A 54,263-nucleotide genomic window follows, 5' to 3' on the forward strand; every position below is an offset into this window, starting at 1 on the left:
GCGCCCAAAAAAGCAAACCCGCCGCCCCCAACCTGACCGCCCGTGTGGCCCAGCTAGCCGAGCAGGAAAAAGCCCAGGTAATTGCCTGGCGGCGCGACCTGCACGAGCACCCCGAACTGGGCAACCAGGAAACCCGCACGGCCGCCCTCGTGGCCGCTCACCTGCGCAGCCTGGGCCTGGAGGTGCAGACGGACGTGGCCCGCACCGGCGTGGTGGGCATTCTGAAGGGCGGCCGCCCCGGCCCGGTGGTGGCCCTGCGGGCCGATATGGACGCGCTGCCGGTAACCGAAAGCGCCGACCTGCCCTTCGCCTCGAAAGTGCGCACCGACTACAACGGCCAACAGGTGGGCGTGATGCACGCCTGCGGCCACGACACCCACGTGGCCATGCTGCTCGGCGCGGCCGATGTGCTGGTCAAGATGAAGAAAGACCTGCCGGGCACCGTAAAGTTTATTTTTCAGCCTGCCGAGGAAGGCTCGCTCCCGGGCATCGAGGGCGGCGCGCGGCTCATGGTGAAGGAGGGCGTGCTCGAAAACCCCAAGGTCGATGCCATCTTCGGTATCCACATTCAGGCCCAGACCGAGGTGGGCCGGCTGAGCTACCGGCCGGGCGGCGAAATGGCGTCGTCCGATGTGTTCAGCATCAAGGTGAAAGGCAAATCGGCCCACGGCGCCTACCCCTGGCTCTCGGTCGATCCGGTGGTAACGGCGGCCCAGATTATTCTGGGGCTGCAAACCATCGTCAGCCGACAGGTCGAGCTGACGGAGGATGCCGTGGTGCTGACCGTGGGCATGGTGCACGGCGGGGTGCGCAACAACATCATCCCCGAGCAGGTGGAGCTGACCGGCACCATCCGTTGCCTCAACAAAGGCATGCAGCAGAAGGTGTGGGCCGCAGTGCGCCGCACGGCCAACGGCATTGCCGAAAGCGCCGGCGCCACGGCCGAAGTCGACATCACCAACTACGCCCCCATCACCTACAACGACCCGGCCCTGACCAGCCGCATGGTGCCCAGCCTGCAACGCGCCGCCGGCCCGGCCAACGTAACCGTGCAAAAAGCCGTAACCGGGGCCGAAGACTTCGCTTTCTACCAGGAAAAAGTGCCCGGCCTGTTCGTGTTTGTGGGCGGCATGCCCGTGGGTAAAGACCCCGCCACCACCGCCCCTCACCACACGGCCGGCTTTTTCGTCGATGAAAGCGGCCTCACGCTGGGCGTGCGCACCCTCGCCACCCTCGCCCTCGACTATTTGAACGGAAAGTAATTTTCAAGCCGTCAACTGATAGCTTTCAGCCGACAGCTTTCGTTCGTTTGGCATTGAACGGGGACGAAGCCAATTGTAAATTACCATCAACCTGAACATAAGCTGATAGCTAACAGCTAGTAGCTAACAGCTCAAAAACATGAATATTGCCCTTGTAACCTGCGAAAGCCTGGCCCAATACGGTGCCCCCAACGTTGACGACGAAGATGCACTACTCACGCGCTACCTGCGTGAGCAGGGCCACGATGTGGAGCCGCGCATCTGGAGCAATCCGCTGGTGGAGTGGGGCCGCTACGACGTAGTGCTGCTGAAGTCGCCCTGGGATTATTTCGACCGCGTGGAGGAGTTTATGCACTGGCTCGATACCATGGAGCGGGAGCAGGTGCGCCTGCTTAACCCCGTGCGCGTAGTGCGCTGGAACACCAACAAGCGCTATTTGCTGGAGATGGAGCAGGCTGGCGTGCGCATCGTGCCCACCCGGCTGCTGCCCCGGGGCGAGGCCGTGGATGCCGCCGCGCTGCTCGAAGAAATGGGTCAGGAGCAGATTGTGGTGAAGCCGGCCGTGAGCGGCGGGGCCAAAAATACGTTCATCATCAGCCGCCACGAAACGGCCGTGCGCCAGCCCCAGCTAACCGAGCTGGTCGCGCAGGAGGATTTTCTGGCCCAGCCGTTCCTGTCGCGCATTCAGGAGGAAGGCGAATGGTCGCTGCTCTATTACGGCGGCGAATTCAGCCACGCGGTGCTGAAAACGCCCAAGGCCGGCGACTTCCGGGTGCAGCACTACCTGGGCGGTGCCATTGCCCCCCGCGAGGCCCCGGCCCACCTGCGTCAGGCCGCCGACCGCATCGTGCAGCAGTTCGCGCCCGGCTGTCTCTACGCCCGCGTCGATGGCCTCGACCAGGATGGCGAGCTGCTGCTGATGGAGCTGGAGCTCATCGAGCCCTTTCTATACCTGGCCTCTGACCCCCAGGCCCTGCCCCGCTACGAACAGGCGCTGCGGCGGATGAGTGAGTAATTGAGGGAAAACCAGAACGTGTCATGCTGACCGAAGCGGAGCCGCAGTCGAGGCATCTCTACTGTAATGCTAACCCTGACGCCAGGAATTACCATTGCGGTAGAGATGCTTCGACTGCGGCTCCGCCTTCGCACAGCATAACACGTTCTGTTTTACCGTTCTGCTAGCTCCCCACCCTACGAAAACCCGTTTACCGTGAAGCCGCCATCCACGGCTAGGGTCTGGCCGGTAATGTAGGCGGCGGCGGGCAGGCAGAGGAAGGCCACAGCAGCCGATACTTCCTCGGGCTCGCCCACGCGGCCCAGCGGTGTGCGGTCGATAACGCTGCGGCGGAAGTCCTCGTTTTTGAGCACCGTTTCGGCCAGCGGCGTGCGGATATACCACGGCGCCACGCAGTTGACGCGGATGTTGTGGCCGGCCCACTCCACGGCCAGGTTGCGGGTAAGCTGCACCAGGGCGGCCTTGGTCATGCCGTAAATGGCGCCGGTGCGCACGTGCGTGAGGCCGGCCACCGACGAGATGTTAACGATGCTGCCACCGCCGGCCGCCACCAGCTGCGGGTGCAGCCCCCGGCTCAGTTCCCAGGCCGAATCGAGGTTGGTGGCCAGCAGCTGCCGGTACTCGTCGTCGGTGTAGTCGAGGGTGGGCTTGCGGATGTTGGTGCCCACATTGTTGATGAGGATGTTCACCTGGGGCCAGCGCTCGGCTACTTGGGCCAGCAGCGCTGTGCGGCCGGCGGGTGTGCTCACGTCGGCGGCCAGGGCGTGGGCGGGCAGGCCCTGCTGCTGCCAGGCGGCTACCTGCTGCTCCAAGTCGGTGGCGGTGCGGGCCACGGCTACCACGGTGGCGCCCAGCGCCAGCAGCTCGGCTGCCACCGCAGCCCCAATGCCTTTAGAAGCGCCCGTTACTACGGCCGTCTGGCCCGAGAGGCTCCAGCGGGCCAGATGAAGATTAACGGCTGACGCCATGTGTGTAGCTTGAAAATCTAAAATTCGGACTGTTACTACCTGTATTAGTCAGCTGAATAATGGCAACTGGCTTACCGGGCCCACGGCGCGTATTCCAGCTTCAGCTCCAGCTGGCCGTAGTTATCGTTGAGCGGCGAGGCTGAGCGGCCCATAGGGAATTCAGGGCTGGGAACCGTGCTGATGTCGTCGAGCTGGTCGGTGGTGGTGAGCGAGTACGTGCCCTCTATGGTCGCGTTGAGCCGCGAGGTAAGCCGGATAGTGACGCCCACGCCTATCGGCAATACCAGCGCCAGGGCCGGGTAATCAAAGCGTTCGGGCTCGAGGTAGGCCGGCGTGAAATTGCCGCTGGGCCGTTGCGTCCCGCGGTATGCTTTCGGGCTGTACAGGGCCAGGCCAACGCCTGTTTTAAAATAGGGTTTGATGATGGCCGACTGGCCGGCGGGCAGCGAATAGGCGCCCGGGTCGCGCAACGGCTCCCAGCGCACGAAGGCCGTGCCCACCGCATTATTGCCCCTAAACGCCAGGCCACGGTCTGGCAAGTAGTCTTTAGCCCCCAGCTGAAGGTATGATACCTCGCTGCCCACCTGCCAGTGCGGATGAAATTGGTAAAGTAGGCCTGCGCTCAGGCTGGGCCCCAGAAACTGGTCGCCCAAGCTACTGGTCAGGTCGCCGTTGTAGTAGCCCACGCCGCCGCCCAAGGTAAAGCGCACCGGGCCTTTGTAGTACAGGCGGCCCTGCTTGTCGTAATGGCGGGGGCGGCGCTCGGGGCCGGCCGCCGACTGGGCCAGCGCCGAATGCGTAGCGGCCGTGGTGAGCAGCAGGGCCGCAGCAGGCAGAAAGGAGCGAAGGGTCACGAAGTCAGAAAGCAAAATGAGGGGCCCGCCGTGCCATAGGCCCGGCAGCCAGATGATGCTCTAACGGAAACCGGCGACAAATGATTGTCTGGCAGGCTTTGCGCTGCAGGTCACGGGCTTTCGGAGCGGACTTGCAGCCGGGCGCTTATTTATACGTGCCTTTTGGGTCGGGCAAGTGGGTCAGCAGGTCGGCAATCAGGTTGAAGTCGACGGAGGCAATGCTGGTGTTCTGGCCTTTGTGCACGGCTTCCCAGGCCTGGGCATACTGCTCCTGGTAATAATAGGCGCGGGCCAACTGCTGCCAGGCGTCGGCGTTGGTGGCGTCCTGGGTAGTGGCCTTCAAGAGCAGTTCGGTGCCGGTTTTCAGGTCCTTTTTCTTCTTGCCCTGCTCGTAGCGGATAAGGTAGCTGGTGCCCAGGTCGGAGAGTAGCGGCGAGTTGGTGGGAGCCAGCGTCAGGCCCTTTTCCAGCAGCTCAATCGACTGTTCGGGTGTGGAGTTGCTGCTGGCAATTACGCCCAGGCCGTGGTAGGCGTTGGCGTTGGTAGGGTCGAGCACCCAGGCCAGGTTGAAGCGGTAGGCAGCGGTATCGCGCTGGTTTTCCACCAGGTACTCGTAGCCTTTGCGGCTGAAAAACTGGCTGGCTTCGGCCCGCGAGGGGAAGCTGCCGGCCAACCCCGCCACGGTGGCCGGCCCCAGCGCCTGCTCGGCCTGCACCGCCGAGAGGCCGCCAAAAAGCGGTTGGCTGCGGCTGCCAAGCACTGCTTCGCGGGTGTCGGCGGTAGCGGTTTTTGCCGCCTTGCCGCCCCGTTGGGCCAGGGCTGGCTGCAGTCCGGCACCCAGTAGCAGCGCAGTCAGCAGAAAAAAAGGAATCGGGAGTTTCATGGAGTAATAAAGTAGCAGTACAAAGGCCAGCCGCCCACTTGGCCGGGCCGCGGGCTGCCAAATATACGCCTGCCGCCCCAACCGTGCCTACCGCCGGGCAGCTCCCGCCAACCTGTTCCCCGCTCGGCGGTTGTGGCCATAGCGGCCGCAATCCGGCCGGCCACCCCTGTCGTACCTGCGTCGTAGCGCGGCCCGTTGGGTGGCGCCCGCCCTGCTCCCCTTTTCCCTGCTGAATGCGCTTTCTATTCCTTCGCCTGCTGCCTGCCCTGCTGATTACGGTGTTGCTGCTGGCTGCCGCCACCGAGTACAGCGTGGCCCGCCCCAGCCGCCGTACCTCCGACGTGGCCTACGTACCGGCCACCGACTCAGCCTACAGCGCCGGGCGCCACCTGCTCGATGTGTATGCGCCCAAAAAACCGGGTGCCCAGCCCTATCCGGTAGTCGTGTTCATTCATGGCGGCAACTGGAACAGCGGCAGCAAAGCCCTGTACGCCTTCGTGGGCCGGCGGCTGGCTAAGCAGGGCGTGGTGGCCGTGGTTATCAACTCCCGGCTGTCGCCCGCCGTGCGCGTGCCCCAAATGGCCGACGACTGCGCCCGGGCCGTAATCTGGACCCGCCGCCACATTGCCGAGTACGGTGGCGACCCTGCCCGGCTGTTTCTGATGGGCCACTCGTCTGGGGGCGGCTTGGCGGGGCTGCTGGCTACCGACGATGCCCGGTTCCGGCGCTGGGGCGAAACCACCAACCCGGTACGCGGCGTGGTGCTCGACGACGCCGCCGGCCTCGATATGTATGACTACCTGAAAAAGAAAGCTTACCCCGGCGACAACCAGTACATCGTATCCTTTGGCCCCGACCCGGCCAGCTGGCGCGAGGTGTCGGCCCGCCACCACCTCACGCCCCAAACGCCCCCTTTTCTCATCTTCGTGGGCGGCGAAACCTACCCCTCCATCAGCAGCAGCAGCGCCGAGTTTCGTAAGGCGCTGGTGAGCCTGGGCCACACGCCCTACTATCAGGTGCAGCCCGGTAAAAACCACATACCGATGGTGCTGCAGCTGTATTGGCAGCACAATATCATCTACCAGAAGCTGCTGCCGTTTGTGGGGGCGAAGGAGTGATACGCTACTTCAGCTAAAACAGCCCCAATTGCAGCGTGGGGCTTTCTAACTCCAGCAGCCACTTTTTTCGGGCCAGCCCGCCGGCATAGCCCGTTAGCTGGCCGCTGGCCCCAATAATGCGGTGGCAGGGCCAGATAATAGCCAGCGGATTCTGGCCATTGGCCGCGCCCACGGCCCGCACCGCGCCGGGGTTAGCCAGTTGCCGGGCCAGGTCGAGGTAGGAGGCCGTGCGGCCATAGGCCACGGCCGGCAGCGCCGCCCACACCTGCCGCTGAAATTCGGTGCCGGCTGCTACGTCCGTGCGTACGGTGAACTCGCGCAGCTCGCCCCCAAAATAAGCCTGTAGCTGCTCGTGGGCCGGCTGCAGGCAGGCGGGCACTGCCTTGGTCAAAGTGGCTGCGTCCGGGCTGCCGGTAGCCAGAAAACCTACTTCGCTCAGGCCCGCGTCGGTACCCCGCAATTCCAGCAGGCCCAGTGGCGTGGCCAGCAGCGCCCGGGCCAGGGAGCTGGTAGCGGGCAGGGTAGCGGGCAGTTTAGGCATTGGGGGTGAATTAGATAAAAACGCGGTTTCAGGGCCATTTGCTGCCTGTTTGTTGTAGTATGCCGGGGCCCGGAAAGTGCATGAGGCTGCAACTGCCTGAGAAAATCCTGTATATTAGTAGGAGCGAAGCAGGAAAATATAAATCTACGCGTAGATTTTTGACTGTTGCTTATTTGCGCTCCTTTTACACCGTCTCCACTTCCAAAGCCACCTCTATCGTGCGACGTTTAATTCTTTGCTCTGCGCTCGGTTTGGGCCTGCTCGGCCAGTTGCCGGTAGCCGCGGCGGCGCCCGCGTACATGGCTGCCCTCGCGCCCACCGAAACGCAGCCCGCTCAGGGCTGGGGCACGGGCCTTACGGCTTACTACTTCAGCAATGGCTCGCTGGCGGGCCAGCCCGTGCTCAAGCGCCAGGATGAGGTAGTGGATTTCCGCTGGGGCCTGAACTCGCCCGCGCCCGGCCTGCCCGCTGATAATTTTTCGGTGCGCTGGGAAGGCCTGATTGCCGCGCCGGGTACTGGTCGTTACCGCTTTGTGGCCGTAACCACCGACGAGGTGCGCCTGTGGGTGAACGGCCGGATGGTGCTTGATACCTGGGATGGAAAAAAGGCAAGCAGCAAGCTTGATAATGGCGTTTCGCTGGCTGCCGGCGAGAAAGCCACCATCAAGCTCGAATACAACAACGCGGCCGGTATGGCCGGTATTCAGCTGCATTGGGTAGCCCCCGGCCAGGGCCAGCAGCTGATTCCGACCGGCAACCTCTACCCGCTGGGTTCGCCCACCACGCCCGACCCGGCCGGTACACCGCCCGTGGCCAAAGCTGCCGTAGCACCCGCACCCCGGCCCGAGCCGGCTCCGGTGGCCGCTCCCAAGCCGGCCCCGGTAGTTGCCGCTGCCCCCAAGCCTGCACCCGCTCCTACAGCCGCCAAACCTGCTCCGGCAGCCGCCAAGCCCGCCCCGGCCGTAGCCGCAGCCCCAGCCAAGAAACCGGCAGTTGAGGACGAGGTAACCCCCGTTGGCGACTTGTCGGGACTCTATGTTATTACGGTTCGCTCGACCGGTAAGCCGCTCGAAGTAACCCAGGACCGTCCGGCAACACTTGCCGAGCAGCTGGCAACGGCCGGTGCGCCGCCCGCTGCCGACCCGCAGTGGCGGCTCGAACCCACTGGCAGCGGTCTGTACCGCATAGTGGTGCCCGGCAGCAACAAAGTACTGGAGGTACTGGGTAGCTCCACTTCCAACGGCGCCCCGGCTAGCCTCTGGACTTACTACAGCGGCTATAACCAGCAGTGGAAAGTGGAGCCTACCGGCGACGGCTATTTCAAGCTGATTTCGAAAAACGGCCGCAACAAAGCCCTCACCGACAAGGACTCCGTCGATGGTGGCATTCAGCAGTGGCGCTACACGGGCAAACTCACGCAGCAGTGGAAGCTGACGCCGGCCAAAGCCTCCGAAGAGCCCATACTGGCCGGAGCCAACGCCGCCCGCAAAGTTGGTTCCAACAGCATGAGCGTGTACCCCAACCCCTCCAACGGCGTGATGCAGATGGCCTACAGCCTCAGCGAAGCCAAGCCGCTGGGCTGGGTGCTCTACAACCAGAACGGCGTAGCCGTGCGCGTATCCGACTACCGCAAGCAGCCCGCCGGCTCGCACCACCAAACCCTCAACTTCAGCAGCCTGCCCGCCGGCGACTACTACCTGAGCCTGACCGTAGGGGCCAGCAACACCCGCCAGGTGGTGTCCATCCGTCGCCCTGGGGCTGATGCTCCCGAGATAGGCCGCGACGCGGCCGAGCGGCCGTAAATAGCGCGCAAGAAGAAGAAGAAGAAGAAGAAGCCCCGTTCCGGCAGTCGGAACGGGGCTTCTTGCTTTATCAGGCCTTATGAAAACCGTAAGCCAGTCAGCTTATCCGGCAAATGCCGGCAGCTCGGCCCACAAGCGGGCAAACTCCGCGGCGTAGGCGGCAATAAGCGTCTGGTCGTGGCTGATGAGCAGATTTTCGAGATTGAGTTCGGCCGCCGAGCGGGTCCAGTTATAGCTGCCGGTAAGCACCCGGCTATTATCGGCGAGGGCAAACTTGTGGTGCATGTGGTTGCGGCTCTCATCTACGTGTACTGCCAGGCCAGCCGAGTGTAGGGCCCGCACATCGGAGCCCCGGTCGAAGAGCTTTTCGTTATCGGTGAGCAGGCGTACGCGCACGCCCCGCTGGTGGGCAGCTACCAACTCGTCGCTCAGGCGGTTGTCGGCCACGGTAAACACGCACACGTCCAGCGTCTGCCGGGCCTGCCGGATAAAGCCCTGAATGGCGGCCACACAGTCGTCGTGGGGGCTGAAGTACACCCGGGCCGCCTCCGTGGAAGCTGCTGCTGGGAAAGCAGCTGGTCTGGCCGCCGGCGCCAGCGGTTCTTCCACAGAGGCGGGCAGCAGGGCACTGGCCGTTTCCAGCCACTCTACTACTGCCTTGTCTTTGAAGGTGTTAAAGTGGTTTTTAGCCAACCCGAACAGCTGGCGGCGCAATGCCTCAAGGTCGCCGTGCTGCTGCTGGAAATCAGCCAGCCGGTCGCGCAGCTCGTCCGCTTCAGCAGCCGACAGGTTGACATCGGCAAAAGCCTGGCGGAACTGGTTCAGCAGCTCGGATACGGGTGGGGTAGTGGAGTAGGCCATGCCGGAAGGTACGGTAAACTGTCGGCGGTCCTAGCCCATGGCCATCAGCTCCGTCCGGGCCAGTTGCCGGGCTACCAGGGCCTGGGCATCGGCCAGGGCATGGGCCGAGGGTTCGTGCAGGTGGCGGGTGAGGCCGGGTGTTGCCGCAGCCGGGTCGGCGTCCCAGAGGCCCGCGTGGTGCCAGGGCGTAAGGTAGTCCCAGTCGGGACGGTCGATAATGGGGTACAGGCACACGCCCAGCAGTGGTACCCCGGCGCGTAGGGTTTGTACGGCTTCGTGGGCTACCATATGCAGCCAGTGCGGGCGGTCCTGGCCGGGGTGGCTGGTTTCGGTGAGCACTACGGGGCGGCCGTAGCGCTGGTAGGCTTCGGCGAGTAGCGAGCTGAGGGGCCGGAAGCGCGGGTCGTGGTGCTCGTTGGCCCAGGGCAGCGTCTGGTAAGGCTCCAGCTGCCACTCATTATCATAGTAAAAGTTGAAGCCCAGCAGGTCGAGGTAGTCGGGGTGGCCGCCTAGCTCGGGGCAGAGCCGGCCCGCCAGCATATCAACACTCTGAAACTGGTTGCGGTGGGCCTCGCGGGCCCGGCGCACTTCGGCCGGCCCGGCCCCGTGGCGCGGTACAATGTTGAGTAGCGGTTCGGTAGTGAGAATCCGCACGGTGGGGTCGGTTTCGCGCAGGGCCGCTACGCCTTCAATGTAGGCCCGCATCAGGCCCCGCTTCACTTCCCAGCCCTGCCCCACGCAATAGGGCGCGGTGCCGCGCACGTCGCCGCCCAGCCAACTCATAAAGCTCACCTCGTTGATGGGCGTGATGATGAGCACGTCGTAGGGCCGCTGCTGGCGGTAGAAGTTCACGAAGGCGCGGCACAGGGCGGCGAAGCGGCGGGCAAACAGCGGATGCAGCGGCGTCAGGTCGTCGGGGTAGCCGAAATGGCACAGGTCCCAGACCTGCTGGATGCCGTGGCGGCGGCCCGCGTCGAGCAGCACCTGCACGGTAGTCCAGTCGTACTCGTAGGGCCGGCGCTCCACCTGGCTCCAGCGGATGCCCTCGCGCACAGTGCCCAGCTGATGCTGCCGGATAAGCTCGTAATCGGCATCGAGCAGTTGCAAATGACCGGTCAGGTTCAGAAAATCAACCCGGTTGCCGAAGGCATTAAGCTGGTCGGTGCACTCGAAACCAGCCATCCAGAACGAGGCGAAGGGCGAATCGGCGGTAGTGGTAAAGGGCATTGATAGCGCGTTGGTGAAAGAATAAAGGACGATAAAACAGTTGGCCTGCCGGTATTTCGTCATCCTCTATACCCCAAAAAACGCCCAGGGTTAAGGCAGTCCTTGCTACAGTTGTGCTTAAAGCGGGGGCCTAAACGCGGCCGGGCCAGCCAGGGGGCGCTACTTTTTGGTGATGGATTTGGCCTCGATGAAAATGCGCTGGAAGTCCGGATACTTGGCCCGGATGGCGTTCTGCAGCTGGTCGATGGCCACCTCCACTTCCTGGGCCGAAAGCTGGTCTTCGAAGTCTACATCGAGAGCCAGCATTACGTCGGTGGGGCCCAGGTACATCGTGAGCGGGGGGCGCAGGTTCTGCACGCCCGCCTGCTGGCGGCCAATGGCCTGCAGGTCGGCCAGCACTTCGTCGCTCACGCCCTCGCCCACCAGCAGCGCGCGGGTGCGGCTCACCAGAAACACGGCTACCAGCATCAGCAGCAGGCCAATGGCAATGGAAGCGGCACCGTCGAGGAAGGGGTTATTGAGCATGTGGCCGAAGAATACGCCCGCCAGCGCCAGTACCAAGCCTATCAGCGCGGCCAGGTTTTCGAGCACAGAGGCGTACACCGCCGGGTCGCGGCTGGTGCTCAACATCTTCCAGAAGCTGGCCGTTTCGTCGCTTTTGCCCGCGTACAGGGCCCGCATTGAGAGCCAGAAGGCCCAACCCTCGAAGGCCACGGCCACTCCCAGTACCACGTAATTCCAGAGCGGATCGGTGAGCGGCTCGGGGTGCTCGATGTGCTTGATGCCTTCGTAGAACGACATGCCCCCGCCGATAGCAAAAATCAGCACGGCCACAATCAGGCCCCAGAAATACAGCTCCTTGGAGCGCCCGAAGGGGTGGTGTGCATCGGCCGGGCGCTGGCTCTGCTTCATACCATAGAGCAGCAGCACGGCATTGCCGCTATCTACCAGCGAATGGATGCCCTCGGACATCATGGCCGAGGAACCGGTAATAAATGCCGCCACAAACTTGCTGATGGCAATGCCCACATTGGCCGCCAGACCGCCGTACAAAGCTGATTTGGAAGAGCCTCCGGCCATATGTGGTGGGGGGGAATAGGGTAGTGGTAAGTGGATGCGCAGGAGCACGAACCGGCCGCTGGCTGGCTGCCGGTTGGTTGGTACGGGGCGCGTTGAGCAGAAGTTAGCGCCCCGCTCAAACAATCCGCGCAAATCCGGCTTTATCGGCCCTATCTTGCTCCTATGCCCGAACCCGCCGCTGCCACTGCTTCCGCCCCACTGAGCCGCCGCCTCGGGCTAGTGCAGGCCACGGCCCTCAACATGATTGACATGGTGGGCATCGGGCCCTTCGTGACACTGCCGCTCGTGATGGGTTTCATGGGCCCCAACTTTCTGCTGGCCTGGATGGTGGGCGCGGTCCTGAGCCTGGCCGACGGCTTTATCTGGAGCGAGCTGGGGGCGGCCCACCCCGAGGCCGGTGGCTCCTACCGCTTCCTCAAGCTGGCCTACGGCGAGCATAAGTGGGGTAGGCTGATGTCGTTTCTGTATGTGTGGCAGACGCTGGTGCAGGCCCCGCTGGTGGTGGCCTCGGGCGCCATTGGCTTCGCCCAGTACTTCGCCTACCTCGTGCCGCTGCCCGAGTGGTGGCAGCCCAAGCTGGTGGCCGGCGCGGTGGTCTTACTACTCATCGGGCTGCTCTACCGCCGCATCGAAGACGTGGGCCGGCTGGGTGTGGCGCTTTGGGTGGGCGTGCTGGCACTGCTGGGCTGGCTGATTTTTGGCGGCCTCACCAACGCCCATATTCCCGTCAACTGGCTGCCCGAGGGCGGCATTGGGGCGCTGCCGGGCGCGCTGCTGTCGGTGGCCATGGGCCAGGCCACGGTCAAAACCATCTACTCGTACCTGGGCTACTACAACGTGTGCCATTTGGGCGGCGAGGTGAAGGAGCCCCAGAAACTCATTCCGCGCAGCATCTTCCTGAGTATAGTGGGCATCATGACGCTGTATCTGCTCATGAACTGGAGCGTGGCCTCGGTTATTCCGTGGCAGGAGGCGCGGCACTCCGAGTTTATCGTGAGCCTGTTCATCGAGAAGCTCTATGGGGCCACGGCCGCCAAAATGGCCACGGCGCTGGTGCTGTGGGTGGCCTTCGCTTCGCTGTTTGCGGTGCTGCTGGGCTACTCGCGTATCCCCTACGCGGCCGCCGCCGACGGCGAGTTTCTGCCCCTTTTCGCCCGCACCCATCCCACCAAGCACTTCCCGCACGTGTCGCTGCTGCTGCTCGGGGGCGTTGGCTTCGTGTTCAGCCTGCTGTTCCGGCTGGGCGAGGTTATCAGTGCCATCCTGGCCATGCGTATTCTGGTGCAGTTCGTGGGGCAAGCCGTAGGGCTGGTGCTGCTGCGCCGCCGCAACGGCACGGCGCACCTGCCCTTCAAAATGCCGCTGTATCCGCTGCCCGTGGTGCTGGCCGTGGTGGTGTGGCTGTGGGTGCTCGTGAGTACGGGCTGGGTTTTCGTGGTGTCGGGCCTGGCCGTTACGGCTGCCGGCGTGGGTGCCTTTTTGCTCTGGAGCCGCAAGCTCCGGCGCTGGCCTTTTGCGGAGATGCGTGAGCAGGCTTTGGACTAACGCTGTTTCAAGCGGGGGCTGCCGGAGCTATTTAATTCAGCCACTTCTCGTAGCAGAAAAAACGCAGCCCCGGCCGGAAGGCCAGCGTGATTTCGCCCGCGAACCGGTAGCCCAGCTTCGGGAACAGGCCCTGCGTGGCAGCGTTTTCAGAGTTGGTGTCCACTCGTAGCACGCACAGGCCCTGCTGCCGGGCCAGGGTTTCGGCCTGGGTTAGTAGGGCGGCCGCCACGCCGTGGCCCTGGGCTGCCGGAGCTACAGCCAGCCGGTGCGTTACGAGGGCCGGCTCGGCGAAGTCCCAGTCGGCCTGGGCGTACTCAGCATCCTGGTGGTTGTGGGTGAGGGCCGCGAAGCCCGCCAGCCGCCCATCCAGCTCCGCCACCCACAAATGGCCCGCTTCCATATCGGTCCGCAGCACGGCCTCGTTGGGGTAGTCGGCCGACCACTGGCGGTTGCCGGCGGCCTGCATCAGGGGTACCACCTGGGCCAGCAGGCTGAGCATAGCCGGCAGGTCGACGGTTGTGGCTAAGCGAAGCAGCATAGCTAAAAGGCGGTTATAGTTTGAAAAGCTTCCAAGTCTGGGAAGCACGGCACACCGGGCAAAACAAACGGTTTGAACGTATTAAAACTTGCGGATGAGCTCGTTTTCCTGCAGAAGCTACCCCGCGCTTTTGGTAGCCACTAAGTCGGCGCTGTGCGTGAGGAGCGAAAGTGGCCTCAGAAGCGGTAGTTTCGCCCTTTGCTCCCGATTTCGTTCAGCCTGAAAAAACAAAGAAGTCCGGAAGAGTGCTGATTCAACGAACCAGCACTTTTCCGGACTTCTCAGTTCCGCACGGTTTACTCTACCACCAGCCGGCGGCTCAGCAGCATACCCTCAGCAAGTAGCCGGATGGTGTAGAGGCCGGCCGGCAGCGCCGCCGTGGGGAGTTCCGTTTCGTTGTGGCCGGGGCTGAGGTTCCAGTCCAGCACCGTCCCCACGCGCCGGCCCAGGCCGTCGAGCACTTCCAGGCGCACCTGCCGGGCCGCCGAAGCCTCCACCGACAGCGTTACCCGGGAGCCACGGGCCGGGTTGGGGTACACGGTCAACTCCCGCGCAGCAGTTTGGGCGGCCGCCGGGGCCGCGGTCAGCCGGCCGCCGGCCGTTACGCTGCTCGGCTGTAGCAGCCACTGCTGGTTGGGGTTGCCGTGTCTGGTCCATTGAATAACGGCCGCACCGTCGGCCGTGCTTACGCCATTCACGTCAATTGCCTGGCCGGTGGCCACATTCAGCAGCAGGAAATAGCCGTCAGAAGCCGCCTCTAGCCGCCACTGCTGATTCAGGGCCCCGCTCATCAGGGTTTGCTGCTGGAGTTGGGTGCCGGCCGTGGTTGTGGAACCGGGCACGGTCAGGGCTTTGCCGCTGGCCTGGCTAACCAGCGTGTAGGTGTTGTTGGCCACGAATTGCAGGTTCCAGGCCTGGCCGCTGCTGGTATTGATGGTGTACTGTTGCAGCAGGGCTCCTTCGGCCGAGGTGCCGCCCGGCACATCGAGGGCTTTGCCGCTGTGGCGGACCACCAGTTGATATACGCCCGCCGCTACCGGCCCGGTGGGTGCATCGGCGGCCCGTGCCAGGGAGGCGGCCGGCAGTACCTGCTTGCTCAGGCCCGGCCCGGCGTAGCTGGCCACCAGCACCTGCTGGCCGGTTTTCTCAAAGAACGTAATGGTCAGCGCGTGCAGGCCGGCTTTCAGCCCAATCGTGCCCGATTGTTCCCGGGCCGCGTGCAGCCCGTCGTTGTTCACCACCAGCGTGGAGCCAATCAGCAGCTGGGAGCCGTCGTCGGAGTTGAGGTAGAAGGTGTACTGCCCGTCGGTGGGCACGCGCACGTAGCCGCTGTAGCGTAGCGCGAAGTTGTCGTTGCGGTTGCGCGGGGCCAGCGTTACTTCGGCCACGGTGCCCGATTTTACGGGCGTGAGGCTGCTGAAAGTGGGCAGCGCGTTCCAGCTGCCTTCATAGTAAGCATACTGGAGGCCGGCTACGGTAGCGGCGGGCATGTCGGCGGCGCGCAAAGTGGGCACCACCCGGAAGCTGGCCGTGAAGGTGGTGTTGGCAGCGGGCGTGGGAAGGGTCTGGGTGGCGCTGCCGCCCTGGCTCCAGCCCGTAAACTCATACGTTACGCCATTCACGGTCTGGGGCGAAACCACGCCTAATGTCCGCAACACGCCCTGCACGCCCAGCACCGCCACGGGGGCCGTAACGGGTTGCCCATCCAAGGTTAGCCGCAGGCCGGCGGGGCTGGTAGCCAGCGTGAAGGTGCTGGTGCGCGGGTAGATGTCGCGCTGCACGGTGGTGCTCAGGCCCCGGGAATCGGTAACGGTGAGGTAGAGGCGGTACCAGACGTTGGCGGCCGTTTCGCCGGTGTTGGGAATAGCGAAGGTGCCCGTTTTGGCTCCCTGGTTGAAGGGCGTACCGTCGTGTACGTGCTGGTCATGGTGAAAATCAACCCGCCAGCTAAAGGCGCTGGCCGGCAGCGCGCCATCCTCGGCGTCGGTGGCCGCACCCGAAAAAGCGAGGGTGGTACCGGCCACGTAGGTAACCGAATCGGCGGGCGTCAGGATTTGGGCCGTGGGGGCCAAGTTGGGGGCCGTAACGCGGAGCCGGGCCGCCGCGCTGGTGGCGCTACCGGCCGCGTTGCTCACCACGGCCCGGTACTGGCCCGAGTCGGCGGCCACCACGCTGGCAATGATGTAGGTAGCGGCCGTGGCCCCGCCAATATTCACGCCGTTCTTCTGCCACTGGTAGCCCAGCGGGCCCGTGCCCGAGGCGCTGACCGTGAAGCTGGCCGTCTGGCCCGGGGCCACGCTTACGTTGGCGGGCTGGCCGGTAATGGCCGGGGCCGCGGCCACCGAGTACACTACTTTATAGAGCGTACCCGCGCTCCGGCTCAGGTAGTAGAGGTTGCCATCCGGTCCGGTAGTCAGGGCGAGGGCGTTGCCGGGCAGGCCGGTGGCGAAGGCCGAGCGCACCGCCGCGCCGCCCGACAGGTCAATGTAATTAATCCACTGGTTGCACAGGTCCTGGTAGAAGTACTTGCCCTGCAGCTGAGCCGGGTAGGTAGTGGTGGCCGGGTTGAAGAAGGTGCCGCCCGTAATAGCGCAGCCCTTGCCGTCGCCCGAGCCGTGGGGATAGGCAAATACCGGCCCCGTTACTCCGGCCGCCGTGGTGGCTCCCTCGGTAGCGGGCCAGCCAAAATTCACCCCGCTCGTGCTGGCATCATTGATTTCCTCCCAGGTGTTCTGGCCCACGTCGTTCACGAAAATGCGCCCCGTACCGGGCTGCACCGCGAAGGTGTAGGGGTTGCGCAGGCCGTAGCTCCACACCCGCTTTTTCTGTTCGCTGCCGCTGGCAAAGGGGTTGCCGGCCGGCACGCTGCCATCGGGGTTGAGGCGCAGGATTTTGCCGTGGTAGGTGTCGAGGTTTTGGGCGTTGCTGGGCGTGGCGTTTTCGCCCACCGCCACATAGAGCTTGCCATCGAGGCCGAAGTGCATGGCCCCGCCGTTGTGGTTGGTGGCCGAGCTGAGCGGGTCGAGGTCGAGCACCACGGTTTCGCTGCCGGCCACAGCCACGTCGCCGACGGCCGTGAAGCGGCTGATGCGGTTATGCAGCGGGGCGGTGCTCACCGTGTAGTAGAGGTACACGTACTGGTTGACGGCAAAATTCGGGTCGAGCTCCACGCCAATCAGGCCCCGCTCGCCGCTCGAATTCACGCTCAACTGCACGAAGGGCATGGGCAGCAGCCCTCCGTTCTTAATAACGCGCAGCTTGCCGCCCTGCTCGGCCACGAAAATGCGCCCGTCGGGGGCGAAAGTCAGTGCGGTGGGGTTGCTGATGCCGCTGCTAACTGCTACTTGGTTGAAACCTGTTGGAAACGACTGCCCCCACCCGGTGAAGGCCAGTAGCAAACCTAAAAGCAGGAGCAGAAAAAAACGCTCACCCGTCGAGGGGCGCGAACGGTGGCCCGTCCGCAGAATAGTTGCAGCTGTTTTCATGGTGATGGAAGTAAGAGTGGAGCATAAAAAGGAAGAATGAAAAGCAGAAGAAGGAAAGCCCGGCCGTATAATCCCGGCCGGACCTCAGTGGCCCCGGCCGGCAACGCATTGCCCGTACCTGCAGGGTAAGCCGCTGTCAATGATGAGCTTAAAGCCCTATTGAAGGAGTTTCTTAGGGAAGATACCTAAACAAAACCCGCAGCCCCGACCCCGCCACGGGCGGCTGGACAGCCAACCCCCAAGGCGCTCCGCATCGGCCGGTTCGCCGGCCTGAAAGCACAAAAAAATGAACGTACCAAAGGGTACGTTCATGGGAGCGACAACAGAAAACCGGCAGAATTATCCCCGGCGTAGCACCTCGGCGGCTTCCTTGGCGAAGTAGGTCAGGATGGCGTCGGCGCCGGCGCGCTTGATGCTGAGCAGCACTTCCATCATGGTCTTTTCGCCGTCGAGCCAGCCCTGCTGGGCGGCGGCTTTCACCATGGCGTACTCGCCGCTCACGTTGTAGGCCGTGACGGGCAGGTTCGTATTGTTTTTTACATCCATAATCACGTCGAGGTAGCTCAGGGCGGGCTTTACCATCACCATATCAGCGCCTTCCTGCTCGTCGAGAGCTAACTCGCGCAGGGCTTCGCGGCGGTTGGCCGGGTTCATCTGGTAGCTTTTCTTATCGCCTTTTTTGGGGGCCGAATCCAGCGCGTCGCGGAAGGGGCCGTAGAAGGCCGAGGCGTACTTGGCCGTGTAGCTCATGATGCTCACGTGCGAAAACGCGTTGCTATCGAGCACCTCCCGAATCCAGGCCACGCGGCCGTCCATCATATCGCTCGGGCCGATGATGTCGGCGCCAGCGCGGGCCTGGGCCAGGGCCATCTGGCCGAGCACTTCCAGCGAGGCGTCATTGAGAATTTCGCCCGACTCGGCATCCACCACGCCGTCGTGGCCGTCGGAAGAGTAGGGGTCCATGGCCACATCGGTCATCAGCACGACGTCGGGAAATTGCCGCCGGATGTCGGCCACCGTTTTCAAGTAGAGCCCCTCGGGGTTGGCCGACTCGCGGGCCAGCCGGTCCTTCAGCCCGTCGTTGATGCTCGGAAACGGGGCGAACGAGTTGATGCCCAGCTCTACGCACTGCCCGATTTCATCGATGATGCGGTCGGCCGAAAACCGGAAAATACCGGGCATCGACTTCACTTCCACGTGCTGGTTCTGGCCTTCAATGAGAAAGAGTGGGAAGATGAAATCGTGGGTGGTAAGGCGGGTTTCCTGCACCATGTCGCGGATTACCTGCGACTTGCGGTTGCGGCGCGGACGGTGGGTGGGTACTTGGGGCATGGACATTTTCACTTGATAAGACCGGATAGAACAACCGCCGCAAAGGTAAGGTTGCGCGAGCCCCCATACCCAATGGCCGGGCTTCAGTGGCGGCTCACATATTAAAGAACTCCTGAAACACCTCTAGCCAAGCCTGCCGCCCGCCCAGGCCCAGCACCACGAAATAGTAGCCCAGCAGCACCAGCACCGCCCCCACGCCCAGCCCCAGCCAGCCGCCGAGCAGGATGCCGCCCACCACGCCTGCCACCACCAGCGCCGCGCCCAGCAGCCAGTGCAGCGTGTCGCGGTGGGCGGCGTGGGTGGTAGTTTCGGGCCGGCTAGTCCGCACGGAAGTCAATGACCCGAGCCGGGCAGCTGCCCGCTTCAACCGCCGCCCCGCGGGCCGAGCGGGCGCTTCTGCGGGCGCAACTGCGGCGTTGGATACTGGTGCCGCAAGCGGGCTGGCGGCCAGTGCAACGGGTCCTGCCGGAGCCACCAGCGGCCTTTCTGCCGGTGAAACGGGAGAAACCGGAGCCGCCGTCGAAACAGGCTCCGCCGCTGCCGGCCGAAACGAAAATACGGCCTGCTCGCTGCGGCAGCCTGCGGCCAGCAGCAGCCCGGCCACCCACCAGCGCCCACGAAGGAGTTTGTGCATGGCCGCAAGATAAAAACAAACCGCGGCGGCCCCCGTTTCCAGAAGCCGCCGCCGCGGTTCAATAACTCAGCAGCGCCAGCCTGCGCCTGCTACCGGCCAAACAGGGCCGCCTCTCCGGCCGGCAGTACTGCCCGGGTGGCCTGTGGCCCCTGCGAATCATGCAGCAATACCACCGTTCCGGCCGAATCGGCGGGCGTGTACTCAGGCAGCAAAACAAACGTACCGGCCGGCTGGGCCGCCAGGGCCAGGCGGCTGGTTTGGCAGCTGGCCAACGAGGTAGCAGCAGCAATACCAGCAAGCAGTAACAGGCGGAAAGAACGCATAGCAGTAGTTGTTTGGGAGGGTAGTGAGACAAAAGTACTGGCCCCACAGGCTGCTTGCCGGCTTCTTCGTTCAACATTAGGTTGTGCACCACCAATTTCCCGAAATTGTCGGTGGCGGTTCTGCCCGTCCGATGAACAGACTGCTTACCACGACGAACGGCCCACCTGCTGGCGGGCCTGTGTGGTAAGCAGCCCGGGCTGCCGCGCAACTCTGTGTTGCGCGACAGCCCGGCTTAGTTACTGTTGCTGTTAGAAAGCCAGGATTACTTCTTCAATCACGTCGCAGGCTTCATGGAGCTGCTCTTCATTGATGACCAGCGGTGGGGCGAAGCGGATGATGTCGCCGTGGGTGGGCTTGGCCAGCACGCCGCGCTCCATCAGGCTCACGCACACGTCCCAGGCCGTGCGGCCGTCGGTGGCGGGCGTAATCACCACCGCGTTCAGCAGGCCCTTACCGCGCACGAGCTGTACTACTTCGGGGCGCTTGGCCTGTATCTGGCGCATCCGCTCGCGGAATACTTCGCCCAAAGCGCGGGCGTTTTCGGTTAGCTTCTCGTCGATGAGCACATCCAGAGCGGCGCGCATAACCACGGCGGCCAGCGGGTTGCCGCCGAACGTGGAGCCGTGCTGGCCGGGCTGAATGGTGAGCATGATTTCGTCGCGGGCCAGCACCGCCGACACTGGCAGCACGCCCCCGCTCAGGGCCTTGCCCAGAATCAGAATATCGGCGTGCACGCCCTCGTAGCAGATGGCCAGCAACTCGCCAGTGCGGCCCAGGCCAGTCTGAATTTCATCGGCAATAAACAGCACGTTGTGCGCGCGGCACAGCGCGGCGGCCTTGAACAGGTAGCCTTCCGAAGGCACCATAACGCCGGCCTCGCCCTGAATAGGCTCGACCATAAAGGCGCAGACCTGCGGGTCCTGCAAGGCTTCAGCCAGGGCCTCCAGGTCGTCGTAGGGCACTACCTGGTAGCCGGGCACGTAGGGGCCGAAGCCGGTGGTCGAGTCGGGGTCGGTGCTGAAGGAGATGATGCCGGTGGTACGGCCGTGGAAGTTGCTTTCAGCCACCAGAATGCGCGCTTGGTTGGGCGCAATCCCCTTCTCCTGGTAGCCCCACTTGCGGGCCAGTTTGAGGGCCGTTTCCACGGCCTCGGCCCCGGAGTTCATTAGTAAGGCCTTGTCGTAGTTAAAAATGTCGCAGAGCTGCTTTTCGGCCGCCCCGAGCTGGTCGTTGAAGAACGCCCGGCTCGTGAGCGTGAGCCGCTGGGCCTGCTCGGTGAGAGCCCCGATGATGCGCGGGTGGCAATGGCCCTGGTTTACGGCCGAGTAGGCTGACAGGAAGTCGAAGTAGTGTTTGCCCTCCACGTCCCACAGGTGCACGCCCTCGCCCCGGCTCAGCACCACGGGCAGCGGGTGGTAGTTGTGGGCGCCATACTGGTCTTCCAGCGCCATGATTTCCTGGCTGCGGGTGAGCGTGGCGGTGGGCTGGGCGGTGGCGGTAGGGTGGGCAGTAACGGACATAAGCAGAACGAGGGTTAAAGCATGATCTGCCCAAAGTTACGGAAAACCCGGCCGGGCCGCCAGCTCAGTTTTGCAGCGAGTCGATGAACTTGCCCACGAAATTACCCTCTTCGCGGCCATCGGGCGTGGTGATGGTCCAATCGAGCACCGCCGATTCGGGAAAGGAGATGGACTGGCCGGTCTGGTATTGCTGCACCAGGTTCAACTCGTTGCTGATGAGGCCCCGCGCCGTGGCTCCCGTCCACTCCTGCACCCGAATAAACACCTGCTCGTACTTGCCATCGGCATCGAAAATGCGGGTGGTAAGGTAGAACGCCTGGCCCGCGGGTAAGCCGGCCAGAAACCGCTTTTTGGCCGCGGGCAGCGTCCTGCGGGCCTGCTTCACGGCCGGGGTAATCAACTTGTCAAACTCCCGCAACGACCGCTCCGCGTCGGTTCCGGTCACCGTTAGGGGTTGATCGGTAGGCGCAGCTACCGTGGCGGTTTGGCCGCAAACCGTAAGGGGCAAGGCCAGCGGCAGCAAAATCAGCAGGAGGGCGCTTGGGCGGAAGGCAGGCATAAAATGGAACCAGGGAATGGCCGGGCGATGATGCCTGGCCAAGGCAAGATACGGCAGCCGGCCGTACCTTTGCCCCATGCAAATCGTTCATCATCCGGATGCCCCCGCGGCCGTGGGGCCCTACGCCCAGGCCATCGAAGCCAATGGTTTCGTGTTCTGCTCGGGCCAGACGCCTATCGTGCCCGCCTCAGGCCGAGTCGAAGCGCTGACCATCGAAGACCAGACCCGCCAGGTGCTCGACAACCTGACTACCGTGCTGTCGGCCCGCGGCCTGGGCTTGGCCGATATCGTAAAAACGACCGTCTTCCTGAAAAACTTCGCCGACTTCCAGCGCATGAACGGCATGTACGCCGCCTGTTTCGGCGAGCACCGGCCGGCCCGCAGCACCGTCGAAGTGTCGCGGCTGCCGCTCGATGCGCTGGTCGAGATTGAGTGCGTGGCCGTGCTGCCCGCCGCCCGATGAGCGCCGCCCGCCTGGCCGCTTTCCTGACCAAACCCCTGCTGGCCGGCGACTTTTACCTGACGCCGGAGGGATACATGGTGTTCACCGAGCAGTACCACCGTCGCCGGGGCTTCTGCTGCGGCAACGACTGCCGACACTGCCCCTGGCAAGGGGCAAAAGGCAAAAAGCCGGGTTTAAATAAGAAATCCGGTGGCTAATCTGCTATTTTTCAGGGCGCAGGTTTTGTTCCTGCCGGAATATTCCGATCTTTGCGGCCCTGTTTTTCCGAATTGAAACCACTAAGTTCCTGATATCATGGCCCGAGTTTGTGATCTGACCGGCAAGCGTACCCGCGTAGGCAACAACGTTTCGCACGCCAACAACAAAACCAAGCGCAAGTTCTACCCGAACCTGCAGAAGAAGCGTTTCTACATCCCCGAGCAGGATGCCTGGGTTACCCTGAAAGTAGCAACCAGCACCATCCGCACCATCAACAAAAACGGCATCATGGCCGTGCTGAAGAAGGCGAAGGAGCAGGGCTTCATCACCTACTAGCTTCCCCGTTTCTCTTCTAGAGAAATAAGTTGACTGGTTAGCACAAAGCTTCCGCGGCAGGTCCCGATTGAATTTCAATCGGACTGCGCGGAAGCTTTGTGTCGTTGCGGGTGGGAAGTTGGGGTTAGCAGTTGTGGCTTTGGGTTGGTCGGGGCCAGCTAGCTGGCTGCCCTGGCTTGGCCAACCAAGCCGAAGCCGTAACTTCCGGCCCCGCTACCGCACTCCGCGGCGGCCTGTCTGCTTCGGCCATTATGCCCGTTTTTCGCTTTCCTTCGAGTTTGAGGTCGCTGTGCGTGGTGGCTGGCCTGTTGCTGGGCGCCGGCCCGGCCTTTGCCCAGCCGACTGCTGTTGCTGCTACTGCTCCCGGCCTCGTCCGGCCCGTCGATGCGCTCAGCCCGGCCTTCCATAAGCAGCGGCGCGAGCTGCTGCGGCAGGCGCTGCCGCCGGGGGCCGTAGCCGTGCTGTTTGCCGCGCCCGTGCGCAACCGGGCCAACGACGTCGACTACATCTACCACCAGAACCCCGATTTCTACTACCTCACCGGCTACCAGGAGCCCGATGCCGTGCTGGTGCTCTTCAAAGAGCCCCAGGCGCTGAGCGGGCAGCCAGGCGTTACCGAGGCCCTGTTCGTACAGCCCCGCGACGCCCGGCGCGAGCAGTGGACCGGCCGCCGCCTGGGCACCGAGGGCGCAAAGCAGCAACTACAGCTGCAGTTCGCGGCCGATAACGCAGAATTCGCCAAAGCCGGCATCCGCTGGGCCGATTTCAGCAGCGTGCTGTTCCTGGACCTGCCCGCCGATGTGCGCGACAACCCCTCAGATCCGGCCGACCTCTACGACCTGCTGGCCACGTTTCGCAGGCAAGCCGCCATCCCGGCCAACTTCAACCCCCAGCAGGCTGCCCTGCACCGCCGGATGCAGCAGCAGGGCGTTGCCAACGCGGCCCGCCTGAGGCCCTACCTCGAAAACCTGAGCCGGCAGACCTCATCCGTAGCCCAGGACGCCTACGTGCAGCGCTACCTGAAAGCCACTACCGACGCCGAGCGGCAGCAGACCCTAGCCGCCCGGCCCCGCCTGCGCTTCGATTCTGGTCCGCTTGATGACGCGCTTAATGAGCTGCGGGCCGTGAAAACGCCCGAAGAAATCGTGCTGCTCCGGCGCGCCGTGCGCATCAGTGCCGTGGGCCAGCAGGAGGTGATGAAGGCGGCCCACGCCGGCCTGGGCGAGCGGGAGCTACAGGGCATCCACGAGTTTGTGTACCGCAAGTACGACGCCGAGTTCGAGGGCTACCCCAGCATTGTGGGCGCCGGGGCCAACGGCTGCATTCTGCACTACGAGACCAATAACAAGCCCTTGGTTGGCAACGATTTGGTGCTGATGGACTGCGGGGCCGAATACCGTGGCTACTCGGCCGACGTGACGCGCACTATCCCGCCCAGCGGCAAGTTCAGCCCCGCCCAGCGCCAGATTTACGAGCTGGTGCTGGCTGCTCAGGAGGCCGGTTTCGCCGCCAGCCAGCCCGGCGCGGCTTTCCAGGCCCCCGACCAGGCCGCCCGCAAAGTGGTAACCGAGGGGCTGCTGAAGCTCGGCATCATCAAGCAGCCCGAGGAAGCGCGGCGCTACTTCCCGCACGGCACCAGCCACTACCTGGGCCTCGATGTGCACGACCGGGGCAGCTACGGCCCGCTGGTGGCCGGCAACGTAATAACAGTCGAGCCCGGCATCTACATCCCCGCAGGCAGCCCCTGCGACCAGAAGTGGTGGAACATCGGCGTGCGCATCGAAGATGACCTGCTCATTACGCCCACTGGCTACGAAAACCTCTCGCGCGAAGCCCCCCGCACCGTTGCCGACATTGAGGCCCTAATGGCCAAGCCCAGCGCCCTGGACGGGTTCAAGCTGCCGCAACTCTAAGCTGCCCAAAGCTGGTGTTGGGGCGGCAGAGGGGACAGATACGCTATTCGCCGCGCAGGCGGGCAGCGTAGTCCTCGGGCAGCAGGCGCAGCTTGCGGGTGTTGTAATCGAAGCAGAGCATGCCGGTTTTGGCCCGCGCGATTTCGCGGCCGCTGGTGGTGGCTACGGCGTACATGAGGTCGAAACCGTACTTGTTGAGGTCGGCGGCGGCCATCTGGATGCGCAGCACGTCGCCGTGGAAACCCTCGCCTTTGTACTCAATGGCTACGTCGGCCATGATGTGGCCCAGGCCGGTGGCGGGGTCGAACTCGGGCTGGCCGAGGTGGGCCAGAAACTGCACCCGGGCCTCGTGGAGCAAACTCAGCAGGGCATCGTTGCCCAAATGGGCTCCGTAGTTGAGGTTGGTGATGCGGATGGGCAGCTCGACAGTGAACAGAAAGCTTTCGGGCAGATTGACCTTGACGCGGGGCATGGATTAGAGCTTGGTGCTTTGTGGGTAGTGCTTAGGCACTGACAAAGAACGTCATTCAGCGCATGTGGCGCATAGAGCCAGGGTCGAAGAATCTCGCGTGCTGACGTTATAACGGCTGTCAAACGGCTTCGTACAAGCTTCGCAACGATTTCACGCGAGATTCTTCGACCCTGGCTCTATGCGCCACATGCGCTGAATGACGTTCTTTGTCAGTGCCTAAGCACTACCCACAAAGCACCAAGCTCTAATAATATGCACCCCGAAGTGCAATTCCGCGCCACCGCCGACGGCTCCGGCACGCTCTACGTACCGGCCCTTGATGAGCACTACCACAGCACTCACGGGGCCGTGCGCGAGGCCCGGCACGTATACCTGGCGGCCGGCCTCGAGCCTGCGCTGGCCGCCGCCACCGGCCCGGTGCGGGTGCTGGAAGTGGGCTTCGGCACGGGGCTGAACGCGCTGCTGACGCTGGAGCGCAGCCTCACGGCCGCAGTGCTCATCAGTTACGACACCTTGGAGAAGCACCCGCTGCCCTGGGAGCTGGTGCGCGAGCTGGCCACGGCTCCCGAGTTGCAAGAGGCGTCGCTACCGGCGTTTCGGCAGCAACTGCACGAGGCGGTCTGGGAGCAGCCGGTGGCCCTCACGCCCACTTTCACGCTGCGCAAGCTGGCCGGCGAGCTGCAGAATAGGCAACTGAGCCCTGCGACTTACCAAGTCATCTACTTCGACGCCTTCGCCCCCGACAAGCAGCCCGATATGTGGACCGACGCCGTGTTCGGGCAGCTCTATGAAGCCACCGCGCCGGGCGGCTGCCTGGTGAGCTACTGCGCCAAGGGCAGCTTCAAGCGCAGCCTGCGGGCCGCGGGCTGGCAGACGGAGGGCATCCCCGGCCCGCTTGGCAAGCGCGAGATGACGCGGGCGTGGAAGCCAAAGATTCCCTTGGGGCTATCTTCGTCTATATGAGTCGAAATATACTGGAAACCGACGGGCCGGAGTGGGTGCGGCGGGGCGTAATTACAGAAGTCCAGCGCGAGCAGCTGCTGGCCCTGTATCCGCCCGAGGCCAATGCCATCGGGCTGCTGCCGCTGCTGGGCAGCCTGCTGGTGCTACTGAGCGCGTTGAGCGTGGTGGCGGCCAACTGGCAGAGTCTGCCCGAGCTGCTGCGGCTGGGGCTGCTGCTGGCCACGCTGGTGGCTGCCTACGCGGGCGGTGAGTATTTCCGGCGGCGCGGCAATACCAACCTCGGCATGGGCCTGGTGGCGCTGGGGCTCGTGGTATTCGGGGTTAGCATCGTGCTCACCGGCCAGCTTTACCAGCTCGTCGGCTACGACCTGACCGGGCTGCTGGCCTGGGCCGTGGCCGGCATGGGCCTGACGTGGCTGTACCGGAGCCGGCTGCTGTTTCTGCTCACCGTTATTATCAGCGGCATCGTGCAGGGCTACAACACCGGGCAACTCGGCGTCTTTAGCTACCTGACGGCCGCCGGCACGGCCCTGGGACTGGGCTACTACTGGTGGCGCCGGCCCGATGCGCTGCTGGGCGGGGTGCTGGCCGGCGGCCTGCTCTGGCAGGCGGCGCTACTGATAAACCACCTGCACGTCAAAATCACCTGGTTCTTCATTCCGGCCATGCTCGTGTACGCCCTCGGCGACTGGCAGGCCGACCGCCCCGCCGGCCGGGCCCTGCAGGGCCCGCCGCTGGCGGCCGCCTTCCTGTTCACGCTGGGGCTGGCTCTGTTTGGCGAATCGGATTTCTACGCCGGGCAGCTGCGGGCGCCGCCGGTGCCGTACCTGGCGGCGCTGGGGGCCGTGCTGGCTTTGTCGTTGGTGGGCAAGCAGCGCCGGGGCCGCCTCAGTGGCGCCACCGACTGGCTGCTGCTGCTGCCGGGCTTCTATTTCACGGGCGGCTTGCCGCTGGCCGTGGCTACGCTGGTGGTACTGTACGCCTACTCGGGCAGCGTGCTGCTGCGCGCCCATCAGGAGCAAAACCCCGACCGCGTAACGCTGGGAACGGTGCTGTTCGTGCTCACCACGGCCGTCGCCTACTTCAAGCTGACGTGGGGCTTCTTCGATAAGTCGTTGTTTTTCCTGCTGGGCGGGCTGCTGCTGCTGGGCCTGAGCTGGTGGCTACAACGCCGCGCCGCCCGCACCCAGGCCACTGCCAACGCCGCCAGTGCCCTCAACGCTTCTGCCGCCCCCAAGCCATGACCGAGCCGCTTGTTTCTCCCCTGAACCCGGTGCCGGCTGCCGCGCCGGCCCTGCCGGCCCATCACCGCCGTTGGCTGCTGTGGCTGGTGGCGGCGCAGGTGCTTTTCGTGCTGGGCGTGGCCGCGGCCGGCTACGCCACCGCCGCACTGGGCCGTAGCATCACGCTGCAAACCGAGCCCGTCGACCCGCGTGATTTGCTCTACGGCGACCATCTGCGCCTGCACTACCAAATCAGTGAGCTACCGGGCAGCCTGTGGCGCGGTGCCACCCTGCCCCGCCGCAAAGATGCCGCCTACGTGCTGCTCGAACCCCAATCGCCGGGCGACTACGCGGCCGTGGGTATCTACCCCGCTGCTCCCGCCACCACCGGCCAGCAGGTAGTGCTGCGCGGCTCGGTGCAGGACGTATGGCGGCGCGGCCTGCGCCTGCGCTACGGCCTGGAGCGCTACTACGTGCCCGAAACCATGACCCGCCAGATGCGCCACCGCCGCCGCCTGCGCGTGCAAATCAGCATCGCCCCCTGGGGCCAGGCCCGCATTACCCAGGTCGATACGCTGGGAGTAGTTCGATGAAAGCGGGGAAGTAATAAAAACCTGCCTGTCATCTTCGCTCAGGATGACAGGCAGGTTTTTTACCGGACTGCCAGTAGCTTTCTATCGGCTTCGTTCAAATCAACCAGTGCGTATTTGCGCTGGCCGGTGATGTTCATTTCGTCCAGCACATCCACCAGGCTCTGGTAGCTGGCCTGGTTGCTGGGCTTGATGAGCACCACACCACCGGGCTGCTGCTGAAACCGGAGCAGCACCTGTCGTAGGCCGTCGGCGGCCAGGGTAGTAGTGTGCAGCTGGCTGGCGTCGGGGCCGGGGTTGAGGCCGAAGAAGTAGCGTACCTCGCTGTTTCTGTCCAGTAGCAACGTCAGGGCTTTTTTGGGGTCCACCGGACTTTCCGGCCCCGGCGCGGGCATGGCCAGCTCCATCACGCTGGGCTTATTGAAGGTGGTCGTGAGCATGAAGAACGTCAGCAGCAGAAAAGCCAGGTCCACCATCGGCGTCATGTCGGGGTGGAAGGAGCGTTTTTTAGCCCGGGGCTTTCCGGATTTGGGGGCGGCGGTAGGTTGGATGCTGGCCATGCGGACGGGGCTTTAGTGGAACATAGCCTTTCAACGATACCAAGGGGCACAGTATTGCGCGAGCCCGGTTTCCCGCAGAGGAGCGCCGAGGTTTTCGCGGAGGTACGCAGAGCCTTTCTACTGCCCGAACCGCCACAGCTGCTCGGGCGTGATGCAGGCGTGCAGGCGCACGTCGCCCGCCCAGGCGTCGGCAATGCGGGGCCCCGGCGACTCCAGACTCACGCCAATCCGGAGTGTATCGGGGCGGCACTCGCGCAGGAATTGGTCGTAGAAACCCTTGCCGTAGCCTACGCGGTGGCCCGTTTCGTCGAAGGCCAGCAGCGGCACCAGCACCGCGTCGAAAGTTTCGGGAGCCACGGCTGGCGCGTCGGCGGTGGGCTCCGGAATGTCCCAGCGGTTGGGCGTCAGCGGGGTTTCGGGGCCGAGGGCGTAGTGGCGCAGGCTGCAGCCGTCGGGCTGCACCACGGGCACGGCCAGCTGCAAGGCGGGGTACTCGGCCCACAGTTGGCGGATGAGCGGCCAGGTATCGGGCTCGTGCTGGCGGGCAATCGGCAGAAACAGGTGCAACCCGCGCCACTCATCTATCGGGAAGCCGGCCAGCAACCGCGGCCACAGCGCGGCGCTCCGGCGGGCTACTTCGGTTTCGGGCAGTGCCCGGCGACGGGTTAGGGCTTCGCGGCGGAGGTCTTGCTTCGTCACAGATTACTACTGATTTTTCGCCGATTACGCTGATTGTTTGTGCCTGGGTCGGCGTCGGTTAGTCCAAGGCGGTTACGTTGAAGCCTACTTTAAACTGCATACCAGCCAGCCTGGCGCCGAGCGACATCTTCTCCCATTTACCTTGGCTGGTTTTGCGAATGTATGGAGGCTGGCCAAAATAGCCCAGCGCCGCGGAAAAATAGACGTTTTTACGCAACTCATGCACTTCCTGGAACTTATGTGCCGTCCCGCCGGCCACCCATTCCAGCGTCAGCAGAAAATCCTCATCCAGCACCAGATTGTCCGGCGTCAGGTCTACCACCAGCGGGCCGGCGTGGTTGGGGCGGCTGTTGCTGTGCACGATAATGTCGCGGCGGTTGAGCTTCTCGTTGGATGGCTGGCCGTCGGGCAGCAGCCGGTACAGATTCACGCGAAACGTAAGGTCCGTGCTATCTGTGTACAGCAGGTTGAATCGGGCCTGCTGGACTTTGGTCGGCTGATGGCGCAGGCTGATAATCACGCCCACTTCGGCCCCATGGCCTTCCGCTGCCATGCCGGCAATTATCACTTCTGAGTGGCTCGTGTTGCCCAGCGTCAGGCGGCGCTTGAAAAGCCCTGGGGCCTGTACCCGCACATCGGCCAGCGCCACGGCCACGGATGCTAAAACCACGTCCGGTTTCGCCAGTAGCTCCCGCAGAAGCACCCGTCGCGGCTCGTAGCCAATGCTTGAGAGGCGCACTGTGTCGGCCAGATTGGCGGCGGTATAGGAAAGTTGGTAATGCCCCTGCGCGTCGGCTACAGTGCCCACATCCTTACCTGGAATCCCAATGTTAGCGTAGGGCACCGGCTGGCTTGTAGAAGCTTCCCTAATGGTGCCCACCAATGTTTGGGCCTGGGCCGTCGACCCAAAGGTCAGCATGGTCAGCAAGAAGAATACAACGGTTTTAAACGGGCTGGCTACGCGCATGAGGGAGAGAGGTAGGTTCACCCTCCCGGATACTAAAACCAATCCAGTGGTTGCCTTACTCCTCTTCCAGCAGCGTAAACTTCAGCGCCAGCGGGTCGAAGGCGTCGAGCAGTTGGGCGATGAAGTCGGGGTTGTTGATGAGGATGTTGAGCACGTTGTCGGAGCGCTCCTGGAGGCCGCCGCCGGGCAGCAGCTTGCCCAACAGGCCATCGAGCTGCTGGTAGGCCGTCTCGTGCTTGGCTTCGGCGGCTTTGCTGAGGCGCTTTTCCAGATTACCGAGGATGCCGCTGGCTTTCTGCTGCTCGGCGGCCACGGTCTTCACCAGCGAGGGGTCGAGGCGCTGGGCCAGCGCGGCCACCTGCTCGAAAGCGGCGGCCAGCTGCTGCTGCTGCTCGCTCAGGTTTACTTCCTCCTGCCCTAAGTGCGCGGCCAGCTGCTGCTTCAACGCCGGCATTTTCTCAAACACCGCCGTGCTATCCAGCCCCAGCTTGCGCAGCTTGGCGGCATTGGCCTTGCTGATGAACTGGGCTGAATTACGTAGCAGCACCATGGGGAAGGGCACGCCGTTTTCCTCGAACACGCCCTTCAACTGGAACCAGTACGCCACCTCGGCCCCGCCTCCGATGTAGCACAGGTTGGGCAGCAGCAGCTCCTGATACAACGGCCGCAGCACCACATTGGGGCTGAACTGCTCCGGGTGCGCGGCGGCCAGCGCCAGCAGTTCGGGCCGCCCGAGAACTTTAGGAGAACCGTCCACGGTCAGCGTTACCGAGTCGTTGGCCTGGTCGTATTCCAGCCGTTCGCGCTGGCCTTCGGCTGTAATAAAGAACAGGTTAAAGGGCCGGGCATACACTTGGGGCTTATAGCCGGCAGCCTCCAGCCGGGCGTCGGCGGCCTGCACGGCCTGGTAGGAGGATTGGTCGCGCAGCTCGCGCGCCAGCACCGGGGCCAGCGCCTGCTTCAGCTCCGGCACATCGGCATCGAGGCTCACCAGCCCGTACTCGCCAAACAGGCTCATTGCCAGCCGGTGAGTAGCCTCGGCCAGCGTCGCCGACTGCGCATACGCCTCGCGGAACAGGGCCGGTACGTCGGCGGGCAGCTGGTCGAGTACCTGCTCGGCCAGGCCATCCAGCGCAATGCGGCCTACTGGGGCGCCAGTCTGGGCTATCTGCCACTCGTACGTCTTGCCGAACAGGCTGAAATTATTGATTTCGGCGAAGTCATGGTCCTCGGTAGCCAGCCAGTACACCGGCACGAAATCGTACTGTGGGTACGCTTCCCTGAGCTGCCGGGCCAGTTTAATGGCCGATACAATCTTGTAGATGAAATACAGCGGGCCGGTAAACAGGTTGAGCTGGTGGCCGGTCGTCACGGTAAACGTGGTGTCTTTGGTCAGCAGCGCCACGTTGGCCTGCACGGCCGCCGGGGCTTCGGGCAGATTGGCGTACTGTCGCTGCAGGGCGGCCACCAGTCGCTGCCGGGCCTCGGGCGCGTAGGACGCCTGCTTCTCCTTTATCTGCTCCGCGAAAGCCGACAGTTCCGAAAAGCGGTGGTAGAAGGGCTGCAGGGCTTCTTTACGGGCCAGATAATCAACCAGCAAAGAAGAAAACGCGCCGGTTTCGGCGTAGGGGAGCGTGGTTACAGTCATGGACGGGAGAGGTAATCCGGCTACAACCGGCCAGACGCCACAAAGTAACGGGGTATTTCGTCAGTGGGCAGTTGAGAGAGAATAGCTGTGAGCAAAAAGAACGTCATGCTGAGCGGAGCCGAAGCATCTCTACCGCATTGCTAACCTCTTTTGATTAGCAATGCGGTAGAGATGCTTCGGCTCCGCTCAGCATGACGTTCTTTCTATACAAAGTCGAGCCTAAACCAGCCGGCCGTACAGGTCGAAATCCGAGGCTTCGGTGATTTCCACCTGGGCGAAGTCGCCGAGGCGTACAAACGTGTCGTTGTTGGCGGGCACCAGTACTTCGTTGTCCACTTCGGGCGAGTCGTACTGGGTACGGCCCACGAAGTAGCCGCTTTCCTTGCGGTCGAAGAGCACCTTGTAGGTCTGGCCGATTTTCTGCTCGTTGAGCTCCATCGAAATGCCCTGCTGCAGCTCCATAATCTGGTCGGCGCGGTCCTGCTTAACCTCGGCCGGCACGTCATCTTCGAGCGTGTAGGAGTGCGTGTTGTCCTCGTGCGAGTAGGTGAAGATGCCCAAGCGGTCGAAGCGGGTGTCTTCCACGAAGCGGTAGAGGTCCTCGAAATCCTGCTGGGTTTCGCCGGGGTGGCCGGCAATGAGGGTGGTGCGCAGGGCAATATCGGGCACGCGCTGGCGGATGGTATCGACCAGCTCGCGGGTACGGCGCTGGCTGATGCCCCGGCGCATGCTCTTGAGCATGTTATCGGAGATGTGCTGCAGGGGCATATCGAGGTACTTGCACACGTTGTCGCGCTCGTTCATCACGTCGAGCACGTCGAGCGGGAATTGCGAGGGGTAGGCGTACTGCATCCGAATCCAGTCGATGCCCTCCACGTCGGAAAGGTGGCGCACTAGGTCGGCCAGCTTCCGCTCGCCGTAGTGCTCCAAACCGTAATATGTCAGGTCCTGGGCGATGAGAATCAGCTCCTTAGTGCCCATGCTGGCCAGGCGCTTGGCCTCTTTCACGAGATCCGGAATCGAGCGGTCGGTGTGCTTGCCGCGCATCAGCGGGATGGCGCAGAACGAGCAGGGCCGGTTGCAGCCCTCGGCAATCTTGAAGTAGGCGTAGTGCGCGGGTGTGGTCAGCAGCCGCTCGCCCACCAGCTCGTGCTGGTAGTTGGCCTCCAGCTTCTTCATTAGCTGGGGCAGCTCCAGGGTGCCGAAATAAGCATCGACCTGCGGAATCTCGCGCTCCAGATCGTCCTTGTAGCGCTGCGAGAGGCAGCCCGTTACGTAGAGCTTCTCCAGGCGGCCGGCCTCCTTCTCTTCGGCGTAGCGCAGAATGGTGTCGATGCTTTCCTGCTTGGCATTATCAATGAAGCCGCAGGTGTTGATGATGACGATGTTGGCGTCGCTCTGCTCGGCCTCGTGGGTTACGTCGAACTGGTTGGCCCGGAGCTGGCCCATGAGCACCTCGGAATCCACGATGTTCTTGGAGCAGCCGAGGGTGATGACGTTGACTTTATTGGCCTGCTGGCTTCTTACTTTCATGCTGGGAAGGGTAGGCGGGTGGTCGGGCAATTCTTTCTCAGTGAGAAACTTGCCCGCATTTAGCCCGCGGCGAAATTCGGACCGCAAAGGTACGCACCCGGCAACGCCTTTTCCTATCCGGATGGTTTCTTTAGGCTGAACTGGTAGGGGCGGGGCTTGCCCCCGCCCGCCGTTAAACGTTACCGCCTGAGTCCGTTCAACGGCGGGCGGGGAAAAGCCGCCCCTACGTAGCTACTTCATCTACTTTTTAAACAGCGAATTGACGAACGTGGTCCGGTCAAACAGCTGCAAATCGGTCATCTTCTCGCCGACGCCGATGTAGCGCACCGGCACTTGCAGCTGGGCCGAGATGCCGATAACCACGCCGCCCTTGGCCGTGCCGTCGAGCTTGGTGATGGCCAGGGCCGATACTTCGGTGGCCTTGGTGAACTCCTGGGCCTGCAGGAAGGCGTTCTGGCCGGTGCTGCCGTCGAGCACGAGCAACACCTCGTGGGGCGCGCCGGGAATCACCTTCTGCATCACGCGCTTGATTTTGCTCAGCTCGTTCATCAGGTTCACCTTGTTATGCAGGCGGCCCGCCGTGTCGATAATCACTACGTCGGCGCCCATTTCCACGCCCTTCTGCACCGCATCGTAGGCCACGGCGGCCGGATCGGTGTTCATGCCGTGCGAAATGACGGGCACGCCCACCCGCTCACCCCAGATGATAAGCTGGTCGACGGCGGCGGCCCGGAACGTGTCGGCGGCACCCAGCACGACCTTTTTGCCCGCACTATGAAAACGGTGGGCCAGCTTGCCGATAGTAGTGGTTTTGCCCACCCCGTTCACACCCACCACCATAATCACGAAGGGCGAGCCGGGGCTGTCGGGCCTGTCCAGGATGGCGCGCGAGCCGGTGGCACTGCTGTTGGCGTCGAGCAGCTCCACGATTTCCTCCCGCAGGATGCGGTCGAGGTCGGAGGTGCTCACGTACTTGTCGCGGGCCACGCGCTTCTCGATGCGCTCAATCACTTTCACCGTCGTGTCGATGCCCACATCGGCGTGCACGAGCATGGTTTCGAGGTCGTCGAGTACCGCCTCATCCACGGTGCTGCGGCCGGCTACGGCCTTGCTGAGCTGGTCGAAGAAGCTGGTTTTCGTCTTCTGCAACCCCTCATCGAGGGCCTGCTGCTGCTCCTTGTTTTCCTTGTCCTTCTTGAAAAAGTCGAAGAGGCCCATGTGAGTTGTGAGGTATGGATTTGTGGTGGTCCGGGGGACTGGTTTAGCGCAAAGAACGTCATTCTGAGCGGAGCGAAGAATCGCGCGTGCTGGCTTAGAGTTGCCATTGCAACATCAGCACACGCGATTCTTCGCTCCGCTCAGAATGACGTTCGGACTTCAAAAGCCCCAAATGCAAAAAAGTCCCACGCTGGCGGGACTTCTTCACTTCGTATCAGGTAGCCCCAGAGGGCAACCGGCTACTTAACGCCGGTCGTGATGTAATCCTGTACTTTGTCAACGGGCACCATTTCCTCGCGGAAGGTGTAGGCACCAGTTTTCTCCGACTTCACCGCGCGAATTACCTTCGCCCAGTCTTTGCCGGTAGCGGTCTTCAGGGTTGCTACTACTTTCTTTGCCATGACGCGGGTTACTTAATTTCCTTGTGAACGGTCATCTTACGCAGCACATTGTTGAATTTCTTCAACTCGATGCGCTCGGGCGTGTTCTTACGGTTCTTGGTGGTGATGTAGCGCGAGGTGCCCGGCTGCCCCGAGTTCTTATGCTCAGTGCATTCAAGGATTACCTGCACCCGGTTGCCTTTCTTAGCCATCTCGACGGGGTTTTTGGATTAAGGACTGCAAAGGTACAAGGGAAATCGGCATTGACAAATAGTTTATTGATAATTGGGTGCTTAGGCCCTCAGCCACGCCCCAGGCCGCCCGTCCCGGGCGTTGGTCCTGAAAAATAAGCCGCTAAAAACAGCGCAGCCACTGCGGGCAGTGGCTTCTGCGCTTATCGTTCAGGCCAGTCTGCGGCCAGCTATATCCACTGCCAAGGTACGCCCTCCACTGGCTAGGACACTTTTTCAACTGCGTGAGGTCCGCAAAACTGCCTCGGCGTAGGAACCCAACTGCCTCGGGCGTTGTATCTTTGCGCTATGATGATGTTAGACCTGCCCGTAATTTCCAAGCGCGACATCCGTAAACTCAGCCCCGACGAGCTGAAGACGTTTATGGTGGAGAACGGCGAGAAACCCTTCCGGGCCAAGCAGGTAAGCGAGTGGCTGTGGAAGAATACGGCCGGCTCGTTCGAGGAAATGAACAACATTAGCCTCGCCACCCGCGAGCTACTGGCGCGTCACTTCGTCATCAACGGCGTGCAGGTGCAGAACCAGCAGGTCAGCAACGATGGCACCATCAAATCGGCCTTCCGGCTGTATGATGGCAACATTGTGGAGGGCGTGCTTATCCCGCACGACACGCGCATGACGGCCTGCATCTCGTCGCAGGTGGGCTGCTCGCTCACATGCAAGTTCTGCGCGACCGGCTACATGGACCGTAAGCGCAACCTCGATGCGGCCGAGATTTACGACCAGGTGGTACGTATCCGCGAGCAGTGCGAGGCCCAGTATGGCACGCCACTTACCAACATCGTGTATATGGGTATGGGCGAGCCGCTGCTTAACTACGCCAACGTGGTCAAAAGCATTGAGCGCATCACGGCGCCCGATGGCCTGAACATGGCCCCGCGCCGCATCACCATCAGCACGGCCGGCATTGCTAAAATGATTAAGAAGCTGGCCGACGACGGCGTGAAGGCCAACCTGGCCCTGAGCCTGCACGCGCCCAATGACACGAAGCGCAACGAAATTATGCCCATCAACGAGGCCAACTCGCTGGCGGCGCTGGAGGAGGCCCTCAAGTATTATCATCAAGCCACCGGCCGCAAGGTCACCTACGAGTACATCGTGTTCGAGAGCTTCAACGACACCATGCAGGACGCTGAAGAGCTGTTTCAGATTTCGAAGTGGCTGCCCTGCAAAGTCAACCTCATCGAGTATAACCCCATCGAAAACGCCGATTACCGCAACACTGGCGAGGCCAAGCTGCTGGCCTTCCACAAGTACCTGGCCGACCGGGGCGTGCAAACCAACCTGCGCCGCAGCCGCGGCAAGGATATCGACGCCGCCTGCGGACAGCTGGCCATCAAGCAGCCCCAGGAGCCGGCTGCATAGCCGGGCGCGCTGAATAGTGCTTCAGGAAAAAAAAGCGCCGGGGCCGATGCATATGCATCAGCCCCGGCGCTTTTTTTGGTGGCTATAGTTTGTTAGCGGTCGATTTTATCGAAGTCAGTGAAGAGCACCAGCACCTCGGGGCACTTCGGAGCCATTAGGGCCGCAATTTTGGCACCCAGCTTTTCCATGCCTTCCTTGTTGAGGAAAATATCGGCCCCGTATAGTTGGCCGAGTTGCTTGGCGTATGGTTTGAGGTTTTTGCTCAGAACCTCGGTGAGTATACTCATGCGCTTGGGCAGGGGAAGCTTCCGAAGCTCGGCAACCCGGGGAGTCAAGTCGCGGCACATGGCCGTGGCAATGGGTTGCAGCAGGGTGGTTTCCTCGGGGCGCATTCCTTGCTGCTGGCTCACCTGCTCGCCGCCCAGGCGCATAAACAGCTGCTGGCCCACGGGGCACTCGCGCATCATAACCAAGCCCACGCGTCGGCCCAGCTGCTCGCCCTGTTCCCGCGCTCCTTGCTCGCCTATCTTGGTCAGGAACGTGGCCAGCTCGTCGTTGCTGGCTGCTGCCTGCAAAAACAGCCGGGAAAACAGCTGCTCGGCTTCGGCTTTCGACAGGTTGGTGAGGGCGCTTTTCTGGTTTTCCAGCTCCAGCCGCCGGCACATATCGGCGCTGACCTGCTGAACCAGTCGCTGCTGCGTTACGCTATCGGCGGCGGCTGGAGGGGTGGTTTGGGCGCGACCGAACAAAGGTGCGGCGGCGAAGATAAACAGGACAATAACCCGGCGTATAGCATTTTTCATGGTGCCGAAAGTACGCTAAAATACTGGCGGTGCGCAGGGGGGGGCGGGTCCCGATTATCCCCGCCACTTGCCCTCGGCGGGCGGTCGGCCGGTGGCTCTTTCGGCCGCGCTTTCACCCTTGGGAATTTCGCGGGTTTCTATGCGCACGGCGTGGGCCTTGGGCTGCACTTTCTGGCCGAAGGCGTCGGCGAATTCCTGCGTAAACTCGGCCCCGAAGAAAACTATCAGCGAGGAATAGTTGATCCAGATAAGCAGCACAATGGCCGAGCCGGCTGCTCCGAAGGCCGAGCCGGGGCTGGCTTTGGAGATGTAGAAGGCAATGAGAAACTTACCCAGCACGAAGAGCAGGGCGGTAATGAAGGCGCCTACGCCCACATCCTGCCAGCGGACGATGGCATCGGGCAGGAAGCGGTAGATGAGGGCGAAAAGCAGGGTGGTGACGCCAACTGAGAGCAGCAGATCGACCATTTTGAGGGCAAACACGCCAATGGCCGGAAACCATTGCTGCAGCTGGTCGGTGAAAACGCTGAGTACGGCACTGATAACAAACGAAACCAGCAGCAGCAGCGCTACGCTCAGAATAAGGCCGAAGGAAAGGAAGCGTTGCTTAAGAAACTGCCCGATGCCCACTCCCTTGGTTTGCACGCGCAGGTTCCAAATATCGTTGATACTTTCCTGGAGCGTTACAAAAAACGTGGTAGCCGCAAACAGCAGTGTCCCGATTCCGATAACAGTCGAAACCAGGCCCTTCTGCTTGATGGTGAACTCGGCAATGCTGTCTTGCAGAAACTTTGCCGATTCGGGCCCGATCATGCCGCGTAGCTGCCCGTAAATTTGGCCTGTTACGGCCTCGCCGCCGTAAGCGGCGCTAGCCACCGTAATGACAATGAGGAGCAGTGGCGGCAGGGAAAAGATGGTATAGTAAGACAACGCCGCCGCGTGGCGGAAGGAGTTGTTTGCTATAAAAGCACTGGCTGACGACTTGAGTATGCCAATGACGTCGGAAAAACGGTAGTGATAGGCCATGTAAACAGAAAAACAAAAAGTGCGTGCAGCTTGCTAGTACGGCAGCTTTCGGCCGTACGTTCGGCAGACCTAGCCGAAAGCGTGCTGTTCTGCCCGGCCAGCCGGCCGCAACCGGTGTGTCGGTGCGGGCTGTTTCAATATCTTCGTCAGTTGTTAACCATCCAAAACCATGCGTAACGTTTCCATACTTCTGCTGCTGACCCTGGGCGCGGCCGTCACCGCCTGCCAGCCCCAGTCGGCCACCACGGCTACCACTGCGGGCGCCAAATCCGGCTCGCCGCTGCCTACGGTTGCGGCCAACGGCGCGTATCCGGCCGCCGAGGGCTTCGATGCGGCCGGCTCCGACGCCCGCGCCCTGGCCCTGGCCGACCAGGTGATGGAGAAAATGGGCGGCTACGCGGCTTGGCAGCAAACCCGCCTGCTGGGCTGGGACTTCCTCGACGGCTCGTACCAACTCTGGGACAAGCAGACGGGCGACTTCCGCTGGCAGAAGGATAGCACCGTGGCCCTTTACAACCTCGGTACCAAGCAGGGCCAGGTGTACCGCGCCGGCCAGGATATTTCGGCTTCGCCCGAGGGCCAGAAACTGCTCAGCCGCATGTACCCGATTTGGGTGAACAACTCGTGGTGGCTGCTGATGCCCTTCAAGCTCAAGGATTCGGGCGTGACGCTCACCTACAAAGGCTCCGGCCAGCTCATGAGCGGCCAGCCCGCCGAGGTGCTCAATATGACGTTCAAAAACGTGGGCGTAACGCCGGACAACAAGTATGAAGTGCTCATCGACCCCCAAACCAAGCTGGTGGAGGAGTGGGCCTACTTCCCCAAAGCCACCGACGCGCAGCCCGCCTTCCGCCGCCGCTGGACAGGCTACCAGCAGTACGGCCCCATTATGCTGGCCACCGACCGCTCGGACGGCAAAGATGGCCGCGGCCTGGGCCACGTTTCGGCCTCGACCACCGTGCCCGCCGGCCTCATGCAGAACCCAAAACCGGTAGAGAAGCTGTAAATCCTTACCCATTCGCCAGCTCCCAGCGCAACGTGGTAACCGGGGCTGTGTTCAGAGCGTCCGACAGCTCGGCGTCGGTTTTAAACTGGAGCTGGTTGAGGGTGCTGATTTCCACGCTCACCTCGAACTGTGGGTCGCGGAAGGGCCAGGGGCTGACGTGCAGCGGGCCGGCCGGGGTGGGCTGGGAAACGGTGTGGGTGTGGCCATTGGGGCCCTGGTAGATTTCGAGGGCCCGGCCCATCTCCGGGATTTCGTGGCGGCACAGAATCAGGCTCAGCCGGTCGCACCAGTGCAGCAGGGCGTAGGCGCGGTCGGTGTCCGCCTTTTTGAGTTTCAGTTCGCGCCGCCACCGCTGCTGGTTGGCTTTCTGCTCATCCAAAAAGTTGTCGATTTCCTGGCTCTGGCCGCGTAGCTCCTCATAAAGCGTGCTCAGGTGCAGGCTCGTGAGCAGGCTGCGCCAGCGGCCCTGGAAGCGGGCGGCCCGCAGCACGCCAGTGGCCTGTTCCAATGAGAAAGGCTGCATCGTGAAGTTGGCGGGGGCCCCGGCGGGTGTTAGGCCGTAGTGGCCGGTCCAGGTGGGCTGCTCGTCGTCGTGCTGGGCGGCAGCGGCCAGCAGGCCCACCCATTGGTCGGGCGGCAGCAGGTTGGCGGGCCAATGGTGCAGCAGCTGGGCCGCCAGCAGCGCGTGGGCCTGCTGGTAGATAATCTGCCAGCCCTCGGGTACGTAATTGACAATCATCGGGGCAGAAAGCGGAAGTTAGGGATGGTTGGCCTCCGCTTCAGAACGCAACAGCCGGCAGCGGGTTGGGCTGCCGGCTCGCTTACTGCCCCAGGCGGGCAATCAGCTTCGTTGCCTGCTTATTTTGCAGCGAAACTTTCACGCCCCCCATCGTAAAAATGCCGTCGGTCCGCACTTTAATGCGCAACACCGTATTCTCGCCCGGGAGCCGAACCACGCGGATGTCAGCGTAAGGAATGCGGACGATTTTGGTGCCCATAAAATTCTTGCGCAGCAGCAGATCGTGCTCATCAAAGCCAATATCCACCAGGTCGCGGTAGGTAACCATTCCGATGAGGGTTGAAATGGATTCCATGCGGGGGATGCCCTGCTCGACCCGGTAAGCCGCGTACAGGGTAGGCCAGCCGGGCTGAAACGGGTTGGGAATGGTGATACCGCCCCCCACGTACAGCAGCCGGCCAAAGCCGTACACCATAACCCCCTGAATGGCCAAAATGAGCAGGTTGAGCAGCCAACCGCCGATAGTTTCAAAGTCCATATGAGCCGCCGAGAAGCTGGAGCATCCTCTACAGCGCCGCTGGCTGCATCTGCTTGAGGTGCAGTAGCATGTCGTCGGTCATCTTATCAAGGTCGAAGTCGGGCTGCCAGTTCCAGTCGCGGCGGGCCTGGGTATCGTCGATGCTGGCGGGCCAGGAGTCGGCAATGGCTTGGCGCTGGTCGGGGCGGTAGCTCACCTGGAAATCGGGGTAGTGGCGGCGGATGCTGGCCACGATTTCGGCGGGGCTGAAGCTCATGGCGCCCAGGTTGTAGGAGCTGCGCACCGTCAGCTGGTCGGCGGGGGCGTGCATGAGGTCGAGCGTGGCCTTGAGCGCGTCGGGCATGTACATCATCGGCAGATACGTGTCCTCTTTCAGGAAGCACTCGAACGCCTCACCGGCCACGGCTTTGTGGTAAATGTCCACGGCGTAGTCGGTGGTGCCGCCGCCGGGCAGGCTCTTGTAGCCAATCAGGCCGGGGTAGCGCAGGCTGCGGATATCGAGGCCGTGCTTGCGGAAATACCACTCGCCCCACTGCTCGCCGGCCAGCTTGCTGATGCCATACACCGTGTTGGGATTCATGGTGGTGAGCTGGGGTGTGTGTTCGCGCGGGGTGTCGGGCCCGAACACGGCAATGCTGCTGGGCCAGTACACTTGGCGCACGCCCAGGTCCACGGAAGCATCGAGCACGTTGAACAGGCCGTCCATGTTCAGCCGCCACCCGAATTTGGGCTGCTGCTCGGCCGTGGCCGAAAGCAGGGCCGCCAGGTGGTACACCTGGGTGGGCTTATAGCGGCGCATCACCTCAGTCAGGCGCGGCTGGTCGAGTACGTCGAGCAGCTCGAAGGGGCCGGCCTCGGTCAGCTCGGCATCTTTGGGCTGGCGCACGTCGGCGGCCACTACGTTGGAGGCGCCGTAGAGGCGGCGTAGCTCCTGGGTGAGTTCGAGGCCCAGCTGGCCGCCGGCACCGATAACGAGGATGGTGTCGCCGCTGGTAGTGGCAGGTGTCGTCATAATAGAGAAGCGGGTGGGAAACGGAAGAATCCGGGGTGGGAAGTGCCGCAAAGATAAGGGCTTTGCGGGCCGCACGAACCGCCGCGGCCCCGGCCCGGCTTTGGTGCGGCGGGCAGTTTGCGCCGGGTTTGGAGCTATCGACTGAAAAATAAGATTTTACCGTCCATACCTTCCCCTATCTCTCTATTTCAGCTGGTTTATCAAAGCCAAGCTACGCCTCCATTTGCCGAAGCCGCCCTGGAAGCGCTGCTGCGCAAGGCCCGTATTTACAACCAGGCCCACCACCTCACGGGAATGCTGCTGTACGTGGAAGGCCGGTTTTTGCAGGTTATTGAGGGGCCCGAACCCGCCCTAAATCATCTCTATGGTCTCATTCAGCGGGACCAGTTGCATATGGAGGTGCGCACCATCAGCTATGGGCCGAAGCCGCCCGCGCTTTTCCCGACTGGCGCATGGGCTACGCAATGGTGACTCCGGCCGAGCTGCGGCAGGCTACCGGCTTTCTGTTCCTGGCCCAGTCGCCCGGCTTCGCGGCCCACCCGCCGGCCGAGCTGTGGGAGCTGCTGCGCGGCTTCTCGCGGGGCGTACCCGTAGATAAATAGGGCAGAAAGGCTATTTTCGGGCTCCTGCTCTCACTTTATTCTGGCCGGATGATGCTTGTGAACCCGCAGCGGCTGGTGCTGCTTTTGCTGCTGAGTACTGGTAGTCTGGCCGCCCGGGCCCAGGTGGCGCCGACTCGGCCGGCCGTGTACCGCAACCTCGTGATGGAGGGCGGCGGCATTCGGGGCATTGCCTACGGTGGGGCGCTGGCCGAGCTGGAGCGCCAGGGCCGGCTGAGCGAGCTGCGGCGGGTTGGGGGCACGTCGGCGGGGGCTATTCAGGCGGCACTGCTGGCCGTGGGCTACGCGCCGGCCGATATTATCCGCATCGTGAATGAGCTGCCAGTTCAGCGGCTCAACGACGGGCAGTACATCTTTTTTGGGGGCGGCGCCCGGCTGCTGAAACAGTACGGTTGGTACCGCGGCGACGCTTTCACGCGGCTGCTGGCCGGGCTGGTGGCCCGCCAGACCCAGCGCCCCAACCTCACGCTGGGCGAGCTGCACGCCCTGGCTCAGCAGCAGCCCACCCGCTACCGCGACCTGTACACCACCGGCACCAACCTCACGCGCCAGTGCCGGCAGGTGTTCAGCTACGAAACCCACCCCAACCTGCGCGTGGCCGATGCCGTGCGCATCAGCATGAGTATCCCACTCTACTTTAGGGCTGTGTTGCTCGATGCCGCCACCGGCCAGGTGGTGGCCCAGCCCGCCAAAGGCCAGGCCGTGGAGGTGCAGGTTGATGGCGGCCTGCTGGCCAACTACCCGCTCGACCTGTTCGACCACCCACGCTACCTGACGCCCGCGGCGGCCGGGCCAGCCGTACCCCGCCCGGATTCCGCCGCCTTCCGCAACTCCGAAACGCTGGGCCTGCGCCTCGACCGACCCGAGCAGGTGGGCCTAGACACCCAGCCCGGCGGCCGGGCCCGGCTGGCTCCCTACGCCATCCAGGATTTGGGCTCCTACATTGGGGCACTCTACACGGTAGCCCTCGAAAACCTTAACCCCACCCACGCCTCCGACTGGCCCCGCACCGTCAGCATTAGTACGGTGGGCTTCAACCCGAAAATCAAGCGGCTGTCGGCCGGCCAGAAGCAGCAGCTCATGGACAGCGGCCGGGAAGGTGTGCGGGAGTTTCTGGATAGGGGAAAGTGAGGCTATTGGCACGTTGTAGGGGCGGGGCTTGTCCCCGCCCGCCGTTAAGCCGTTGAACGGAACCGTTGAAACGATGCGCATGGCGGGCGGGGACAAGCCCCGCCCCTACAGCGTGCCGACAGACTGCCCCGCGCCTTCCGTATCTTTACGGCCACTCATTCATTCTACCATCCCACCGCATGTATACTACTCTTCAGCCCGACCTTCAGCAGCAGCTTCAGGAAATCAAAGACGCCGGCCTTTACAAGCAGGAGCGCGTGATTACCTCGCCCCAGGGCGCCGAGATTGACACCCAAGAGGCCGACGACGTCCTGAACTTCTGCGCCAACAACTACCTGGGCCTGTCGTCGCACCCGGCCGTGATTGAGGCGGCCAAGCAGACCATCGATTCGCACGGCTACGGCCTGTCGTCGGTGCGCTTTATCTGCGGCACCCAGGATATTCATAAGCAGCTCGAAGCCAAGCTGGCCGAGTTTCTGGGCACCGAAGACACGATTCTGTACGCGGCGGCCTTCGATGCCAACGGCGGCGTGTTCGAGCCCCTGTTCAACGAGCAGGACGCTATCATTTCCGATGCCCTTAACCACGCCTCCATTATCGATGGCGTGCGCTTGTGCAAGGCCCAGCGCTACCGCTACGCCCACAACGACATGGCCGACCTGGAAAAGCAGCTCCAGGACGCCGTAGCCAAGGGCAGCCGCCACCGCATCATCGTCACCGACGGCTCGTTCTCGATGGATGGCACCATTGCCCAACTCGATAAAATCTGCGACCTGGCCGACAAGTACGAGGCCCTGGTGATGGTGGACGAGTGCCACAGCACCGGCTTCCTGGGCAAAACCGGCCGTGGCGCCCACGAAATGCGGGGCGTGATGGGCCGCGTTGATATCATCACCGGCACGCTGGGCAAGGCCTTGGGCGGGGCCATGGGCGGCTTCACGACGGGCCGCAAGGAAATCATCGAGATGCTGCGCCAGCGCAGCCGCCCCTACCTATTCAGCAACACGCTGGCCCCGGCCATTGTGGGCGCCAGCCTGCGGGTGCTGGAGCTACTCACCGAAAGCACCGCGCTGCGCGACCAGCTGGAGGAGAACACCAGGTATTTCCGCGAGCAGATGACGGCCGCCGGCTTCGACATCAAGCCCGGCGAGCACCCCATCGTGCCCGTGATGCTGTATGATGCCAAGCTGAGCCAGGAATTCGCGGCCAAAATGCTGGAAAACGGCATCTACGTGATAGGCTTCTACTTCCCGGTAGTGCCCAAGGGCCAGGCCCGCATCCGGGTGCAGCTGAGCGCCGCCCACACCCGCGCCCAGCTCGACCAGGCCATTGCCGCCTTTATTGCGGTGGGCAAGGAGCTGGAGGTGATCAAATAGGCCCGGGCACTACCCGGCCACTAAAAAAGCAAGCGGGCTCATCGGCTACCAGCCGGTGGGCCCGCTTGCTTTTTGGCGGATAAGCGGGGCAGTAAACATTCGGCTGGATGAATGCTACATTTAGAACAGTCATCCGCTCTCTGCCCGCCTGCCTCTCTATGGAAACCCTGTTCGAAAGTCCTCACCTTATTATCAACTACGATGCGGCCAATGGCTGGCTGCACCTGCTCTGGCAGGGGCACCACGAAGAGGTCGACTCGAAAGCCTATTATCTGGAAATACTGGAGAAAATCCGGCTGACACGGGCAACGCGGGTTTTCAACGATGCCACGCTCGACGAGGATGGCTGGGGCGAGCTGACGCGCTGGATTGCCCAGGATCTGATGCACCAGGTGGCCGAAGCCGGCGTGGTGGCCGTGGCCTGGGTGCTGCCCGAAAACCTGCAGGCCCGCGCCGATGTGCATAAAGTGCTGGCCCAGGTCAATTGCCCGCTCATCGACACTTTTGTGGATGCCGAAGCCGCCTACAACTGGCTGAAGAACGGGGCCATTATTACCAATCCTGACTGTTAGAGCACCGAAGGCGTGCAACCTGGGGGCTAGGCTGCTACATCGGCCGCAGCGGCGGGTGCGGCGGCTTGCCGGGCTTCGGCGTCGAAGAGCAGTTCGTTGAGGCGGGCGCGCAGGTCGGCCCCCGACAGGTTGCGGAATACTTCGCCGCCACGGACCACCGAAATCTGGCCCGTTTCCTCGCTCACTACCAGCACTACGGCGTCGGTTACCTCCGTCAGGCCGATGGCGGCGCGGTGGCGCAGTCCCATAGAGGCAGGCACATCGGGGTTTTCGCTTACCGGCAGAATGCAGCGGGCCGCCTTTATGCGGCCGTTGGCGATGATAACCGCGCCGTCGTGCAGGGGGCTGGTTTTGTTGAAAATACTCAGTAGCAGGCGCTTGCTCACGGCCGCATCGAGCAGGTCGCCCGAATCGGCGAAGAACTTGAGGTCGGAAGCCATGCTAAAGGCAATCAGGGCACCAGTTTCCTTGCCGGCCATGCTTTTGGCGGCCTCGATGAAGGGCGTCACGTTCATGCGGTCGGCTCCGGTTTCGCGCCGCCACGGAAACATGCGCAGCCGGCTGCCGAACGAAGTAGCCTTGCCCACGCTGAGCAGAAAGCGCCGGATTTCCTGCTGAAACAGAATAATACCGGCCAGCACCCCCACGCTCATAAACTGCCCCAGAATGCTGGTGAGCAGTTCCATACCGGCCGCTTTCACTACCAAATAAAACAGGTAGAGCGACATAAAGCCCAGGAAAACCTTGAGCGCAACACTGCCCCTGAGCAGCTTATAAAGCTGATAGAACAGCGTCGTGACCAGCAGTACGTCCACGACGTCAATCCAGCCGATGCTCAGGAAGCCAACGGAGAAGGAGCCAATCACGGGGAAATTGGGGTAGAGGTGGGCGGAAAGGTGTTCGACACGAGCTGAATAGTTTGTACGGCTTCGGCCACGTCGTGGACGCGCAGTAGCCGCGCCCCGCCGCGCAGGGCCAGGGTGTTGAGGGCAATAGTGCCGGCCAGCGCCGCTTCGGGCTGCAGGCCCAGCGGCTTGTACACCATGCTTTTGCGCGACATGCCCGCCAGAACAGGCAGGTTCAGCAGGCTCAGTTCGTGCAGCCGCCGCAGCAGCTCGTGGCTTTGGGCCGGCGTTTTGGCAAACCCAAAACCAGGGTCGAGCACTACGTCGGTTACGCCGTGGGTACGCAGCGTGGTCAGCTTATCGCGAAAATAACGAATCAGCTCCAGCACCAGGTCGCCTTCGTAGTGGGTATGCTGGGTCATGGTCTGGGGCGTGCCGCGCAGGTGCATCAGAATGTAGGGTACACCCAGGCGGCCGGCAGTGGGCAGCATATCGGCGTCGAGCGTGCCGCCGCTGATGTCGTTGAGGACGTCGGCGCCGGCGGCTACCGCTTCAACGGCCACTGCCGCCCGGAACGTATCGACCGACAGAAAAGCCTCGGGAAATGCGCGCCGCACGGCCTCCAGAGCCGGCAGCAGGCGGCGCTTTTCTTCGTCCACTGAAATATCGTCGGCGCCGGGGCGCGAGGAGTAGCTGCCTAAGTCGAGCACGGCGGCTCCGGCGCGCAGCATGGCTTCGGCCCGGCGCAGCAGGTCGGCTTCGGAAGCCACGCGGCTGCCTTCATAGAACGAGTCGGGCGTCAGGTTGAGGATGCCCATCACCCGTGGGTGGCGCAAATCGAGCACCCGCCCACCGGGGCAGCGCAGGGTTTGGGCCGGCGAAAAGCATATATCTTGCATAGAATTGGGGGCAGAGCGAGGGATAAAAAAGGGCGTCATGCTGAGCGAAGTCGAAGCATCTCTACTGCTTTGGTGCAATAGTATTGATTAGCCAGAGGTAGAGATGCTTCGACTTCGCTCAGCATGACATCGTTTAGGCGAAATCGTAATTTTCCCAAGGCCACCAGCAACAAAATAGCCGCAAAAACTTGGAGAATCAAACTCAGCAGCAATACGACCGGGTGATTGCGCAGTGCCGGACGCTGTTTCTGGCCAAGACCCACGACTACGGGACGGCCTGGCGCATCCTGCGGTTGCCCAGCATCACCGACCAGCTCTACATCAAGGCCCAGCGCATCCGCAGCATCCAGGAAAAAGGCACCCAGCTGGTAGCCGACGGCGTGGAGGAGGAGTTCGTGGCCATCGTCAACTACTGCGTTATTGCCCTGATGCAGCAACGGCTGCCATCCGACGCACCGCTGGACCTGGAGGCCGCCGCCGTGGGCAGCGCCTACGACGAGCAGGTGGCGGAAAACCGGCTGCTGCTGTTCGCCAAGAACCACGACTACGGCGAGGCCTGGCGGCAGATGCGCATCGAAAGCATCACCGATATCATCCTCATGAAGCTGCACCGCACCAAGCAGATTGAGGACCTGGGCGGCCTGACCAAAGTGTCGGAAGGCGTGGAGGCCAATTACCGCGACATGCTCAACTACGCCGTATTTGTGCTCATTAAGATGGGCTTTGGAGCTGAAAGCCAAAGCTGAGCGACGGTGCGACGCAACGGTTGGCGTTTTGTGGTTGAACAACCAATGGCATCGTTGCTGACGCCAACTGTCGCGTCGCTATAACGTTATCTGCCAAACCCGAATCTAAGCCGCATCTTTGCGTACTAGCCCCGGCGCGGTTACCAACTACTTCGGTTGTCGACCGACCTCCCGGAACGGTTGCCAGAATTCTAAGAACCCAATACCCCATCATGAAACAACTTACCCGAATCTGCTGGCTGCTGTTGGGCGCGGTATTTATTTTCTCGGGCCTCATCAAGCTCAACGACCCGGTGGGCACGGCGCTTAAGCTGGAGGAGTACTTCGAGGTTTTCTCGCGCGACTTTGGCTCGTTTTTCAAGCTGTTTCTGCCCTACACGCGCTTTTTGAGCATCTTTCTGAGCTCGTTGGAAGTGGTGCTGGGCGTGGCCGTGCTGCTGCGCTGGATGCTGCGGCCCACGCTGCGGGTGCTGCTGGGGCTGCTCGTATTCTTTGGCTTCCTCACCTTCTACTCGGCCGCCTTTAACAAGGTAACCGACTGTGGCTGCTTTGGCGACTTCATCAAGCTCACGCCCTGGCAGTCGTTTGCCAAGGACATGCTGCTGCTGGGCCTGTGGGCCGTGGTATTTTTTAATGAGCGGTACCTGCGCCGGGTGTTCGCCAAGGGCACACTGGGCGTGATGTACATTACGATTGCCTCGGCCGTGGCCATCGGCATCGGGGTGCGGTCGTTAGGCCATCTGCCCTACTTCGATTTCCTGCCCTACAAGGTGGGTAACGACATCGGGCAGCTGATGAAGCCCCGCGAGCAGGCCCGTTACCAGTACGTGATGGAGCGCAACGGCGAAAGCAAAGTCTTTGCCGACTACCCCACCGACTCGACCTGGAAATACAAGAGCATGGAAGTGCTCAATGCCGAAGCCAGCCGCCCCGTCATCACCGATTTTGCCATCTTCGACGCGGAGGGCACCGACCACACCCAGGAGGTGCTCACCGGCAACAAGCTGCTGCTGATTGTGCAGGGTGTGGTCGCTGCCGACCGTGACCGATTCCAGGAACTTAATCTGCTGCTCGAAGCCGCGGCTAAGTCGCGCAGCCAGATCAAGCCCCTCATCATCACCAGCAGCAGCCCCCAGCAGTTCGATGCCTTCCGCCACGATGTGAACCTGCCCGGCACCTACTACTTTGCCGACGCCACCGTGCTTAAGTCCATGATCCGCTCCAATCCCGGCCTGATATTGCTGCAAAACGGCGTGGTGCTGAGCAAATACCACTACCACGACATTCCGGATGCCAGTAAGCTGGAAGAGGCTTTATAGAGATTAGTGCTTAGTTGGTAGTGCTTAGTGCTTGGTTTATAGTGCTTGGTACTTGGAACAGGCTAAGCACTATGCGCTACCAACTAAGCACCAACCAATGATTCGTTTTATCCTGAGCAGGCTGTGGCAGGGGGTACTGGTGCTGGCGGGCGTAGCCTGCACAGTGTTTTTCCTGTTTCAGGTGCTGCCCGGCGACCCGGTGGCGCTGCTGGCCGGCCAACGCTCCGACGCCGCCACCCGCGCCGCCATTGCCGCCGACCTGGGCCTCGACCAGCCCCCTGCCGGGCCAGCTGCTGGGCTACCTCAACGACGTGTCGCCACTGGGCCTGCACCCGCGCGACTCGGCCGGCGTGGCCCGCTACGGCGGCTGGGCGCTGCTGCCGGTGGGTGGCGAGCGGGCCGTGGTGCTAAAAGCACCCTACCTGCGCCGCTCTTTCCAGAGCAATAAGGAGGTGCTCAGCATTCTGCTCGACCACTTTACGGGCACGCTCTGGCTGGCGCTGGCTGCCATGCTGCTGGCCACGGTGGTGGGCATAGCGCTGGGCATGGTGGCCGCGCTGCGGGCCCACACCTGGCTCGACCGGACGCTGGTTTCGACCTCCATTCTGGGCATATCAGTGCCTTCGTTCGTGGCCGGTATTCTGGTGGCCATCACGTTTGGCTACTACTGGAGCAGCTACACCGGCCTCAACCTCACGGGCCAGCTCTACGAAACCGACCCTTTCACGGGCCGCCATCTGGTGCTCAAAAACCTGCTGCTGCCGGCCCTGGCGCTGGGTGTGCGGCCGCTGGCCATCATCGTGCAGCTCACCCGCTCGTCTATGCTCGACGTGCTCAGCCAGGACTACATCCGCACGGCGCGGGCCAAGGGGCTGTCGGAATACCGGGTAGTGATGGGCCACGCGCTCAAAAATGCCCTGAACCCGGTCGTAACGGCCGTATCGGGCTGGCTGGCCTCGCTCATGGCGGGCGCCTTTTTCATCGAATACATCTTCAACTGGAAGGGCTTGGGCACCGTTACGCTCCGGGCCGTCGAAAACCTCGATTTCCCGGTGGTCATGGGCGCCACGGTATTCATTGCCGCACTGTTCGTGGTAGTCAATATCGTGGTCGATATATTCTACGCCCTGCTCGACCCGCGGGTGAAGCTGGGATGATTTTGACTGCCGTAAGGAGCCACAGACAGCGGAAGTAAGCGCGTTCTTTCAAGCACACTAATACAGCAACCCATCAATACCGCAGCCCCATGAAGCTTTACCTGATTGGCATGCCGGGGGCAGGTAAAACCACTTTGGGGCGGAGCCTGGCCCAGAGCTACGGGGTGCCGTTTGTTGACCTGGATGCGGAAATCGTGGAGCGGGAGCAGCGCAGCATTTCGGAGTTGTTTGCCCAGGAAGGCGAGGAGTACTTCCGCCAGCGTGAGGCCGATGCGCTGCGTGCCGTAGTAGCCCGCTACCCGGCCCTGGTGCTGGCCACCGGCGGCGGCACGCCCTGCTTCCACCACAACCTGGAGGTGCTGCTCGAAACCGGCCTGACACTTTATCTGGCCGTACCGGTGCCCGAGCTGGTGCGCCGCCTCCAGCATGCGGCTTCAGTTCGTCCGCTGCTGGCTGCCCCCGATGCGGCCGCCCTCGAAGTGCGCCTGCGTGAAACCTTAGCCGCCCGGCAGCGGTTCTACGACCGCGCTCCGTTGCGTTGCACCGCGCCCACCTGCTCGCCCGAAGCCGTTCGGCGGCTGGTAGCGCGCTATTCTACTACTGCTTAGGTATGCGAAACCCGTCTTTGCGTGGGGTTTGTGTATTTTTGCGCTTCACTATTGCTTACTGGTATGAATACTGCCCCCGAAACCGCGGAAGTTAATGCCCCGTTGGTAACGCCGGTCAAAACGCCCGACGCCATCAAGCCCAAGCATAAGGGTTCTGCCCGCCTATTCAAAAACCCCACGCTGGAGCGGCTCACGCACACGCATATTGCAGGCCCGCTCACCATTTTCTTTTCGGTGGCGGCCGTGAGCCTGTACTACAGCCTGAGCCGTGGCCTGCTGACGGGCCTGTCGGCCTTCGGGTTGTTCCTGGCTGGTTGGCTACTCTTCACGCTGGCCGAGTACCTGATGCACCGCTATGTGTACCATCTCGATGCCAGCACCCCGGCCCGCGCCAAGTTTCAGTACACCATGCATGGAGTGCACCACGAGTTCCCGAAAGACAAGACCCGCCTGGCCATGCCGCCTATCCTGACGGTGTTCGTAGCCTCGCTGCTGTTCTTTATTTTCCGATTCACCTTCGGCAACGCCGGTTTCGGGGTACTAGCCGGTTTCGTGTTTGGCTATGCGCTCTACCTGTTTGTGCACTACGCCCTGCACGTATATGCCCCACCAAAAAACTTCCTCAAGTTCTGGTGGCATCACCACGCCATGCACCACTACAAGCAGGAGGAAATTGCTTTCGGCGTAAGCACCACTCTCTGGGACCATATCGTCGGCACCATGCCCAGTAAGAAGGCCAAATAAGTTAATTTGGTCGCCAATAGTTAAAGGCCAAAAGAGCCACTCCGCGAGGAGTGGCTCTTTTGCTTATGGTCTGGAGCGAATGGATTAGCCGCGCATCTTGCGCACAATGAACCAAAGTAGTACTACCAACAGAAACACGCCAATAAGGCCCGTCCAGGCCCCAGCCTTGAAGATGGTGCCGATGGCGTCGCAGCTGCTAAGGGAGAAAGTCAGAAATACTAGTAAGGCGGCAGTAAGGGGGAAACGGTACGTATTCATAAGCCAGGGGAGAGAGTAAACGGTTGGTTCCCGACTATTCGGGCTAGGCTGATGTACTGTGCCGACTGGCAAAAGGTTGGTTTAGCGATACGTAAAAAGCCAAGCGGACCGCCTATCCGTAGATAAGCGGCCCACTTGGCTTGGCGCTCCCTCCTGGGCTCGAACCAGGGACCCTCTGATTAACAGTCAGATGCTCTAACCGGCTGAGCTAAGGAAGCGGTTATGGCGGCAGTTTTTGCCGTTGCTGGTGCAATATTAAGGTAAAGATCGGGAAGCACCAAACCCGGCTTTCAAAAAATAACAGGTTATTTTTCTAGTTCGTGATTGTCAGGGTATTGCCCGAGAGGGCCGTGCTGTAGCGCCGCATCGGTAGCGTGGCCGGGCCGCCCTGCGGCTGGCCCGTGAAGCCGAATTGTGACTGGCAGCAGGGGTCGAAGAGCCGAAAAAGGGGCTCAATGCGCACCCGGGCGCATGTATCCTGGGGCTGGTAGGGGCAGGTGCGGTCGAAAGCCAGGTAGGTTCCTGCGTTCTGGCGCACCACAATAAGGCCCCGCAGGCCGCCCTTGGTATACACGGCCCCGTTATCGAAGCGCAGGGCGCTGTTCTGCTGGTCGGTCAGGAATAGCACCTCGTTTACGATGGCCAGCGGAATCTGGGGCTGGGCGTTGGTGCCCGAGTTACAGGCAGCAATGCTCAACGCGGCGGTGGCAAGTAGCAGGAACCCGGCGAAGCGCGGGGAAAGCAGAATGAAACCCATACAGCAAGCGGAAAAGAGAAGCCTTTGGTTCTGCCAACGTGCCCGTGGCCCGAATAGTGCGCGGATGGCGTCTCAGCCCTTGGCTGGCCCGGTGGCAGGATATTCGTAAAAGCCCCGGCCCGATTTGCGGCCGTGGTGGCCGGCATCCACCTTCTGCTGCTGCAGGCGGCTGGGCCGGAACTTAGCGTCGAAATGAAAGGCCTCGTACATGGCCGATGTGACCAGGTAATTGCTGTCCACCCCAATCAGGTCCATGAGGCGGAATGGGCCCATGCGGAAACCGGCCGATTCCAGCAGCTCATCAATTACCTCTACCGGTGCTACCTGCTCCTCGGCCAGCTTCAGGCCTTCCACATAGTAGTGCCGTGCTACCCGGTTCACAATAAAGCCCGGCGCATCGGCCGCCCGCACGGGGCGCTTACCCAGCCGCCCGGCCAGCGCAAATACCGCCGCGGCCACGGCCGGTGCGGTAGCCACGCCGCTGATAACTTCCACCAGCTTCATAATGGGAGCCGGGTTGAAGAAGTGCATGCCCACCACCCGCTCGGGATGCGGAATGCCTGCGGCCAGCCGCGTAATGGGGAGCGAAGACGTATTGGAGGCAAAAATGCTCGTCTCCGGATTCTGCCCGGCCAGCTGCCGGAACAACTGTTGCTTCACGTCGAGCCGCTCTACCACGGCCTCCACAATCAGGTCAGCACGCACCTGCGCCAACTCGTCGGTGAGGGTGAGGCGGGCCAGCGCGGCATCGCGCTCCTCGGGGCTCAGCTTCTGCTTTTCCACCAGCTTACCCAATCCTGCCGCAATGGCCTGCCGGGCCTTGGGCAGCATGTCGGCGTTTATATCGAACAGAATGGTGGGTAGCCCGTGTTGCAGGCACACCTGCGCAATGCCCAGCCCCATGGTGCCAGCGCCCACAATGGCCACAGTTTCTATGGAAATAGGCTGGCTGGTGGCAGCAGAAAGGGTGGGGGAGGTCATAGGTGGCGAGTGTAAAAGGGCGAATCAGCGCAGCAGAAAAACGGCGTAATCAGGTTGAGTAGTTTAAATCAGGGATTCGAACTGCCGCAGAAAGCGCATATCGTTTTCGGTGAACAGGCGCAGGTCTTTGATCTGGTATTTGAGCATCGTGATGCGCTCAATGCCCATGCCCCAGGCGTAGCCCGAATAGCGCTCGGCATCGATGCCCGACTGCTCCAGCACGGCCGGATCGACCATGCCGGCGCCCCCGATTTCCACCCACCCGGTGCCCTTGCAGATGTTGCAGCCCGCGCCTTTGCAAATCAGGCAGGTGATGTCGATTTCGGCCGAAGGCTCGGTGAAGGGGAAGAACGAGGGCCGGAAACGCACCTGCACGTCGTCGCCGAACAGCTCCTGCACAAAGTAGTACACCGTCTGCTTGAGGTCGGCGAAGCTCACGTTCTCATCAATGAAAAGCGCTTCTACCTGATGAAACATCATGTGGGCGCGGGCCGAAATGGCCTCGTTGCGGTACACCCGCCCTGGCATAATACTCCGGATAGGTGGCTTTTGCGACTGCATCACCCGCACCTGCACCGGACTGGTATGGGTGCGCAGCAGGTAGCTGGCGGGGGCCTTGGCTTCCGTATCCGAATCTTCCGAATCCGACCCTCCGCTCTTCACGAAAAACGTGTCCTGCATGTCGCGGGCGGGGTGGTTTTCGGGGAAGTTGAGGGCCGTAAAGTTGTGCCAGTCGTCTTCAATTTCGGGCCCCTCGGCTACGTTGAAGCCGATGCGGGCCAGAATGCGCACGATTTCC

58 protein-coding genes, 1 tRNA gene and 1 pseudogene (2 of these 60 only partly in view) are annotated in these 54,263 nt (G+C 62.6%); 25 read left to right on the forward strand and 35 right to left on the reverse strand.

The window, feature by feature from the left end:
- On the forward strand, positions 1-1,262 hold the 3' portion of the coding sequence (locus D0N36_RS01665) for an amidohydrolase (protein WP_242478763.1). The gene continues 64 nt to the left of window position 1, outside the view; 1,262 of the gene's 1,326 nt are visible here — the last part of the coding sequence; the start codon falls outside the window, past its left edge; its stop codon occupies positions 1,260-1,262.
- A 139-nt stretch (positions 1,263-1,401) separates the two neighbouring features.
- Positions 1,402-2,277: an ATP-grasp domain-containing protein gene (locus D0N36_RS01670; protein ID WP_116939324.1), complete on the forward strand. Its 876-nt coding sequence runs from the start codon at positions 1,402-1,404 to the stop codon at positions 2,275-2,277.
- Positions 2,278-2,453: 176 nt separating this feature from the next.
- Here the strand turns inward: D0N36_RS01670 and D0N36_RS01675 are convergent, their stop codons facing one another.
- The 3 genes from D0N36_RS01675 to D0N36_RS01685 form a co-directional block, all read right to left on the reverse strand.
- Positions 2,454-3,245 (reverse strand): SDR family oxidoreductase, encoded by a 792-nt coding sequence (locus D0N36_RS01675; protein WP_116939325.1) that lies wholly within the window; start codon positions 3,243-3,245, stop codon positions 2,454-2,456.
- 71 nt (positions 3,246-3,316) lie between these two features.
- Positions 3,317-4,099 (reverse strand): outer membrane beta-barrel protein, encoded by a 783-nt coding sequence (locus D0N36_RS01680; RefSeq protein ID WP_190242470.1) that lies wholly within the window; start codon positions 4,097-4,099, stop codon positions 3,317-3,319.
- 145 nt (positions 4,100-4,244) lie between these two features.
- A complete protein-coding gene (locus D0N36_RS01685) occupies positions 4,245-4,982 on the reverse strand; it encodes a tetratricopeptide repeat protein (RefSeq protein ID WP_116939327.1) in 738 nt (245 codons plus the stop codon).
- 233 nt (positions 4,983-5,215) lie between these two features.
- On the opposite strand from D0N36_RS01685, the gene D0N36_RS01690 reads away from it, so the two are divergent.
- Positions 5,216-6,100, forward strand: a complete 885-nt coding sequence (locus D0N36_RS01690) for an alpha/beta hydrolase (protein WP_116939328.1) — start codon at positions 5,216-5,218, stop codon at positions 6,098-6,100.
- Positions 6,101-6,113: 13 nt separating this feature from the next.
- On the opposite strand, the gene D0N36_RS01695 is transcribed toward D0N36_RS01690, so the two are convergent.
- On the reverse strand, positions 6,114-6,641 hold the full coding sequence (locus tag D0N36_RS01695; protein WP_116939329.1) for a methylated-DNA--[protein]-cysteine S-methyltransferase: 528 nt from the start codon (positions 6,639-6,641) through the stop codon (positions 6,114-6,116).
- A gap of 251 nt (positions 6,642-6,892) precedes the next feature.
- On the opposite strand from D0N36_RS01695, the gene D0N36_RS01700 reads away from it, so the two are divergent.
- A complete protein-coding gene (locus D0N36_RS01700) occupies positions 6,893-8,443 on the forward strand; it encodes an RICIN domain-containing protein (RefSeq protein WP_190242471.1) in 1,551 nt (516 codons plus the stop codon).
- Positions 8,444-8,545: 102 nt separating this feature from the next.
- On the opposite strand, the gene D0N36_RS01705 is transcribed toward D0N36_RS01700, so the two are convergent.
- From D0N36_RS01705 to D0N36_RS01715, 3 genes are all read right to left on the reverse strand, one after another.
- Positions 8,546-9,304 (reverse strand): phospholipase D-like domain-containing protein, encoded by a 759-nt coding sequence (locus D0N36_RS01705; protein WP_116939331.1) that lies wholly within the window; start codon positions 9,302-9,304, stop codon positions 8,546-8,548.
- A 30-nt stretch (positions 9,305-9,334) separates the two neighbouring features.
- On the reverse strand, positions 9,335-10,531 hold the full coding sequence (locus tag D0N36_RS01710; RefSeq protein ID WP_116939410.1) for an amine oxidase: 1,197 nt from the start codon (positions 10,529-10,531) through the stop codon (positions 9,335-9,337).
- Positions 10,532-10,690: 159 nt separating this feature from the next.
- Complete coding sequence (locus tag D0N36_RS01715) at positions 10,691-11,536, reverse strand: cation diffusion facilitator family transporter (RefSeq protein WP_410504148.1); 846 nt, start codon at positions 11,534-11,536, stop codon at positions 10,691-10,693.
- Positions 11,537-11,773: 237 nt separating this feature from the next.
- Here D0N36_RS01715 and D0N36_RS01720 point away from each other — a divergent pair, with 237 nt between their 5' ends.
- A complete protein-coding gene (locus D0N36_RS01720; RefSeq protein WP_116939333.1) occupies positions 11,774-13,156 on the forward strand; it encodes an APC family permease in 1,383 nt (460 codons plus the stop codon).
- 31 nt (positions 13,157-13,187) lie between these two features.
- Here D0N36_RS01720 and D0N36_RS01725 read toward each other — a convergent pair whose 3' ends face one another.
- The 7 genes from D0N36_RS01725 to D0N36_RS01755 form a co-directional block, all read right to left on the reverse strand.
- Positions 13,188-13,694: a GNAT family N-acetyltransferase gene (locus D0N36_RS01725; protein WP_116939334.1), complete on the reverse strand. Its 507-nt coding sequence runs from the start codon at positions 13,692-13,694 to the stop codon at positions 13,188-13,190.
- A 296-nt stretch (positions 13,695-13,990) separates the two neighbouring features.
- Entirely contained in the window at positions 13,991-17,179 is a 3,189-nt protein-coding gene (locus D0N36_RS01730; protein WP_116939335.1) for a PQQ-dependent sugar dehydrogenase, read from the reverse strand.
- Positions 17,180-17,518: 339 nt separating this feature from the next.
- Positions 17,519-18,511 carry a porphobilinogen synthase gene (gene hemB, locus D0N36_RS01735; protein ID WP_116939411.1) on the reverse strand — a complete coding sequence of 331 codons (993 nt, stop codon included), beginning with the start codon at positions 18,509-18,511 and terminating at the stop codon, positions 17,519-17,521.
- A 94-nt stretch (positions 18,512-18,605) separates the two neighbouring features.
- Positions 18,606-19,145, reverse strand: coding sequence for a hypothetical protein (locus D0N36_RS01740; protein WP_147320708.1), 540 nt, complete (start codon positions 19,143-19,145; stop codon positions 18,606-18,608).
- Positions 19,146-19,234: 89 nt separating this feature from the next.
- Positions 19,235-19,468: a hypothetical protein gene (locus D0N36_RS01745; protein ID WP_116939337.1), complete on the reverse strand. Its 234-nt coding sequence runs from the start codon at positions 19,466-19,468 to the stop codon at positions 19,235-19,237.
- Between the two features lie 249 nt (positions 19,469-19,717).
- Positions 19,718-20,989, reverse strand: a complete 1,272-nt coding sequence (gene rocD / locus D0N36_RS01750) for an ornithine--oxo-acid transaminase (protein ID WP_116939338.1) — start codon at positions 20,987-20,989, stop codon at positions 19,718-19,720.
- A gap of 64 nt (positions 20,990-21,053) precedes the next feature.
- Positions 21,054-21,548 (reverse strand): DUF2314 domain-containing protein, encoded by a 495-nt coding sequence (locus tag D0N36_RS01755; protein ID WP_190242472.1) that lies wholly within the window; start codon positions 21,546-21,548, stop codon positions 21,054-21,056.
- Positions 21,549-21,624: 76 nt separating this feature from the next.
- On the opposite strand from D0N36_RS01755, the gene D0N36_RS01760 reads away from it, so the two are divergent.
- The 4 genes from D0N36_RS01760 to D0N36_RS01775 all read left to right on the forward strand — a co-directional run bounded on the left by D0N36_RS01760 (position 21,625) and on the right by D0N36_RS01775 (position 24,458).
- Positions 21,625-22,011 carry a RidA family protein gene (locus tag D0N36_RS01760; protein ID WP_116939340.1) on the forward strand — a complete coding sequence of 129 codons (387 nt, stop codon included), beginning with the start codon at positions 21,625-21,627 and terminating at the stop codon, positions 22,009-22,011.
- Positions 22,008-22,208 (forward strand): DUF5522 domain-containing protein, encoded by a 201-nt coding sequence (locus D0N36_RS01765; RefSeq protein WP_116939341.1) that lies wholly within the window; start codon positions 22,008-22,010, stop codon positions 22,206-22,208. The genes D0N36_RS01760 and D0N36_RS01765 overlap by 4 nt, the downstream gene beginning before the upstream one ends.
- A gap of 97 nt (positions 22,209-22,305) precedes the next feature.
- Complete coding sequence (gene rpmB / locus D0N36_RS01770; RefSeq protein WP_019946872.1) at positions 22,306-22,545, forward strand: 50S ribosomal protein L28; 240 nt, start codon at positions 22,306-22,308, stop codon at positions 22,543-22,545.
- A 251-nt stretch (positions 22,546-22,796) separates the two neighbouring features.
- On the forward strand, positions 22,797-24,458 hold the full coding sequence (locus D0N36_RS01775; RefSeq protein WP_116939412.1) for an aminopeptidase P N-terminal domain-containing protein: 1,662 nt from the start codon (positions 22,797-22,799) through the stop codon (positions 24,456-24,458).
- 43 nt (positions 24,459-24,501) lie between these two features.
- Here D0N36_RS01775 and D0N36_RS01780 read toward each other — a convergent pair whose 3' ends face one another.
- Positions 24,502-24,930 carry a thioesterase family protein gene (locus D0N36_RS01780; protein WP_116939342.1) on the reverse strand — a complete coding sequence of 143 codons (429 nt, stop codon included), beginning with the start codon at positions 24,928-24,930 and terminating at the stop codon, positions 24,502-24,504.
- 252 nt (positions 24,931-25,182) lie between these two features.
- Here D0N36_RS01780 and mnmD point away from each other — a divergent pair, with 252 nt between their 5' ends.
- From mnmD to D0N36_RS01795, 3 genes are read left to right on the forward strand one after another with little or no spacing between them, the layout of a single operon-like run.
- Positions 25,183-25,893, forward strand: a complete 711-nt coding sequence (gene mnmD / locus D0N36_RS01785; RefSeq protein WP_116939343.1) for a tRNA (5-methylaminomethyl-2-thiouridine)(34)-methyltransferase MnmD — start codon at positions 25,183-25,185, stop codon at positions 25,891-25,893.
- Positions 25,890-27,137, forward strand: coding sequence for a DUF2157 domain-containing protein (locus D0N36_RS01790; protein ID WP_116939344.1), 1,248 nt, complete (start codon positions 25,890-25,892; stop codon positions 27,135-27,137). The genes mnmD and D0N36_RS01790 overlap by 4 nt, the downstream gene beginning before the upstream one ends.
- Complete coding sequence (locus D0N36_RS01795; RefSeq protein WP_116939345.1) at positions 27,134-27,709, forward strand: GDYXXLXY domain-containing protein; 576 nt, start codon at positions 27,134-27,136, stop codon at positions 27,707-27,709. The genes D0N36_RS01790 and D0N36_RS01795 overlap by 4 nt, the downstream gene beginning before the upstream one ends.
- Positions 27,710-27,768: 59 nt before the next feature.
- Here D0N36_RS01795 and D0N36_RS01800 read toward each other — a convergent pair whose 3' ends face one another.
- The 8 genes from D0N36_RS01800 to rpmG all read right to left on the reverse strand — a co-directional run bounded on the left by D0N36_RS01800 (position 27,769) and on the right by rpmG (position 34,923).
- On the reverse strand, positions 27,769-28,266 hold the full coding sequence (locus D0N36_RS01800) for an ExbD/TolR family protein (protein WP_116939346.1): 498 nt from the start codon (positions 28,264-28,266) through the stop codon (positions 27,769-27,771).
- A 117-nt stretch (positions 28,267-28,383) separates the two neighbouring features.
- On the reverse strand, positions 28,384-28,965 hold the full coding sequence (locus D0N36_RS01805) for a 5-formyltetrahydrofolate cyclo-ligase (RefSeq protein WP_116939347.1): 582 nt from the start codon (positions 28,963-28,965) through the stop codon (positions 28,384-28,386).
- A gap of 58 nt (positions 28,966-29,023) precedes the next feature.
- Entirely contained in the window at positions 29,024-29,932 is a 909-nt protein-coding gene (locus D0N36_RS01810; RefSeq protein WP_116939348.1) for a carboxypeptidase-like regulatory domain-containing protein, read from the reverse strand.
- A gap of 55 nt (positions 29,933-29,987) precedes the next feature.
- Positions 29,988-31,580 (reverse strand): bacillithiol biosynthesis cysteine-adding enzyme BshC, encoded by a 1,593-nt coding sequence (gene bshC / locus D0N36_RS01815; protein ID WP_116939349.1) that lies wholly within the window; start codon positions 31,578-31,580, stop codon positions 29,988-29,990.
- Positions 31,581-31,799: 219 nt separating this feature from the next.
- Positions 31,800-33,113 (reverse strand): 30S ribosomal protein S12 methylthiotransferase RimO, encoded by a 1,314-nt coding sequence (gene rimO, locus D0N36_RS01820; protein ID WP_116939350.1) that lies wholly within the window; start codon positions 33,111-33,113, stop codon positions 31,800-31,802.
- Between the two features lie 240 nt (positions 33,114-33,353).
- Positions 33,354-34,331 (reverse strand): signal recognition particle-docking protein FtsY, encoded by a 978-nt coding sequence (gene ftsY, locus D0N36_RS01825; protein ID WP_116939351.1) that lies wholly within the window; start codon positions 34,329-34,331, stop codon positions 33,354-33,356.
- A 239-nt stretch (positions 34,332-34,570) separates the two neighbouring features.
- Positions 34,571-34,732 carry a DUF4295 domain-containing protein gene (locus tag D0N36_RS01830; RefSeq protein ID WP_019946887.1) on the reverse strand — a complete coding sequence of 54 codons (162 nt, stop codon included), beginning with the start codon at positions 34,730-34,732 and terminating at the stop codon, positions 34,571-34,573.
- Positions 34,733-34,740: 8 nt separating this feature from the next.
- Positions 34,741-34,923: a 50S ribosomal protein L33 gene (gene rpmG / locus D0N36_RS01835; RefSeq protein ID WP_019946888.1), complete on the reverse strand. Its 183-nt coding sequence runs from the start codon at positions 34,921-34,923 to the stop codon at positions 34,741-34,743.
- Between the two features lie 327 nt (positions 34,924-35,250).
- Between rpmG and rlmN the strand changes: the two genes are divergently transcribed.
- Positions 35,251-36,327, forward strand: a complete 1,077-nt coding sequence (gene rlmN, locus D0N36_RS01840) for a 23S rRNA (adenine(2503)-C(2))-methyltransferase RlmN (RefSeq protein ID WP_116939352.1) — start codon at positions 35,251-35,253, stop codon at positions 36,325-36,327.
- 92 nt (positions 36,328-36,419) lie between these two features.
- On the opposite strand, the gene D0N36_RS01845 is transcribed toward rlmN, so the two are convergent.
- Positions 36,420-37,130, reverse strand: coding sequence for a hypothetical protein (locus D0N36_RS01845; RefSeq protein ID WP_116939353.1), 711 nt, complete (start codon positions 37,128-37,130; stop codon positions 36,420-36,422).
- 54 nt (positions 37,131-37,184) lie between these two features.
- Entirely contained in the window at positions 37,185-38,156 is a 972-nt protein-coding gene (locus tag D0N36_RS01850) for a YihY/virulence factor BrkB family protein (protein ID WP_116939354.1), read from the reverse strand.
- A 169-nt stretch (positions 38,157-38,325) separates the two neighbouring features.
- On the opposite strand from D0N36_RS01850, the gene D0N36_RS01855 reads away from it, so the two are divergent.
- Positions 38,326-39,162, forward strand: a complete 837-nt coding sequence (locus tag D0N36_RS01855) for a hypothetical protein (protein ID WP_116939355.1) — start codon at positions 38,326-38,328, stop codon at positions 39,160-39,162.
- Positions 39,163-39,166: 4 nt separating this feature from the next.
- On the opposite strand, the gene D0N36_RS01860 is transcribed toward D0N36_RS01855, so the two are convergent.
- From D0N36_RS01860 to D0N36_RS01870, 3 genes are all read right to left on the reverse strand, one after another.
- Positions 39,167-39,901, reverse strand: a complete 735-nt coding sequence (locus D0N36_RS01860) for a DUF3891 family protein (RefSeq protein ID WP_116939356.1) — start codon at positions 39,899-39,901, stop codon at positions 39,167-39,169.
- Positions 39,902-39,983: 82 nt separating this feature from the next.
- Positions 39,984-40,439, reverse strand: a complete 456-nt coding sequence (locus tag D0N36_RS01865; RefSeq protein WP_116939357.1) for a hypothetical protein — start codon at positions 40,437-40,439, stop codon at positions 39,984-39,986.
- A 28-nt stretch (positions 40,440-40,467) separates the two neighbouring features.
- The gene (locus tag D0N36_RS01870) at positions 40,468-41,451 is read right to left on the reverse strand and encodes an NAD-dependent epimerase/dehydratase family protein (RefSeq protein WP_116939358.1); all 984 of its coding nucleotides are present in this window, start codon (positions 41,449-41,451) and stop codon (positions 40,468-40,470) included.
- 117 nt (positions 41,452-41,568) lie between these two features.
- Between D0N36_RS01870 and D0N36_RS20195 the strand changes: the two genes are divergently transcribed.
- From D0N36_RS20195 to D0N36_RS01895, 5 genes are all read left to right on the forward strand, one after another.
- Positions 41,569-41,922, forward strand: a complete 354-nt coding sequence (locus D0N36_RS20195; RefSeq protein WP_116939359.1) for a BLUF domain-containing protein — start codon at positions 41,569-41,571, stop codon at positions 41,920-41,922.
- Complete coding sequence (locus D0N36_RS01880; RefSeq protein WP_190242473.1) at positions 41,904-42,053, forward strand: hypothetical protein; 150 nt, start codon at positions 41,904-41,906, stop codon at positions 42,051-42,053. Before D0N36_RS20195 ends, D0N36_RS01880 begins: the two co-directional genes overlap by 19 nt.
- Before the next feature lie 48 nt (positions 42,054-42,101).
- Positions 42,102-43,202, forward strand: a complete 1,101-nt coding sequence (locus D0N36_RS01885) for a patatin-like phospholipase family protein (RefSeq protein WP_116939360.1) — start codon at positions 42,102-42,104, stop codon at positions 43,200-43,202.
- 179 nt (positions 43,203-43,381) lie between these two features.
- On the forward strand, positions 43,382-44,578 hold the full coding sequence (gene kbl / locus D0N36_RS01890) for a glycine C-acetyltransferase (protein WP_116939361.1): 1,197 nt from the start codon (positions 43,382-43,384) through the stop codon (positions 44,576-44,578).
- A gap of 158 nt (positions 44,579-44,736) precedes the next feature.
- On the forward strand, positions 44,737-45,150 hold the full coding sequence (locus D0N36_RS01895; RefSeq protein WP_116939362.1) for a hypothetical protein: 414 nt from the start codon (positions 44,737-44,739) through the stop codon (positions 45,148-45,150).
- Between the two features lie 26 nt (positions 45,151-45,176).
- Here the strand turns inward: D0N36_RS01895 and cdaA are convergent, their stop codons facing one another.
- Both cdaA and folP read right to left on the reverse strand, forming a co-directional pair.
- The gene (gene cdaA, locus D0N36_RS01900) at positions 45,177-46,016 is read right to left on the reverse strand and encodes a diadenylate cyclase CdaA (protein ID WP_116939363.1); all 840 of its coding nucleotides are present in this window, start codon (positions 46,014-46,016) and stop codon (positions 45,177-45,179) included.
- Positions 46,013-46,894 carry a dihydropteroate synthase gene (folP, locus tag D0N36_RS01905; RefSeq protein WP_116939364.1) on the reverse strand — a complete coding sequence of 294 codons (882 nt, stop codon included), beginning with the start codon at positions 46,892-46,894 and terminating at the stop codon, positions 46,013-46,015. Before folP ends, cdaA begins: the two co-directional genes overlap by 4 nt.
- A gap of 188 nt (positions 46,895-47,082) precedes the next feature.
- Here folP and D0N36_RS01910 point away from each other — a divergent pair, with 188 nt between their 5' ends.
- The 6 genes and pseudogenes from D0N36_RS01910 (at position 47,083) to D0N36_RS01930 (ending at position 51,468) form a co-directional block, all read left to right on the forward strand.
- Positions 47,083-47,640 carry a DUF1599 domain-containing protein gene (locus tag D0N36_RS01910; protein ID WP_116939365.1) on the forward strand — a complete coding sequence of 186 codons (558 nt, stop codon included), beginning with the start codon at positions 47,083-47,085 and terminating at the stop codon, positions 47,638-47,640.
- Positions 47,641-47,852: 212 nt separating this feature from the next.
- A complete protein-coding gene (locus D0N36_RS01915; RefSeq protein ID WP_116939366.1) occupies positions 47,853-48,959 on the forward strand; it encodes a BT_3928 family protein in 1,107 nt (368 codons plus the stop codon).
- Positions 48,960-49,056: 97 nt separating this feature from the next.
- Positions 49,057-49,176, forward strand: a pseudogene (locus D0N36_RS20045) (ABC transporter permease); the annotation flags it as partial.
- 31 nt (positions 49,177-49,207) lie between these two features.
- On the forward strand, positions 49,208-50,116 hold the full coding sequence (locus tag D0N36_RS01920) for an ABC transporter permease (protein ID WP_317191426.1): 909 nt from the start codon (positions 49,208-49,210) through the stop codon (positions 50,114-50,116).
- Positions 50,117-50,205: 89 nt separating this feature from the next.
- On the forward strand, positions 50,206-50,724 hold the full coding sequence (locus tag D0N36_RS01925; RefSeq protein ID WP_116939367.1) for a shikimate kinase: 519 nt from the start codon (positions 50,206-50,208) through the stop codon (positions 50,722-50,724).
- 63 nt (positions 50,725-50,787) lie between these two features.
- Positions 50,788-51,468, forward strand: coding sequence for a sterol desaturase family protein (locus D0N36_RS01930; RefSeq protein WP_116939368.1), 681 nt, complete (start codon positions 50,788-50,790; stop codon positions 51,466-51,468).
- An 84-nt stretch (positions 51,469-51,552) separates the two neighbouring features.
- On the opposite strand, the gene D0N36_RS01935 is transcribed toward D0N36_RS01930, so the two are convergent.
- From D0N36_RS01935 to pheS, 5 genes are all read right to left on the reverse strand, one after another.
- Positions 51,553-51,726: a hypothetical protein gene (locus D0N36_RS01935; protein ID WP_190242474.1), complete on the reverse strand. Its 174-nt coding sequence runs from the start codon at positions 51,724-51,726 to the stop codon at positions 51,553-51,555.
- Between the two features lie 141 nt (positions 51,727-51,867).
- Positions 51,868-51,944 (reverse strand) — tRNA-Asn (locus D0N36_RS01940).
- A 95-nt stretch (positions 51,945-52,039) separates the two neighbouring features.
- A complete protein-coding gene (locus D0N36_RS01945; RefSeq protein WP_116939369.1) occupies positions 52,040-52,483 on the reverse strand; it encodes a Rieske (2Fe-2S) protein in 444 nt (147 codons plus the stop codon).
- A 72-nt stretch (positions 52,484-52,555) separates the two neighbouring features.
- Positions 52,556-53,464, reverse strand: coding sequence for a 3-hydroxyacyl-CoA dehydrogenase NAD-binding domain-containing protein (locus D0N36_RS01950; RefSeq protein WP_116939370.1), 909 nt, complete (start codon positions 53,462-53,464; stop codon positions 52,556-52,558).
- Positions 53,465-53,527: 63 nt separating this feature from the next.
- Positions 53,528-54,263, reverse strand: the 3' portion of a protein-coding gene (gene pheS / locus D0N36_RS01955) for a phenylalanine--tRNA ligase subunit alpha (RefSeq protein ID WP_116939371.1). Its footprint extends 338 nt past the window's final position; 736 of the gene's 1,074 nt are visible here — the last part of the coding sequence; its start codon lies off the right edge, out of view; its stop codon occupies positions 53,528-53,530.

This window comes from Hymenobacter lapidiphilus (genome assembly GCF_003417065.2).
Classification (GTDB): Bacteria; Bacteroidota; Bacteroidia; order Cytophagales; family Hymenobacteraceae; genus Hymenobacter.

Coding starts and splice junctions, on each gene's coding strand:
- D0N36_RS01670 (WP_116939324.1), top strand. CDS start 1,402: ATGAATATTGCCCTTGTAACCTGCGAAAGCCTGGCCCAATACGGTGCC.
- D0N36_RS01675 (WP_116939325.1), bottom strand. CDS start 3,245: ATGGCGTCAGCCGTTAATCTTCATCTGGCCCGCTGGAGCCTCTCGGGC.
- D0N36_RS01685 (WP_116939327.1), bottom strand. CDS start 4,982: ATGAAACTCCCGATTCCTTTTTTTCTGCTGACTGCGCTGCTACTGGGT.
- D0N36_RS01690 (WP_116939328.1), top strand. CDS start 5,216: ATGCGCTTTCTATTCCTTCGCCTGCTGCCTGCCCTGCTGATTACGGTG.
- D0N36_RS01695 (WP_116939329.1), bottom strand. CDS start 6,641: ATGCCTAAACTGCCCGCTACCCTGCCCGCTACCAGCTCCCTGGCCCGG.
- D0N36_RS01705 (WP_116939331.1), bottom strand. CDS start 9,304: ATGGCCTACTCCACTACCCCACCCGTATCCGAGCTGCTGAACCAGTTC.
- D0N36_RS01710 (WP_116939410.1), bottom strand. CDS start 10,531: ATGCCCTTTACCACTACCGCCGATTCGCCCTTCGCCTCGTTCTGGATG.
- D0N36_RS01720 (WP_116939333.1), top strand. CDS start 11,774: ATGCCCGAACCCGCCGCTGCCACTGCTTCCGCCCCACTGAGCCGCCGC.
- D0N36_RS01725 (WP_116939334.1), bottom strand. CDS start 13,694: ATGCTGCTTCGCTTAGCCACAACCGTCGACCTGCCGGCTATGCTCAGC.
- D0N36_RS01730 (WP_116939335.1), bottom strand. CDS start 17,179: ATGAAAACAGCTGCAACTATTCTGCGGACGGGCCACCGTTCGCGCCCC.
- hemB (WP_116939411.1), bottom strand. CDS start 18,511: ATGCCCCAAGTACCCACCCACCGTCCGCGCCGCAACCGCAAGTCGCAG.
- D0N36_RS01740 (WP_147320708.1), bottom strand. CDS start 19,145: ATGCACAAACTCCTTCGTGGGCGCTGGTGGGTGGCCGGGCTGCTGCTG.
- D0N36_RS01745 (WP_116939337.1), bottom strand. CDS start 19,468: ATGCGTTCTTTCCGCCTGTTACTGCTTGCTGGTATTGCTGCTGCTACC.
- rocD (WP_116939338.1), bottom strand. CDS start 20,989: ATGTCCGTTACTGCCCACCCTACCGCCACCGCCCAGCCCACCGCCACG.
- D0N36_RS01755 (WP_190242472.1), bottom strand. CDS start 21,548: ATGCCTGCCTTCCGCCCAAGCGCCCTCCTGCTGATTTTGCTGCCGCTG.
- D0N36_RS01760 (WP_116939340.1), top strand. CDS start 21,625: ATGCAAATCGTTCATCATCCGGATGCCCCCGCGGCCGTGGGGCCCTAC.
- D0N36_RS01765 (WP_116939341.1), top strand. CDS start 22,008: ATGAGCGCCGCCCGCCTGGCCGCTTTCCTGACCAAACCCCTGCTGGCC.
- rpmB (WP_019946872.1), top strand. CDS start 22,306: ATGGCCCGAGTTTGTGATCTGACCGGCAAGCGTACCCGCGTAGGCAAC.
- D0N36_RS01775 (WP_116939412.1), top strand. CDS start 22,797: ATGCCCGTTTTTCGCTTTCCTTCGAGTTTGAGGTCGCTGTGCGTGGTG.
- D0N36_RS01780 (WP_116939342.1), bottom strand. CDS start 24,930: ATGCCCCGCGTCAAGGTCAATCTGCCCGAAAGCTTTCTGTTCACTGTC.
- mnmD (WP_116939343.1), top strand. CDS start 25,183: ATGCACCCCGAAGTGCAATTCCGCGCCACCGCCGACGGCTCCGGCACG.
- D0N36_RS01790 (WP_116939344.1), top strand. CDS start 25,890: ATGAGTCGAAATATACTGGAAACCGACGGGCCGGAGTGGGTGCGGCGG.
- D0N36_RS01795 (WP_116939345.1), top strand. CDS start 27,134: ATGACCGAGCCGCTTGTTTCTCCCCTGAACCCGGTGCCGGCTGCCGCG.
- D0N36_RS01800 (WP_116939346.1), bottom strand. CDS start 28,266: ATGGCCAGCATCCAACCTACCGCCGCCCCCAAATCCGGAAAGCCCCGG.
- D0N36_RS01810 (WP_116939348.1), bottom strand. CDS start 29,932: ATGCGCGTAGCCAGCCCGTTTAAAACCGTTGTATTCTTCTTGCTGACC.
- bshC (WP_116939349.1), bottom strand. CDS start 31,580: ATGACTGTAACCACGCTCCCCTACGCCGAAACCGGCGCGTTTTCTTCT.
- rimO (WP_116939350.1), bottom strand. CDS start 33,113: ATGAAAGTAAGAAGCCAGCAGGCCAATAAAGTCAACGTCATCACCCTC.
- ftsY (WP_116939351.1), bottom strand. CDS start 34,331: ATGGGCCTCTTCGACTTTTTCAAGAAGGACAAGGAAAACAAGGAGCAG.
- D0N36_RS01830 (WP_019946887.1), bottom strand. CDS start 34,732: ATGGCAAAGAAAGTAGTAGCAACCCTGAAGACCGCTACCGGCAAAGAC.
- rpmG (WP_019946888.1), bottom strand. CDS start 34,923: ATGGCTAAGAAAGGCAACCGGGTGCAGGTAATCCTTGAATGCACTGAG.
- rlmN (WP_116939352.1), top strand. CDS start 35,251: ATGATGATGTTAGACCTGCCCGTAATTTCCAAGCGCGACATCCGTAAA.
- D0N36_RS01845 (WP_116939353.1), bottom strand. CDS start 37,130: ATGAAAAATGCTATACGCCGGGTTATTGTCCTGTTTATCTTCGCCGCC.
- D0N36_RS01850 (WP_116939354.1), bottom strand. CDS start 38,156: ATGGCCTATCACTACCGTTTTTCCGACGTCATTGGCATACTCAAGTCG.
- D0N36_RS01855 (WP_116939355.1), top strand. CDS start 38,326: ATGCGTAACGTTTCCATACTTCTGCTGCTGACCCTGGGCGCGGCCGTC.
- D0N36_RS01860 (WP_116939356.1), bottom strand. CDS start 39,901: ATGATTGTCAATTACGTACCCGAGGGCTGGCAGATTATCTACCAGCAG.
- D0N36_RS01865 (WP_116939357.1), bottom strand. CDS start 40,439: ATGGACTTTGAAACTATCGGCGGTTGGCTGCTCAACCTGCTCATTTTG.
- D0N36_RS01870 (WP_116939358.1), bottom strand. CDS start 41,451: ATGACGACACCTGCCACTACCAGCGGCGACACCATCCTCGTTATCGGT.
- D0N36_RS01880 (WP_190242473.1), top strand. CDS start 41,904: ATGGGCTACGCAATGGTGACTCCGGCCGAGCTGCGGCAGGCTACCGGC.
- D0N36_RS01885 (WP_116939360.1), top strand. CDS start 42,102: ATGATGCTTGTGAACCCGCAGCGGCTGGTGCTGCTTTTGCTGCTGAGT.
- kbl (WP_116939361.1), top strand. CDS start 43,382: ATGTATACTACTCTTCAGCCCGACCTTCAGCAGCAGCTTCAGGAAATC.
- D0N36_RS01895 (WP_116939362.1), top strand. CDS start 44,737: ATGGAAACCCTGTTCGAAAGTCCTCACCTTATTATCAACTACGATGCG.
- folP (WP_116939364.1), bottom strand. CDS start 46,894: ATGCAAGATATATGCTTTTCGCCGGCCCAAACCCTGCGCTGCCCCGGT.
- D0N36_RS01915 (WP_116939366.1), top strand. CDS start 47,853: ATGAAACAACTTACCCGAATCTGCTGGCTGCTGTTGGGCGCGGTATTT.
- D0N36_RS01925 (WP_116939367.1), top strand. CDS start 50,206: ATGAAGCTTTACCTGATTGGCATGCCGGGGGCAGGTAAAACCACTTTG.
- D0N36_RS01930 (WP_116939368.1), top strand. CDS start 50,788: ATGAATACTGCCCCCGAAACCGCGGAAGTTAATGCCCCGTTGGTAACG.
- D0N36_RS01935 (WP_190242474.1), bottom strand. CDS start 51,726: ATGAATACGTACCGTTTCCCCCTTACTGCCGCCTTACTAGTATTTCTG.
- D0N36_RS01945 (WP_116939369.1), bottom strand. CDS start 52,483: ATGGGTTTCATTCTGCTTTCCCCGCGCTTCGCCGGGTTCCTGCTACTT.
- D0N36_RS01950 (WP_116939370.1), bottom strand. CDS start 53,464: ATGACCTCCCCCACCCTTTCTGCTGCCACCAGCCAGCCTATTTCCATA.